This is a genomic window from Mesorhizobium sp. SP-1A (assembly GCF_032460275.1).
Lineage (GTDB): Bacteria > Pseudomonadota > Alphaproteobacteria > Rhizobiales > Rhizobiaceae > Mesorhizobium.
Map to the genome: position 1 here is coordinate 1 of NZ_JAVXZD010000012.1, position 54,735 is coordinate 54,735.

Here is a 54,735-nt window from a genome sequence, read left to right on the forward strand (position 1 = left end):
AATAACGCCATGTCGATCACTCCATAGCCCCCGCTGAAAACATGCGAGGGAGGGTTCAAACATGGGTCAATTCTCAATGGAAATATTGGGCTGCGCCGGGTCAGTTCTCAGTGGCAATCAACATTCGTCGGTTCTAATAGAAACGAACTCTAAAAACGACGGTTGGAGATAGCAGCCCGTCTCCTCCAGCAACTCTCGCGCGCCTGCTTCCTGCCAGGTCTCGCCACGCATCTGATAGCCCCCTGGCAGTCCAAGCAATCCGTAGCCGGGTTGCTTGGCGCGGCGGATTACAAGCAATTCCTTTGTGGCATTGTGGGCGAGCACAAAGACGGTTGACGGCGTATTGTCGTAACGCTCTGCAACGACTCCTACTGATAGATGCGCCACGCTTTTTTTCAATACGGCCACGTCGTTTCATTCTTCTTCGTACTAGATAGCGAATATGCCGTTCTTCGTGAGCCCGCTTTTCATCCAAAGCTAGCATGCCCTGTGGTTGAGCTCGAAGTACCGCTCCAGCTATGCCTAATGCTTCAGTATCTTTCCAAAATACCGGACACGAACTGCGGAACCGGAAGAAACGTCGGTACACCAACTCCAAAGCGGCCAATACGCCAAGCAGCTCGGCGAGACGCGCCACCCAGCGCCCCTTCGGTAGACGAGACCAAACATCGATTAGCGTAGCCGCTCCTGAGAGGATACGTCCATCGCTTGCGCTGGCATGGAACCGTTCCATTGCTTGCTGCGAGCAATTAGTTGCAGATCAAGTGACCGTTTCGCTGACGTCAATAAAAGGGCCCGCAACGGCTTGGGATTCGGCAATATAATGAACCTCTGCCCGACATAGAGGACATTATTCGTCAAAATACACCATCGATTCGGAGAACTTTGTTTCCACAACGATTACCTGAGCGATCTAACAGTCAGTTTACCAGGACCGGAGACTTGTGTATGTAATTCTCTTCCTCGACCTGTCGAACGAGGAATTCCGCCCCGTCAGACCGGGAGATAGTCCCATTCCGCCACTGTGAGGTCTCTGCAAGAACTTTATAATGACCGGTCTGTGGCCCACTGATGAGCACCCCGGGCCGTGCGATTGTCCAATCAAGCCCACTTGCCTTGACCAAGCACTCCTGCAAACTCTTATCCTTATATGCATGACCGAAGATGATCTTGAACGGCAAGCGTTGCAAATAGCTGATGCTGGCGCGGCTATCGCCGGCTCCAAAACCTGTTACGCAGATCAGACGTTTGACACGTTGTGCCTGCATCGCCGTTATCAGCACTCGCGTCGCGTCCGAGAAAATGTATATGGGACGAAGTAAGTCAGGCAGTCTCACTCCGAGGGTCTGTATTACAGCGCCCACCCCGGTAAGGGCCGCCTTTACGTCTTCAGGTTTCCGCGCGTCACCGCAAACCTTCTCTAGCTTCGGGTGTGAGAGGTCCAACTCCATCGCGGACCGTGCGAATGCGCGTACATTGTACCCAGCCTCCAGGGCTTGGCGCGTAGCCTCCAGCCCTATGCCCTTGCTCGCGCCGATAATCAGTAAACGCATTGACTTACCCATTTCGCACAACGACGAGCAATTTTGCACAATACCCGCCTTTTACGTGCCAATATGCTGTTTGGATCAATTAGGGTAGCGCAACCCTGCGCGGACGGGGAAAGTCTGCTCGTCACAGCCCATGAATGGTATGTGAAGTCCCAGTCGTCGCGGAAATAAATACAGGGCTCCACCGAAGATGGCATACGAGCCGAGCCAGACTGTTAACCGCTTTAGGCAAAATACCAGACTCCAGTGACGCCGCAATGAAGGTGCGGACTTATGGCGGAGGGCCGCGTTCAGCGCGACCCGAGAGCGCGTCAAAGCGTCCCGGTGATCTAATTGGCGTCAATCTTCGTATCAATTCAATATCGGCAGAAAAAAAGCATGTTCGCGTCTTATGCTGAGTCCTGTTGCTTCTGCCAACTCTTGAAGGGGTGAGACTAATGGCGGCTCCCAACACCTATCGCGGAGGGCCTGACGAGCGCGGAGGCTTTGGCGCGTATGGCGGGCGCTTTATCGCCGAAACGTTGATGCCGACAATTTTGGAGCTCGAACGCGCCTGTATCGCGGCAAAGGCCGATCCTGCATTCGCCGCCGAGCTTGATTATTACCTGAAGCAGTATGTCGGCCGCCCGAGCCCACTCTTTCTCGCCGAGCGGCTCACGCGTGAATGGGGCGGGGCTAGTGTCTACTTGAAGCGTGAGGACCTCAATCACACCGGCGCGCATAAGATAAATAACGCCATGGGCCAAGTCCTGCTAGCCCGCCGAATGGGCAAGCGCCGCATCATCGCCGAGACCGGCGCTGGACAGCACGGCGTAGCCACAGCCACCGTATGCGCGCTATTCGATATGCCCTGCATCGTCTACATGGGAGCGACCGATATCGAACGGCAAAAGCCCAACGTGCTGCGCATGAAGCTGCTCGGCGCCGAGGTTCGGCCCGTGTATTCCGGAACAGCCACCCTAAAGGATGCGCTTAACGAGGCGCTGCGTGACTGGGTCGCCAATGTCGAGGACACCTTCTACATCATCGGCACGGTGGCGGGTCCGCACCCCTACCCCGCCATGGTGCGCGACTTCCAATGCATCATCGGCGAGGAAGTGCGCGCGCAGATGCAGGAAGCAGAGGGTCGGCTCCCCGACACGCTTGTCGCCTGCATCGGCGGCGGCTCTAACGCTATCGGCCTCTTCCACCCCTTTCTCGACGACTCCTCGGTCCAAATCATCGGCGTTGAGGCCGCGGGGCATGGCATCGAGACCGGCAAACATGCCGCTTCCCTCACCGGCGGCTCGCCCGGCGTGCTCCACGGCAACAAGACCTATTTGCTGCAGAGCGCCGACGGGCAGATTGTCGATGCGCATTCGATCTCGGCCGGCCTCGACTATCCCGGCATCGGACCAGAGCATGCTTGGCTTTTCGAGCAGAAGCGCGTCGCGTATGTCGCGGTAACCGATCGCGAGGCGCTTGATGCCTTTCAGATCTGCACACGGCTTGAAGGCATTATCCCTGCGCTGGAATCGGCGCACGCGCTGGCGCAGGCGGCGAAGCTAGCGCCGACCCTCCCGCGCGGTCACCTGATGGTAGTCAATCTAAGCGGCCGCGGCGACAAGGATGTCGACACTGTCGCCAATGCGCTGGAGATAGCGCTATGAGCGGCCGGATCGCCCGGCGCTTCGCGGAACTCAAGGCAGCGGGGCGCGCCGGGCTCGTGACTTATCTCACATGCGGCGACCCCGACGCCGAGACCTTTGCTCGGCTGCTTGGGGAACTGCCGACGAGCGGTGCCGACCTAATCGAGATCGGCATGCCATTCTCCGACCCGATGGCGGACGGCCCGTCGATCCAAGCGGCCGGACAGCGAGCTCTTAAGGCCGGCATGACGCTCAAGGACGTACTGGTCACGGTGGGCCGCTTCCGCGCTCATGACGCCGAAACGCCGATCGTACTCATGGGCTACTATAACCCGATCTTCATCTATGGGATTGAGCACTTCCTCGCCGATGCCAAGGCGGCAGGAGTAGACGGGATTATCGTGGTCGACCTGCCACCAGAGCACGATGCGGAGCTATGTCTGCCGGCGCTGGCCGCCGGCATCAACTTCATCCGGCTCGCCACGCCGACCAGCGATAATAAGCGTCTGCCGTCGCTGCTAAATCAATCTACGGGCTTCATTTATTACGTCTCGGTTGCGGGCGTTACTGGCACCAAAACGGTCGATATCGGCAGCATCGCCGGAGCGGTCATGAGCCTGAGGCAGCAGTCGCACCTGCCGATTGCGGTGGGCTTTGGCATTCGTACGCCGGAACAAGCAGCGGCGGTGTCCCGCGTCGCTGACGCCGTGGTCGTAGGCTCGGTGCTAGTCGACGAGGTGGCCGCGCATCTCGACACCAATGGCGCGGCGCGGCCCGATCTGGTGAGCTCAGTGCTCGCGCGTGTGCGGGCTATATCGGAGGGTGTGCGAAAAAATTTAAATGATGTTTCTACGAGGAACGCGGCTGTCAATAAGATACTCAACAGTAAAGGCTAAAGGCAAGGACGTAGATCGTTGCGCGCGTTGCGATTGTTGCCCGGGCTGCAAGCAGGCATATGATGCAAACGACCATCGTTCAGGCCGACAACTTTTCCGGACGCGTTGCCATTTAGGCGCTCGCTGCGCTCGGTCACTTTTTTGCTGAAACGTAGGAAAGCTCCGCATGATACTCGCCTTAGGAATGTCCACTACGGCAGTGATCCGCATAACCCTCCCCCCCGTATAGGTAGTATGCAGGAGGTCAAATTGGAGGACATCCAGAAGGAAATCGAAAAAATCCGCAAGTCGATTCTGAATCATCCTAAGCGTGAGCTTCTCTTCGAGCTTGACACGCTGCTTTCGGTAGCGATCGAGGAATTGAAACGCCTGAAGGCGCACAGAATTATTTAGAGCAGAAAGTAAAATTTTCGTGGGTCTGGGCTTATGCCCATCCCGGCGCTAACTCTTTTACGCAATGGATCATCGAACCTTGACTGAGAACTTACCCTCCAACCATCCGACGGTGAAATTCGGAAAAATCGGTGTGCTACTGATAAATTTAGGCACGCCAGATGCTACCGATCCCGCTTCGATACGCCGATATCTCGCAGAATTCCTTACGGATCGTCGTGTCATCGAATGGTCTCGTTGGCTCTGGTATCCCATACTCTACGGCATTGTGCTGAATACGAGACCGAGAAAAGTCGGGAAAGCCTACGAGACGATTTGGAACAAGGAAAAGGACGAAAGCTACCTGAGGACGTTTACGCATAGCCAAGCTTTGCAACTTACCGACAGACTCTCGGATCTTCCGTCGGTGCAGGTTGAATGGGCGATGCGCTACGGTCAACCGTCTATCCGGAGCAAGATCGAAGCGCTTCAGAAATCCGGCTGCGAAAGGATACTTCTCTACCCACTTTATCCTCAATATGCGGCCGCGACGACGGCGACGGTGAATGACGAAAGTTTCAGAGCGCTGATGGACCTTAGATGGCAACCAGCAATCCGCACGGTGCCGCGATATCATGACGATCTTGTCTATATCGATGCTCTCGCCCATTCGATCGAAAGCCATTTCGCTACTCTGGATTGGGAGCCCGAGATCTTGCTGACGTCCTACCACGGCATCCCGATGTCTTATTTTACGAAGGGTGATCCCTATCACTGCCAGTGTCAAAAAACGACGAGACTGCTCAGGGAACGTCTCGGCTGGAGCAAAGAGCGTATAATGGTGACGTTTCAATCGAGGTTCGGTCCGGAAGAATGGCTGCAGCCATACACCGACAAAACCGTCGAGAAACTGGCACGAGAAGGAACAAAAAAGATTGCGGTGATCAATCCGGGCTTTGTTTCCGACTGCCTGGAAACGCTCGAAGAGATTGCAGTGGAGGCGAAGGAAACGTTTCTTCACAGCGGTGGTGAGAAGTTCACCCACGTGCCGTGCCTCAATGACGGAACGGACGGCATGAAAGTCATAGAGCACATGGTCCGAAAGGAATTGGCAGGTTGGGTGTAAAGCGTTTTAAGCTAGGACGACAATCGTCGCGCACCACGCTGCCAGATCAACCAAAGGGCCTTTTCGTCATAAGCCTTCGATGAACGCATGCGCATGCTGCGTGATGACCTTCACGCGATCCTTTGGCATCCGATCAAGCGTTCGATACGGCATGCCCAATCGGGGATTTCGCTCGAGATAAGAGCGGTTCTCAATCCGAAAATTCCAGTACAGAAAATTGAATGGGCATGCACCAGGACCGCGCTTAATATTTGGATTATATGCGCAGGTCCCACAATAATCGGACATCCGGTCGATATAAGCGCCGGACGCAGCGTAGGGTTTTGATGCCAGTAACCCGCCATCGGCAAAAAGAACCATCCCATGTGTGTTGGGCAATTCGACCCAGTCGAAAGCGTCCGCGTAGACAGCCAGATACCATTCCTCAAGCTCGGCCGGACGAACCCCTATAAGCAGGGCAAAGTTGCCGGTGATCATCAGACGCTGGATGCGATGAGCGTAGGCGTTTCGCCGGGTATCGGCGATCGTTGTGGCGAGACAGTTCATATCTGTTTCGCCTGACCAGTAGAACCAGGGCAGTGATCGGACTGCGCCAAGAGCGTTGGTTTCGGCATAATGTGGCATCTTTAGCCAATAGATTCCGCGAACATATTCGCGCCAGCCGAGAATTTGCCGGATGAACCCTTCGACTGAATTGATCGGCGCATCACCGCGGCGAAAGGCGTTCTCGGCCGCTTCACAGACTTCGCGCGGGTTCAACAAGCCGATGTTCAAGTAGGGCGAAAGCAATGCATGAAAGAGAAATGGCTCGTGAACCGCCATTGCGTCCTGATAGTCGCCGAAGAAGGGAAGTGCCTCAGAGACAAAAATATCGAGCGTCGCGAGTGCATGTTTGCGGGTGACCGCCCATGTGAAGTCTTCGAGATCGCCAAAATGATCCGCGAAACGCGCCGCAACCATAGACAGAATTTCGTGAGTGATGGCGTCCGGCTCTGAGCCGAAGCGTTCCGGAACTTTGAACGTGTCGGGCAACTTTTTGCGGTTGTCGGCATCAAAATTCCATTGACCGCCACAAGGGTTGTCACCCTCCATCAATATGCCGGTTCGACGACGCATTTCCCGATAGAAATACTCCATGCGATACGTCTTGCGGCCATTCGCCCAAGCTTGAAACTGACCCACAGAGCAAAAAAAGCGATCATCTTCTCGAACAGGCAATTCGAGCTGTTCGGGCCAACAGTCCACCATTTTTCTCACGCGCCATTCGCCGGGCTCGGTAACTACCACGCGATCTGGTTTGTGGCGGGCAACCGCCCGCATCAATTCACCCGTGAAAGAGCCAGTGTTCGCCTTGTCGTCTAGGCGGACATATTCGACCCTGAAGCCGAGTTCACACAATTCGTCTGCAAAATGCCGCATGGCGGACAAGATGAAGGCGATCTTCTGTTTGTGATGTCGAACGTATGTCGTTTCGTCGGCGACCTCGACCATGAGCACCAGGTCTTCCCGAGGGTCGAAACCCTTCAACGAAGAGATTTGATGGCTGAGTTGATCGCCGAGGATGAGGACGATCGTTTTGGCCTTTGCCACTTTCATCGCGGGCGATCACTCACTATGCCCGTCGCCTCGCCAGCGGCGATATGCGCGCCGCGCTTGAGCAGATTGAGAGACTTTAACGACGGCATTTCCAGGTCGGTCAAGCGGCTACATGAAGACATTGATCTTGCCTTTCGGTTTCGCAGCCGTTATTACTTACAGGTAGCATTGGTGGCGCGCTTGTTACTATGCTGTTATTCGTCGGCCGGTCGCATGATAAAATCAGATGGCTTGCGATCTCAAAACGACTTTAGGTCTATTGATATTTTCTCGGTGATTGCAGCCATGGGCATCGTCGCGAATGTATCTCAGACCACCGATCGCCAGATCACAACGAAATGCCCGGCCTATTGCGACTAACCCGACACGCTTCAACCGATGTGTATCAAGTGGAATATCGGTGCGATAGGGAGCAAAAGCGCTAAACCGCAGAACCACTGTCCGCCAATCTGGGTATGCCGTAAAATCCTGGCGATACGACTGCCAGGATCTTTGTAGATAATCTGTTCTAAGGTGAACATTGTAGACCTCGCCGTTGCCACACACGTCTATCGCAATCCCGTCCCAGCCACTTGCATCCACAACATGGTCTGTCGGCGAGAGATCGAGGGAGGCCTGAACAAATCCTCCGTTGTTTTCCAGGTTGACGTCGCCGAGCACACGGATGGCGCACCGGCCTGCAACTTCCTCGCGGGCCATCACTCCTTGGGAAACCCCACCCATGACCGCGTCTGTAACAAGTTTCCAGGCGCTACCAATTGTAGCGACTGGTGGCTTCCTGCTGAGGTCATCTATTATAGCGGTCGCGGGCAACGTATTTCCGTCCCATCGCATGTTGGCCAACCTAACCTTTGGTCCGCAGACGAGAACGTCCACCGTCCACTCCAATCACTTGCCCGGTTATCCAGCCGGCTTCCGATGTCAGAAGGAAATCGGAAATTGCGGCAATATCGTCGGGCTCACCCAAACGGCGCATCGCGTGCAATTGGGCGATGGCCTCGACCATTTGAGAAGAATTGGTCAGCGATTTCGAAAGCGGCGTTTTGGTCAAAGAGGGCGCTACACAATTGACTCGAATTGTCGGCGCGAGTTCGGCCGCCATCGCGAACGTCAGCCCTTCCACGGCCGCCTTTGCCATAGAGATCGACGCATGAGCAGCAAAGCCCTGCGAGGCTGCGACCGAGGAGATCAGGACCACCGAAGCCGCTGGGCTCCGTTTAAGGCTGGGAAGATGCGCCTTAATCGCGAGCGCCGCGCCGACGGCGTTGAGCCGGAAGTCATGAACGAAGTCATCTTCGTTCAGTCCGCCAATCGGTTTCAGTTTGATCGATCCTATCGCGTAGACGAGACCATCGATGGGACCTTGAACTTCCGAAGCGACACGCTCGAAACTGCCCGGAGCGAGCACGTCAACAGCCGTAAAGGTTGCTCCGGTTTCCACCGCAAGTTCTTTAAGCCGGCCGGTATCGCGCCCGACGAGATGGGCACTGCCACCCCGGGCGGTGACTCGGCCGAGAATAGCCGTACCGATGCCGCCTGAACCGCCGTAGATAACCGTCGTCGCCATTTAATATCTCTTTCTAGCGGCGGACGTGATTTCACCACATGTGAACTCTCGCGCTTCGTCAGTCCTGTGTTAGGCGTTCCTGCATTGGCAGATATCTCGGGAACTGCACGATTTTGGAATGCGAACGATCGCGTCGGTCCATGACGAGTCGATCCGGTCGATACAGGATTCACTGAATTCAGTGATCTTTTTCCAGTACCTGCCGTCTTCGACGAAGTAGCCCAAATTGGCCTCGAGCAACTTTGCCGCGGCTTCGGCCTCCCGAACGACCATCCCTGAAAATATCTGGTTCAACGCACTGACGCGGCGCGTAGTCAGACGCGAAAGAGTTGCCAATGTCGTACGCGGAAAAGTCAGCCTGCTCCGTGGGCGGTTGGAAAGGTTGAGGCATAGTGTTCCTTCTCGCAGGGCTTTCACGAAAAGGCGGCTTGATTTCGCTTCAAGAGAACGCAGCGTGATGTCTTGCCGAAGTGGATCAGGCGTTCCATTGCCGTAGAAATGCGTGCGTCCAACCCCGGAGTAAATCATGTCACAGCCAAGAAAGGCGAGAACGTCTGGCTTCAAAGCATGAAGCGCCCAATACGCAGAAGTAAATGCCATGGTTCCGCCTGCATAAACAAAACCGCCAAACTCGTTCTGCGCAGGAACAAATTTGTCTGACGTGATCTTCAAGGCAGATGTTGACTGTGTGGCGGGTAACCGCTCACTTGGGAAATCGTCCGGATATATCAAATAATCCCAATCGTCGCGGATCGCCCACGCATTGTTTATGGCTACTATCGATGCGATTGTAGAACGATCCCACTCACGAACTTCCAGAGCATCAGGCGCGCTGCCGAGTACAAGAACGATATTAGGTTTGTGATCTATAGGTTTCATTGCACCGAGATCTGATCGAGCGTTGTTTTTCTTATTTCTGTATTACAAATCAAAACTAACGTTCTAATTTCATACGCCGCAAGATGCGAGTTTACACACCGACACGCCGATATTTAGCCGAAAATGGGCGGTGCCCAATCATAGGGGCACCGCCCACGGCTCACGTCGCTTATTTCGGCAGGAGAACGGCGTTGACGACGTGGATCACGCCATTTGATTGCATCACATCCGGGATGGTCACTTCAGCGGCGCCACCAGATTCATCGATGATGTAGACATGTTTGCCTTTCAGTTCGGCTGTCAGCGAATCTCCGCTCACTGTCGTCATGTTGTACTTGCCGCCATTTTTCTTGATGTCGCGGATAAGATCCTCGGCAGTAACCTTTCCGGCGACGACATGCGCAGTAAGGATCTTTGCCAGCTTGTCCTTGTTTTCCGGCTTGAGAAGCGTGTCGACAGTCCCCTTGGGAAGTTTTGCGAAGGCTTCGTTGGTCGGTGCGAACACGGTGAATGGCCCTGGTCCTTCGAGCGTCTTCACTAGGTCTGCTGCTTTGATAGCCGCCACCAGCGTCGTGTGATCCTTCGAGTTGACCGCGTTCTCGACGATGTTCTTGCTGGCGTACATCGGCGCGCCGCCCACCGTCGGATTGGCCGCATAGGCGGTTCCTGACACCGCAAGCGCCATAGAAAACATAGCGGCTTTCAACAATTTCATGGTCATGAAGTCCTCCGTGTTTCGTTGTCATCTGACAGAACTTTGTACGAGGGAGCCTGCGCTATGGATTTCCCATTCACGCAGATTTGAGTTACGGTGTGCCGACCATGGGCATCGAGCCTCGCTATCGTTGCTCTTCTCGACGTCAGCAACGCGTCGCGCAAAAGCGACAGGCGCACAAATGCCTGACGGAAAGTCTGTTGTTGCACGCTTGGTCTGGCGATCCGTTGAAGTCCTTTTGCGCCGGCGTGGGAGCAGACCGTGAGCTCCCTCAGGAAGTTATGATTTTTCCATCCGAACCGTCAGCTTTTGGCGAAAACAAAAAAGCCAACATCGATGGTTGCGGCTCTGAATCCAGCCTCGCAGTAGCAGAGGTAATAGTTCCAGAGCCTGCGAAAGCGATCCGGGAACCCCATTGCGGCGATGTCGGGCCAGGACGCCAGGAAGCGTTTGCGCCACTCGGAAAGTGTGGCCGCATAGCTCTCGCCGAACATTTGCGTCGAAACCAGCTTGAGCCCGGCCTGCGCGCCTTGTTCTGCAAGGATTGCTTTGGTCGGAAGCATCCCGCCTGGGAAGATGTGACGCTGAATAAAATCGGGAGAGCCACGGTAAGCCTCGAAGCGCGCCTCGTCGATCGTGATCACCTGCAGAACGACTATGCCGCCGACGTTCAGGCGATCATGCAGAGTTTCAAAGTAAGCCGGCCAGTAGGCTTCGCCGACCGCCTCCAGCATTTCGATCGATACGATCCTGTCGTAGGAACCCTCGACGTCGCGATAGTCCGTCAATTCCAAAGCGGCGCTGTCGACCAGCTTTTGCTGCTCCAGGCGCTTTCGAGCGAAAGCCAGTTGCTGGGTCGATAGGGTAATGCCGGTAACGTGAGCACCTGCGCGAGCCAACCTCATGGCCAGGGCCCCCCAGCCGCAGCCGATTTCCAGGACATTCTCGCCACCCTGAAGATCCAGGAGTTCTTCGATTTGTGACAGCTTGGCTTCCTGGGCCTCTTCAAGCGTCAGGTTTGGATGTGCATAAAGCGCCGATGAATAGGTCATCGTCGGGTCGAGCCAGCGCTCGTAAAATGCGTTGCCGAGATCATAGTGGAAGGAAATGTTTCTACGGCTTCCAGTTTTGCTGTTAGCGCGCAGCAAATGACGTATGCGATTATACATGCGGGCGGGCCAGAACCCGGAAATGCTGCGATCGAGCACAGCGATGTTTCGTGCCGCCAGCTCCAATAGTGCGGCGAGATCGGGGCTTGACCAATCATCGTCGATGTAGGCTTCTGCAAAGCCCAGATCTCCGTGGCTGAGGAGCCGCCGGATTGCTCGCCAGCGATGGACGACGAGCGTGGCGGACGGTCCGGACTGCGCACCTGAATGCTCGACACGATCACCGGATGGCAGTACGACGATGATGTGGCCGCAATCGATGGGCGCGATCATTCGGCCAAGCAAATGCGCGATGAGGCTTTCCCTGGGCCTTTTAAAGCCGCTCAAGGTTCTCGTCTTGATGTCAAACGTCATGAACGCTGCTCTTATCTCGACCGCTTTCAGGGTTTGCTCCGCGCCCGATGGTGACGGGCCGATCCGGTGGGGAAGGCCGCGGATAGAGACGGATTCCCTTCAGCCAGATCAGCAGTGCTTCCCAATAGATGCCCGCGATGACTTTGAACGTCATCAGCGGATATACGAAGAACGCGCGGGCTAGAGAGGCGTCTGACAAATCCTGCCTGACAGCGGTCAGCTTGGCGATAATCAGCGGTCCTTCGTCATCACGGCCGGTAACCGAAACCGACAGATCCTGTCCCGGAGGCATGATGGAGAAGGAATAGATCATGTCGGTGGTCATGAAGGGCGAGACGTAAAAGGATTTTTGGCTTTCTTGCCGCACCGGCCCAGTTGTGCCGGGAGCCACGGGAATGAGGTAGTTATGGCGCTGACCGAACGTGTTGTTTACCTCGTAGAAGATCGCGGACAATGAGCCGTCGCGCCTGTGACAGAAATAGAGGCTGAGCGGATTGAAGGCGTATCCGAGGATGCGCGGCATGGTGAGCAGCCGGATCGGCCCACCCGTTTCGATGCCGGCTTCATCCAGATGACGGATGATCCTATCGCGTGGCGATTGTGTCCCCTCGCCGTGGTCGCGATCATGGAAGCTGAAAAGGTTGAACCGGTTGTGCGAGAAAAGGCGAAGTCTGTTCTCCAGCACGTCTATTTCGTCGAGATCGAGCAGCAGGTAGAAAATACTGTAGCGCAGGCGATGCTGCCTTGGCCGCAGCCTGTGATGCATCACGGAACCAGCATACAGCCCCGATCGAAGTTCCGGCATCAGGCTGCCTCCGTCTCCGGCAGATCGGACACGCTGTTATAAATATGGATGCGGCCGGATTCGTCAGGAACCGTCCACGGCCGCCGCACGCCGCCGATCGCCTCGGCGACAGCGAGGCCGGCTTGCAGCCCATCCTCGTGGAACCCTGCGCCGAAATAGGCGCCGCAGAACCAGGTGTTGCGGCGCCCTTGCAGCGACCAAAGCTCCTTTTGCGCCTGCAACGCCCGGGTATCGAAACGAGGATGGCTATAACTCATTCGCTTGAGGACCGCCTCGAGTTCGATCTCGCGGTGAGGGTTGAGCGTTACGAACAGCGGCCGCTTGCTCTCGATCCCCTGCAGACGGTTCATCCAGTAGGTCACAGCGAGCTTGCGGCCATCATTGTCATCTCTCGTCATGTAGTTCCAGCTCGACCATACACGGCGCCGCTTCGGCATCAGGCGCGTATCGGTGTGAAGGACCGCGTCGTTGACGATATAGTCGAACGCGCCAAGCAGACGTCGCTCTTCGCTACTCGCATCGGCCAGCATTTTCAGAGTCTGGTCCGCGTGTGCTGCGATGACGACGTGATCGAAACGGCGACGGTGGCCATCGCGTCCAACGATCTCGACGCCATCTTTTGCGCGAACAATCGCGATTACGGGATAGTTTGAGACGACTTCGGGTATGGTTTTGGAGAGTACCTGCACATAGGACCGACTGCCCCCGGCGACGGTTCGCCAGACCGGTCGGCCAACAAGCTTCAGAAGACCGTGCGTCTGGCAAAATCGGATGAACGAGGCCGCGGGATAGGCCCCGATTTTTGCTGCCGGAGTCGACCAGATCGCGGCCGCCATTGGATAGAGATGGTCATTGCGGAAGCTGTCGCCGTATCCGGCCGCATCGAGATATTCGTCGAGGGTTATCATTCCTAACGCCGCAACAGACCGCGGCGCTTCGCGGTAGAAACGAACCAGATCGCGCAGCATCATCCAGAATCGCGGGCTGATGGCGTTCTGGCCCTGCGCGAAAAGGCCCAGCAAACCGGTGCCGGAGTATTCGAGCCGGCCGTCGTCCAGTGAAACGGCAAACGACATATCGGAACGCTTGGTGGCGACGCCGATGTGATCGAACAGAGCAGTCAGGTTCGGATAGGTTTTTTCATTGAAAACGATAAAACCGGTATCGACTGCGAAGCCTGCGGCGTCGACCGTATGGCTGTGCCCTCCGAGCCGGTAATCAGCTTCGAAAAGAGAGACGCGATGCCTTTTCGAGAGCAACCATGCGGCAGACAGCCCGGAAATGCCACTGCCGACGACAGCGACGGCGAGGCCTTGATGAGCCGCCAAGCCAGGTTCCCACCCGTTGCGTCCATCGGTTGCTGCAATCTTTCCGGTCAAAGGACTTCCCTCCGCGCGCCAAACTGCCAGTATTTACGGAAGCCGGGGCGCGGTAGATCACTTGAAGCGTGATCCAATCGCAGGGCGCAGGCGTATGAAGGGCAAATGGATGCAGCGAGCTTATATATTGGAACCGGGAATGCGCGGCAGCTCCGTCCGGCAGCGAGGCTGGTTGTTTTGAACGAGGCGAGGCAAAAAGCAGTGCTGCCGTCTCCCGAGGAACTGATCGGTCTGATTGACGCGGTTGCGCGGACGCAGGACCGGAATGCCTTCGCGCGACTTTTCGGGTATTTCGCGCCTCGCGTCAAAAGCTTCCTCATGCGATCGGGCCTTGAAGACGCCGCTGCGGAGGAAGTGGCCCAGGAGGTCATGATAGCGGTATGGCGTAAAGCGTCCTATTTCGATCCCGCTAAAGCCGGCGCGTCGACTTGGGTTTTTACGATTGCCCGCAATCAAAGGATCGACCGTCTGCGTCGCACGCGATCTCGGACTGCCGATCATCTTCTGGATCCGACTGATGAACTCGATATGCCCCCTTCGGGTGAAGATATCGCCATCGTTGCCGAACGGGAGGAAGGGGTGCGCAAGGCGTTGGAAAGCCTGCCGATCGATCAGTCAACCATTGTGCGGCTGTCGTTCTTTGCCGAGAAACCGCATGCGGAGATTGCAAGAGAGCTGGGCATTCCTCTCGGCACCGTAAAATCCCGTGTTCGGCTCGCATTGAATCGGCTTCGGACCCTTTTGGACAGCGATATATGACGATCAACCATCACCCCAGCGATGAAACGCTGATGCGTATGGCGGCCGGCGCATTGGGCTCAGGTCCTGCGCTTGTCGTTTCCGTCCATCTCGAAGGATGTGCGGTCTGCCGCAACCGTATGGCGCACTTTGAGGCCGTTGGCGGCGCGATCCTGGATGAGATGCCACCCGTTCCGCTGGCAGCGGATTTGTTCGGACGCACCATGGAGCGTCTTCAGGTTGTCCAACAATTGCAGACCAAAGAGCGGTCCGTGAACAAGCACCCGGAATTGGGAATCGAGCTCCCACGGACGATGCAGCACTGCGAGGTAGGACCGTGGAAATGGCTGGGGCCAGGCTTCAAATGGAGCAAGGTCAAGATTCCCGGTAGCCCTGACGAAAAAGTCATGCTGCTGAAAGGCAGGGCAGGGCTTCATCTGCCGGCTCATGGACATACCGGCCTCGAATTCATGCAAATTCTGTCTGGATCGCTGGCCGACGAGCGTGGCCGATATTTTCCAGGGGACCTCGACGAGGCCGGCGACGATGTGGATCATCGACCTGTGGTCGGGCAGGAATCGGACTGCGTGTGTCTTGCCGCGCTTGAAGGAGATACGCGACTTCACGGATTGCTCGGCCGCCTTCTGCGTCCGATCGTAGGTTTCTGATAGATGGCTGCGGGCAACGCGTTCAGCACAGTGCCGCCAGAAGTGGCCGGTACATGAAAGCATTTCCGTCTCCGGTCGATTTGCTGAACGTGATTGCCAGGATTGGAGCGGCGCGACCCCTTAGCGTTGTCCGCTACGGACGCCACCGGCGCCATGTCCTTGACATCTATCCGGCCGCGAAGGACGGGCCGTCGCCAGTCATCGTCTTCTTCTATGGCGGCGGCTGGAAGGATGGAGAGCGAAGCGACTACCTCTTCGTTGGACATGCCCTGGCCGAGCGCGGCTTCACCACCGTGATCCCCGATTACCGTGTCTTTCCCGAGGTTCGCTTCCCCGGCTTCCTCCAGGATGCGGCTGAGGCAATGCGCTGGACGGTCGATCATATTGCGGAATTCGCTGGTGATCCGCGTCGCGTCATCGCCATGGGCCATTCCGCCGGCGCCCATATCGCCGCCATGCTGGCCTTCGATCGCCAATGGCTTCTTGAGCTTGATCTCGATGCAAGCGTCGACCTTCGCGCCATTATCGGCCTTGCCGGTCCCTATGACTTTCTCCCCCTTCGTAGCCGGACGCTTAAACAGATCTTCGGGCCGGAAAACGGCCTATCCGGCACACAGCCGATCAACTTCGTGGATGCGTTTGCTTCGCCGGCGTTCTTGGCGTCAGGAAACTATGATCGGACCGTCGATCCCGGGAACACAATTCGACTCGCCGAACGCATTAGAAGCGTCGGCGGCGAAGCGGAAACGAAGCTCTACGACGGTGTAAACCACCGCACGCTGATCGGCGCGTTTGCGCGTCCGTTGCGCTTTCTGGCGCCGGTTCTCGACGATGTCGTGGGTTTTGCGCTCAAACATACCGATGAACAAGCGCTTTCCGGAAGGCCGGCGGCGCAGAAAAGGAGCGCATGACCACAGGGATCTTCGTTCTCGCGTTGGCGGCTTGCCTCTCGGCGACGATGATCGGCGCCTGGCTTATTGCAATTCTTACTGGCCGGTCGGGTTGGATCGATGCGATCTGGTCTTTCGCCACCGGCGCGTTCGGCGCGGCAGCAGCCATGATACCACTCGCCAACTCGCAGATCTCGATGCGGCAGATGCTTGTGGCGATCCTGGCGTTGTTCTGGTCCCTGCGGCTGGGCCTCCACATCTCGATACGCACCGCCCGTGGCGGCGACGATCCACGCTATAAACAACTGCGCGAGGAGTGGGGTGGTTCGTTCAAGCGTCGCCTGTTCTGGTTTCTTCAGATCCAGGCGTTAGCGGCCTTCGCGCTTGCCCTGTCGATCATGCTCGCAGCTCATAATCCCGCGCCGGGCCTCGGCGTCGCCGACTGGACCGGTTTCGCCGTGCTGATCGTTGCGATCGTCGGCGAGACGATTGCCGACCGTCAGCTTTCCGCATTTCGTTCCAATCCAGCCAACAAGGGCAAGGTTTGCGACGTCGGGCTCTGGGGGATTTCACGCCACCCGAATTATTTCTTCGAATGGTTGGGCTGGCTTGCCTACGCCATTGTCGCAATCGACCTTACGGGTGCCTATCCTTGGGGATGGCTGGCCATCGCCGGACCATTGCTGATGTACTGGCTGCTCGTCCACGCCTCCGGCATTCCGCCCCTCGAAGCGCACATGCTGCGCTCACGTGGAAAGGCATTTCGTGACTATCAGCGCCGCGTCAACCCATTCTGGCCCGGTCCTCAGCACGCCGTTGACACGAGCAATCATGGAGACTCGCGATGAGTCTGATTTCCTCAGCGATGCGCGCCGCCGAACGCGCTCCGCTTCCCGACCCATTGACGCGGATGGGCATCGAGTTCCTGGTCGGGCGCACGAGACGGAAACTTGCCGCAGCCTCCAGCCAGGAGGAAGAAGAATTCGCGCGGGCCATGACCGAACATCCGATCGCCGAACATGCCGACGCCGCCAACGAACAACACTATGAACTGCCGCCCGAATTCTTCGCCCTAACGCTTGGGCCGCACCGCAAGTATTCCTGCTGTCTTTATCCAACGGGTGAAGAGACCCTGGCCGATGCCGAGCGACTGGCGCTGGAGGAAACGGTCGCGCACGCCGATCTTGTCGACGGCCAATCGATCCTGGAACTCGGCTGCGGTTGGGGATCGCTAACGATTTTCATGGCGGAGCGTTTTCCGCGTTCGACCATTACGGCCGTGTCAAACTCGAAGCCTCAACGGCTCCATATCGAAGCGGAGGCCGCCGCACGTGGTCTTGCCAATGTCCACGTCATCACGGCGGATATGAATGCCTTCAAACCGCATAGCAGATATGACAGGATCGTCTCGGTCGAGATGTTCGAGCATATGTCGAACTGGAAGGGGTTGCTCGAACGCATAAGGACATGGCTCGAGCCCGAGAAAGGCCGACTGTTCATTCACGTCTTCAGCCACAAGCACAGTCCTTATCGTTTCGACCACAGAAACGAGGCGGACTGGATCGCCCAGCATTTCTTCACAGGCGGCATCATGCCGAGCCACCGCTTGCTCAGACACTTTCCGGACTACTTTACGGTTGAACAGGACTGGCGTTGGAATGGGCTCCATTACCAGAGGACGGCGGTGGACTGGCTGGCGCGCTTCGATGAAAACAGCGAGCGGATCGATCGCATCTTGGATGAGGTTTACGGCACCGACGCCGCGCTTTGGCGACGGCGCTGGCGTCTGTTTTATCTGGCGACGGCGGGGCTGTTCGGGCACTCCAGCGGCGAGGAATGGGGCGTGAGCCATTACCTCCTTCGACCAGTCTGAAAACAAAACAGTTCACCATGAATTTTCTTCGACACGTTTGGGATCGAATTGTGGCTTACGCCGCACATGACGATCCCATGGTCGCGGCCTGCAATCTGATCGCGCTAATCGTCGCGTCCAACCAGCCTTTTTATCCGCTCTACGTCTATTGGGCGGTTAGCGACCAGGTCTGGCCGACGTTCTTCACGTTTCTGTCGACCCCGTTCTTCCTGGCCGTTCCTGCAGTTGCCAAACGATGTTCCAAGGCTGGCCGAGCGCTTCTACCTGTGGCCGGCATGGCCAATACGATCTTGAGCGCGAAAGTATTTGGTCCCGCGTCAGGCGTCGAGATTTTCCTGATCCCATGCGCTCTGATTGCCGCGACGTTTTTCCGACCTTCGGAGCGGATGATCGCCTTCCTTTTGATTGGCACAGCTTTGCTTATTTATCTGGGGCTGAGCGGGAAGTATGGTGCTCCGGCGCACAGTTTTACTGTTTCCGAGTATCAGGCATTTTTCCGGCTGAACGCCATGAGCGCTGGGACGCTCACCGTCTTCGTCGGGCTTATCGCCTCAGGTCTGATGAGCCGGTTCAAGACGCGGACGTGAAGGCGCGCGTGATAAAGAATCCGGCCGTCGCCGCAACCGCGGTCAGGAACGTTCCCCAGCAGAGATCAGCGACAGTCACCATGATCGGCCAATTCTTGAGTGTCGCCTGGTTGGTCAGGTCGTAAGTGGCATAAGCGAACAGGCCAAGGAACGCGCCGAACGATGTGGCTGTCGTCCAGCGGTCGCTGGCCAAGGCTGGTAAGATGGCGAAAACGACGATGCCGGCAATATAGACGAGATAAAAGAGCACCGCTGGCGCCAGCCTGAAACCGTCGACCAACATGTCACCCATCAAGGGACGGTAGAGCCGTTGTGCAGCGACGGTCAGCCAAATCGCGTCGATTGCGAGAAAAACCAGACCGGTTGCGACATAGGCAATGCCATAAGTTTTCAAGTCCTGACCTTTCTCTGCTCTACAGTGCCAATTTCTACGCAGTCACGGCATAATTGGACCACTTGACTCCGTTCGTTACGGCAATCTCTGCCCGCGACCAGGAGCCCGCATGACGGCATGTGATCCGAACAGCGAACGCCTGCGTAGTCATTTGAACAGAGGTGCGAATCTTAGGGAGCTTATGCGCCTTGCACGCGCACGGGCAGGGGGCTTGGCGCCTCCTTCGCCGAAAAGCCGCAGATCATGACGGGCGACCCGACGATCTTGCAGCCGGGTATGGTGCTCGCCGTCGATGGCAATCTGACAGTGAAGGGATTTGGCGTGCAGTTCGGGGATTCGGTGCTCGTCACAGAAAACGGATTCGAATTCCTGACTAACCACACGCGTGATCTGCAGGTGCTCTAAAGGGCACAGGGACAATTTTGGAGAAAGGCAAGCCATCATGACGGTTAGGATACATTGCATTCTCACGGGCGCATTGGAGAGCAGCTACACCACCAGCGTCTATGGCGCGCCCGAGCGTCACCCGCTGGTGAAAAAGGAAGACCTCCTGCCCTATGGCCACAAGGAACGTGTCTACAACTCGGACGGAACCATTACGCCCGGCCTGATGGTGCCGGTGCCGATCTGGCTGATCGAGGGCGAGGACAAGACGATCCTCATCGATACGGGCCTTGGCGACTGCGACGAGGTCATGGCCATGCAGGGCCAGTATGGCATCGACTATATCGCAACCAAGAGCAAGGACGAGGAAATCGTCACCGCGCTGGCGCAAAAGGGTTTGAAGCCGGAAGACATCGATGTGGTCGCGCTGACGCATCTGCATTTCGACCACATCGGCAACAATGAGCTGTTTACCAAGGCCCGCTTCGTCGTTCAGAAGGACGAGGTGCCGTTCCTGGTGAGCCCACCTCCCTTCGCGACCTTCTACTACCGCGAATGGCAGCACAAGCTGACTTCGATTAGCGACAGGCTGGACACAATCGAAGGAAATTACAGGCTCAGCAAAAATGTCGAGCTGGTGAAGGTTGGCGGCCATGCGGCCGGTCAAATGGTCGTGATGGTGAATACGTCCCTGGGAAAAGTGTGTATCGGGTCGGATTTTTATTACAATTACACCAATATCGACAGATCCTGGCCCATGGGGCCGCTGTGGAACGTTCAGCAGTGGATCGACAACGACCGTTGGGTGAAGTCGAACTGCGATATAATACTTCCTAACCACGACTTCGCACTGTTCAACAGGTTCCCTTCACGCGCGATCGGGTAACAAGCAGCACGTGCCCGGCTTTCGGGCGAGAGCACATGACGAGCAGGGCGGCGGCGTGATGCGCAGGTCGCCGTAACAAGGATTGGCATGAAATGGCCGGAATAAAGGACGTAGCGCGGCAAGCCGGTGTTTCGCCAACGACCATATCGCGATACTTGAACAATCATCTTGAGCTGCCCGAGGCTACGCGCTCGCGCATCGACGCGGCGATCGAGCAACTAGGCTATCGCCCCAATCTGTTGGCCAAGCGACTGAGCACCGGAAAGGCGGAGATCATCGGCGTTGTCGCGCCGGAAATTGCCAACCCGTTCTTCACCAATCTGGTTGCCGCGATAGAGGACGAGGCCGAGCGGCATGGTTATTCCGTCCTGCTGTCGAGCACCCGCGGGATGCGGACGCGCGAAATCGAGCAGATCAGCCGGCTCGGGGACCGACATGTCGACGGCCTGATCCTGATGACCAACAAGCCCGATGACGGCACGCTTGCGGCCTTCATCGAAAAACATGCGAATATCGTGCTGCTGGACGAGGACGTGCCGGGTTTTTCCGGCCCCAGAATATTCGTGGAGAACGCCGAGGGCGCATATCAGGCGACGCGATTTCTGATCGAGGCCGGCCACAGGCGCATTGCGCATATTGGCGGGCCGGCCGACCTGATGAGCACCATAGAGCGCCAAAGCGGCTTCATGCGCGCCATGGGCGAGGCCGGGCTGGAGCCGACGCATATCCTGCTGGGGTCCTATACGAGCGAATTCGGTGTCGCGGCCATGAAGGACATTCTGGATAGCCCCGAACGTCCGACCGGGCTCTTTGCCGGCAGCGATTTCGTCGCGATCGGCGCCATGCAGCATATCGGCGAGCGCGGCCTGCGCGTGCCCGACGACATCTCCCTCGTCGGCTTTGACGACATGCCTTTTGCCGGGCTTCTGGCGCCGCCGCTGACGACCATACGTCAGCCGGTGCAGGAACTGGGGCGAAAAGCCTTCCAGGCGCTTTTTGCGGTGATGAATGAGCAGCCGCTTCCCGACCTCGGGCGGTTGCCGACCACACTTGTGGAACGTCAATCGGTGGCCAGACGGCCATGGACAATCACCACACCGGTGCTGGGCCGCAAGCCCAGCGTCAAACCATGTTGAAAGAGAGAAAAATGGAAAAGACCCGTCGCGTTCTCATTGCAGGTGAATCCTGGACCGTTCACAGCATCCACCAGAAGGGCTTCGACAGCTTCACCACCACAGAATATTCCGAAGGCATCCATTGGTTGCGCGGCGCGCTCGAGGCCGGCGGCTGGCGTGTCGACTACCAGCCGGCTCATGTGGCGGCACGGGAATTTCCCGTCACCGTCGAGGAGCTTGCCAAATATGACAGCGTCATCCTAAGCGATGTCGGCGCCAACACGCTGCTTCTCCACCCCGATACGTTCGTCCGGGGCAAGGTTCTGCCGAACCGCCTTGAGGTAATCCGCGACTACGTCAAGGCCGGTGGCGGCTTCGTCATGGTCGGCGGCTACCTGACCTTCCAGGGCATCAACGCCAAGGGCCAGTATCGCGGCAGCGCGATCGAAGAGATTCTGCCGGTTGGTCTCCAGGCGACGGACGACCGCGCGGAATTTCCACAGGGTGTCATACCGCGCGTGGAGGCCAAGGATCACCCGGTTGTGGCCGGGATTGGCGAAGCTTGGCCGCATCTGCTCGGCTATAACCGGGTGAGCATGAAGGCCGGTGGCGAGTTGGTAGCCTCCGTCGGGGCAGACCCGCTGATCGCCTGCGGTTCGTTCGGAAAGGGTCGCTCGGTCGCCTTCACCTCCGATTGCGCCCCGCATTGGGCACCGGAAGCTTTTATCACCTGGGAAGGCTACAACAAGCTCTGGCAACAGATCGTCTCCTGGTCGGCGGGCCAGTAAAATTGCCTATCGCCGAGGCTGAGAGATCAGCCTCGGCCAATTACCTGCATTGGAGATGGTGATGAAGTCGGGTGTGTCGATTGTCGGGGTTTTCGTGGCTGATATGGTCCATGTGGCCCATCGCATGCCTGTGATCGGGGAAACGATCATCGGCACCGGATTTTCGGTCGGTCCTGGGGGTAAGGGCTCCAACCAGGCTGTTGCTGCGGCGCGCGCTGGTGCCTCCGTATCATTCATCTCCAAGATCGGCCGTGACGCCTTCGGCGAAATGGCGCTGAAAATTTATACTGAGGAGCGGATTTCGGCGCATGTCGTGCAGATGGAGGACCTGCCGACCGGCACCGCCTTCATCTATCTCAATGCCTCGAAAGGCGACAATGCAATCATCATTTACCCGGGCGCTGCCGGCACGCTTGGCATCTCCGATGTGGAATCCGCTCGCGAGACGATCGAGCGCTCCAGTGTCTTCGTGACGCAACTCGAGCAGCCGGCCGAAACGGCTTTGCATGCACTAAAGATCGCAAGCGCCGCCGGTGTCATCACCGTTTTCAATCCGGCGCCGGCTGAAGCTTTTCCGGAAGCTATTTACCCGCTATGCGATTATATAGTGCCCAATGAAACCGAAGCCGCCGCGATTGTCGGTTTCCCGCTTCAGACACAGCGGGACGCGAGGCGTGCCGGAGACGTTCTTCTTTCGAAAGGAGTGAAAGCCGCTCTGATTACGCTCGGCAGTCGGGGCGTTCTCTATCACACCCCTTTGGAAACGGTGCATGTGTCTGCCCAATCGTCCGGAGCGGTCATCGATACTACAGGGGCTGGGGATGCATTTGTGGGTGGTTTTTCGGCCGCCCTTTCCAAGGGCATGCAGCCGGTCGATGCCGTTCGTTTCGGCTGTGCGACGGCGGGCATTACGGTGACGCGGAAGGGAACCGCGTCGGCTATGCCGCAACTCGTGGAAATAGAGGCGCTTTTAGCGTAGAAAAATCGCCCCGCATGACGCCCGTTCTCGCAGCTGGGGATCCGCATTAACCCCTGCAGATTGAGCCGGCGGCTGGATTTGAAGCTGGATTGGGGGTTGGCGGTCGGTTGAGGATGGCGCTTCTGAGCGTGGGAGGACGTCGCAGCGGCCGATATCGGGGCGATTTCCCGACGCCAGACGGATTCAGCCCATGGCTTTGCCCGTTCATGGAAGATCAGCCTGTCGAAGTTGTAGGCGATGTTGGCGAGGATGAGTTTCGCCTCGGCCCGCGCCAGGCCGATGGTGCGGATGAACAGGCCGAAGCGTTTCTTCTGATTCTGATGCGCGAATGCGTTTGCTAGAGCGGCGCCGAGATGGCGAGGCTGTACGACGTCAGCGAGCCAACGGTCTCGCGGATCGTCGCCGAATATCGCCAGAACCTGGAGACCGACAATGCCAGCCAGCTATGATCTCAAGGGGTTGATGAAGTTCCTGGCCCGCGATGAGTGGGGTGGGTGTTTTGAGGAGGTGTTCGACGATCACTTCGGCCCCGTGCTCAAGGCCGGAGACATGGAGTTCGATGACCTTGCCGAGATTCTCAGCGACGACTGGGCCATGACGCTGTGGGGGTGCGCGTTCGAGGATTTCCTGACGCAGGAGTTCGATGTCCAGGGCGGCAATATCGTCGACGAATATCTCAAGCGTCGCGGCTGGAAGGAACGGTGCACATGCCGGCCGAACGGAGGACCGGGTCATGAGCGGCCGGCCTCTTCTCCGGCTCTACACCACGCTTGCCGAGTTCGAGCTCCTGCATGAGCGGCATGATCGTACACGCAGCACGAGCAAGACGGTAACGGTGGATCGGCAGGCGCTCATCCACATCCTGATGGACCACGCCCGGATGCTGGAGACGCTGCGCAAGGCCGGCCGTGTCGACGTTGCGGAACCGGAGGGGTAACGCTCTATTCGGGAAGGTCGAACCGGTCGATCGTCACGACCCGGCCGGCGCTCACCGTAATCTCCAGCACCTCGTTCCACGCCTCCTCGCCGCCAAGTTCCGAGAGGGCGAGAAGGAAGAGGCGCAGCTGAAAGTCGAGGCTCATCAATCCCGGAGCCGTGTTGAGCGCGACCAGGCCGACATGGACCTCCTCACGGCCATAAAGCCCGCGAAAATCCGCCGTATTGTGGGTGACCAGGACGTAGCCGTCATCGACGGCACGCCTAGTCACCACATGATCCTTCGCCCCTGCCAGCCCGAGCCAGCGCACATGGCTGGACTCCGGATACCCGCGCTCGCGCGCGAGCTTCGCCAGATCCGGGCTCAGGCATTCGTCGATCAGGAATTTCACGAAGCCGCCGGCAGACCGTCGAGATGAACCGTGCGCGAAGATCTTGCGGGCTTGCCTCGCCAAGCCGGTTTCGCCGGTGGACGGCCGCGTCTGGGATAGGCGAGCGCGTAGTCGGCGGCCAAGCCGATCTGGTCGAGCGTCAACTGCGGATAGGCGACATGGATCGCCTCGGGCGCATCGCCGTTGGCGAGCATGTCGGCGACGTCATGGATCGGCACCCGCGTTCCGGCAAAGATGGGTTGGCCGCCAAGGATATCGGAATCCCGAGCCACCATCGCCTTCGCCTTCCGCAGCCGCACAAGGCCGGTCTTGACGTCGGCAGCAATCGGCTTGAGATCGACCTTCAGCGGGTCGGCCGCAACCACCGATGCAGCATCGGTCGCGATTGCGCGTTCGACGATCGCCCGTCTTGCCATTGGCGTCAGCGTCTCAGCCGTCAGCCATGCCAGACGCAGTCCAAGCAGGCCCGATCCTACGATGACGCGGCTGCCGCGACGCCTCTCCACACAGCCTCGCAACAGCCCGGCGTCGATGATGCGATGCACCTGCTTGAGCGGCACTTGCGTTACCGATGCCGCCTCATTGGCGGTGAGCGCCTCGCTGGCGAACCCGGCCATGACAATAATCCTTCCACGTTTGTGGAAGATATATAGCTTCCTCTCCCCCAATAATCCAGTGCCGCGTCGCGGCTTTCGGTCAGCGTTGGCGCGCGGCCGCGAGAGTTAGAGGGCGGGGGGAGGGTTCCCGACGGGTTTGGAGGTTCGGGGAGAGGCCCCGGGCCGCCCGTCATGGAGACCTGACCATGGCAAAGAACGCCATTCAGAAGATCACCCTCAACCAGGCCGAAAACATCCCCTTCGACAAGCTGTTCCTATCTCAGAAGAACGTCCGCCGGATCAAGAACGGCGTTTCGATCGAGGACCTTGCCACCGACATCGCACGCCGCGGCCTTATCCAGAGCCTCAACGTCCGCCCTGAGGTGAAAGAGGGCGAGGAGACTGGACGTTATGAAGTGCCCGCCGGCGGTCGGCGATTCTCGGCACTCCAGCTTCTGGCCAAGCGCAAGGAAATGGCGAAGACCGCGCCGACGCCCTGCATCGTCAATCGTTCCGATCAGACGAGCATGGAGGATGACTCGCTCGCCGAAAACGTCCATCGCGAGAACCTGCATCCGCTCGACCAGTTCCGCGCCTTCAAGACGTTGAGCGAGCAGGGGCTCGATGTCGAGGAGATCGCCGCCCGCTATTTTGTTTCGCCGAACACGGTGAAGCAGCGGCTGAAGCTCGCCAACGTCTCACCAAAGCTGCTCGATCTCTATGAGCAGGATGAAATCCGTCTTGAGCAGATCATAGCCTTCTCGATCTCGGACGACCATGCCCGTCAGGAGCAGGTCTGGGAGCGCATCTCCGACAATTCGAATATGCAGGAACCCTACTATATCCGGCGCCTGCTGACGGAAACCACGGTCCGCGCCGACGATCGCCGTGCCGTCTATGTCGGCGCTCAAGCTTATGAGGCGGCCGGTGGGATCATCCTGCGCGACCTGTTCGAGCAGGACTCCGGCGGCTGGTTCCAGGACGCGGCCCTTCTCGAGCAGTTGGTCTTCGAAAAGCTGAAGGTCGACGCCGAGGCCATCCGCGCCGACGGATGGAAATGGGCCGAGGCGGCGATCAGCTTCCCCTATGGCCACACCTCCGGCATGCGGCGCGTCTATGCCGAACCGGAAGAGATGAGCGCCGAGGAAGTCGCCCGGCACGATGCTGTCAAGGCCGAATACGATGAGCTCGACGCCAAATATGCCGAGATGGAGGAGGCAGACGAAGAGATCGAGAACAGGCTCGACCAACTCGGCGCCGAACTCGACGCGTTCGCCGATCGGCCTCATGTCTACGACCCGGCGCAGAAGGCCATCGCCGGCGCCTTCGTCACGCTCGGTGCCAACGGTCAGCTTCAAGTCGAAGCGGGCTTCGTGCGTCCAGAAGACGAACCGCGAGCGGAGACGGACGAGGATGATGAGGCGATCGGCGACGAGGATCGCGACACGGCGGACGCCGAGGACGACGGCGCCGGTGGCGTCACCGTCAACGGCCGGTCTTTGAACGGCGCATCCGAAGCGGCCGAGGAGCCCGAGGACGAAGGCATCAAGCCGCTGCCGGACCGCCTCGTCTTCGACCTCACTGCGCAAAAGACGCTGGCACTTCGCAATGCGCTGGCGCGCGACGTCGACATCGCCTTCGTTGCCGTTCTCCATGCGCTCGTGCTGCAGGTGTTCTACCGTTTCGCCAAGGACAGCTGTCTCGAGATCGGCCTGGTGAGCAACGGCGATCTCGCGTCGGTCGCACAAGAATCCGACTTGATAAAAGCTAGCTGCGGAACAGGTAACCTGAATTTCGCAGGGCGCCGACAAAGAGGCTGACGTGGCCTGTGATGTCGATTGTGGCCTGCGTCGACAATGGCAAGCCGGCCCAAGTCTCCAGCGGAGCGATGAGGCTTGAGAAAGCATCATTGATCATGCATTGGCGGGTTGAGGAGTCCTGCTTGTCCAATGCCAGGATACCCATCTGATCGCTGGTATATCGAATAGCCGCGATGCGCTGGACTTCTGCGTCACCATCGATCCTAACGTCGAACAGCAATACGCCGCGGCTCCTGGCGGCTATTTCGGCCGCTTTCTCAGCGAAGCTCAATGGAAGGGCGCGAACGCTTTCGAGCGCCATCTTGAAAACCAGCGCATCCAGCTCATCCGTCACCATAAGCGAAATTGCCTGCAACGCAGCGGTATTGCAATCGACGCCCCAGCTTGTTCACAGCTGTCTGCTCTCAGCCCCCTTGACTGTCGCGGTTGTGAGTTCGCTACACAGCCTCAGGTCCCTTTCTGGGCTAATGGGGCAGGGCGAGGCTCGGCTCCAGGGAGGATGTCGTCACCGAGCCTCAAGCCCGCTGACTCCTCGTCAGCATGTTGACTTTGTCAGGGGTCCCTGAGTCGAGCGATGACCGCCTGTGGATAGCGATCAAGTTAACAACCTTGTTGGCGCTCTCGCACGAACCAACAGCTCAAGAAATATCTGATTGGAACGCCGCTTGCCTGTCGTCGGTCACATCCGCTAAAGCTCCGCTGGAAACGTGAGGCGATGGAAGATTGAATCTTCACCGCACGGCATCAAGCAACGGCTTTCATTTGTATCGACCCCTGCAAGGAAGTAACCATGCGGCGCCAGGCCCGGCCCTTCATCATAGAAGTCAAACAGAAGCGCAGGGGCCCGAGGCAGAACCGCTCGATCTGGGGCGATCTCGACCTGTCCGCTATTGCCGCCGATGCGGCAACACAGAGCAAGCCCGTGGAGCGGCCGGATCACCAGCTTATTGACTCCGATGGAACACCCATTGATGCTGGGGACGGGAATAAATCGCATGCGGAGCACCTTATGGCCGATCCTCAGGAAGCTGAATCAACACAGACCATGACTGACGTGCCTGCGAAGGCGGAAGCAGCTGAGACCAAGAAAAAGGCTCCGCGAACCAGGAGGGCCGCGAAGGCGCAACCGAAGCGGTCAGCCGCAAAGAATGTTACCAAAGCGGTTGTCTCGGAACCCGGTGTTGCGGCGCCCGCCAAGGCGCCCCGCAAGATCTACTCCACCAAGGAGCGCACGCAAAAACTTGCCCAGATCGAGAAGTCGATCACCGGCGGCGCGAGCACCAAGAACGCCACGAAACAGGCCGGCATTTCGGAGCAGACCTATTATCAGTGGAAGAAGGCTGCAGCCGCGGTGCCGGAGAGCGGCGAGTTGAAGGATCTCCTCGCACTTGAGGAGGAAAACGCTCGCCTGAAGAAACTGCTGGCCGAGCGGCTGCGCAAGGAGAATGCGGAGCTGAAAAAGAAGCTTGGACTCTGACCGCGGCTCAGCGCTGCATGGCCGTTATCTTGATCAAGCTGGCAGCGGCGGCATCCAGCCGCTCCAACGCATCTTCATGTCTCCGTTTCCAGACGTGATCGGCCGATTGACGGGCGGTTTGTAGTGCCGCCCCTTCGTGCTCGGCTGCCGAACCGACCTGTCCTTTTCGTAGGCGGTTTCATACGCAATCCGGTTCTCCGCTACAGTCATCAGGACCATCATCCTCGGTGATCGCCGGACCGGCTGCCTCCGTCGTGCATTTCGCGACGGCAATCAGATAGACGTTTCCCTCAAGCTTGGCTTCGTGCACCGCCAGGGCGGCGGTGCCTTCGTTCATAAGCAGACCTCAGTGCTGCGTGCAGGCGACTTGGCGCATTCCGCTCGTAGGACTCAGCTTCGACCCTGAATCGCCGCGTCAAATCCATTATTTCGGTTGCCCCCTTCCGCAGGTCATTGAGTCATGCCTTTCCCAAGGCCGACCCGTCTGGTCGCAGGGAGGGAGAGAGGGGCCGGGAGGAGTTCGGCCTTGCCGGGCGCAGAGAGTGCGCCGGCAGGGCGGACACTCTTGCTCGAAGGACATCTCCATGAACATCGTCACGACCCCGACGCCCGCCGCCCGGACGGCCGCTCCACTTGTCGCCCCGGCATCGCGCTCTATCGACGCCGCTCACGCTATTCATCAGGTGGCGACCCAGCTTCTTCCCTCCCTGGAACAGGGCAAGCCCATCACGACCGCGGCATTGCGAACGACCATGACCGACAGCTTCGGCGGCACGGACGCGCAGGGCTTCTGGGTCTGGAAGGACGCCTATGAGGCGCTCGAAGTCGCCCAGATCCTTTTTCTCCGGCGCTTCGGTGCGGCGATCCTGTCGCGATCGGTCTCGCGGCAAGCCGCACTGGCGATGATGAGACGCATCGCCGACCTCGTTCCCACCCATACGCGGCGCTCCCGCGAGAGCCAGGCGATGCAGCAGCTATCGACGCCGCTGCCGCTCGCCTTCGCTACCGCACACGCCGCCGCGATCTCATCATCGGATATTGTTCTCGAACCTTCGGCCGGCACCGGCCTGCTCGCCGTCCATGCCGAAATCGCCAGGGCGTCGCTCGTGCTCAACGAACTTGCCGCGACCCGAGCCGATCTGCTCGACCTGCTATTCCCGCGCGTTGTTGTTTCCCGGCATGACGCAGCCCATATCGACGATCATCTCGATGCCGCCATCAAGCCGTCCGTCGTAGTGATGAACCCGCCCTTTTCGGTCGGCGCCCATGTCGAGGGTCGTGTAACCGACGCTGCATGGCGCCATTTCTCTTCTGCCTTTGCCCGTCTGCGCGCCGGCGGCCGTCTTGTCGCCATCACCGGAACGGGCCTTTCTCCTGAAAACCCCAAATGGCGGGCAGCCTTCGAGCGGCTGCAGCAGCAGGGCAGGGTGGTCTTCACCGCGGCGATCGACGGCCGCGTCTATGCCCGTCACGGCACCACCGCCGAAACCCGCCTCACCATTATCGACAAGATCCCGGCGACCGATCCATCCGCGTTCGTAGCGTCGCCGGGCAAAGCCCCCGATGTCGAGACGCTGCTCTCCTGGATCTCCGATCTGCTGCCCCGCACGCCGGGCGGCTTTCCGGATTCGATCGGCGCCCTGTCGACCAGCATCATGCGCAATGCCGCAATGCGGGTGGCCACTTCTCGATCGGCAGCGAAACCCGCACCTGCCGCCAGGTCTGCGGCAGACCCGAAAATCGTGCGCTCGGCGCGGCGGGTTGCCCGGGTGAAGCCTGCCCGTCCTGCCATCGCGACTAGCACACCAGTCGCCCCGCTCGTCTACGAGCTGCGTGACTGGATGCCGGAGGGTGGTGGCCGGCTCACGGACACGATCTACGAGCCCTATGCGCTCCAGTCGATCCACATTCCGCGCGCCAAACCCCATCCCACGCCGCTGGTGCAGTCGGCCGCCATGGCGGCGGTCGCGCCGCCGAAACCATCCTACCGTCCGCTGCTGCCTGACGCGATCATCGACGAAGGTTTGCTGTCTGACGCCCAGATCGAGAGCGTGATCTATGCCGGCGAGGCGCATTCCGGCCATCTCGCCGGCGCCTGGACGATCGACGAGACCTGCGATGTCGTCTCGGCCGCTCCCGAAGGTGCTGAAAACGCCATCCGCTTCCGTCGCGGATGGTTTCTGGGCGATGGCACCGGCTGCGGCAAGGGACGACAGGTCGCCGGCATCATCCTGGACAACTGGCTGCAGGGCCGTCGCCGCGCCATCTGGATTTCCAAGTCGGATAAGCTGCTGGAGGACGCCCAGCGCGACTGGTCGGCGCTTGGTCAGGAACGTTTGCTCGTCCAACCGCTCTCGCGCTTTCGGCAGGGCACGCCGATCCGCCTCGCCGAAGGTATTTTGTTCACGACCTATGCCACGCTCCGCTCGCAGGAACGCGACGGCAAGAAATCCCGCATCGCACAGATTATCGACTGGGTCAGCAAGGATTTTGACGGCGTCATTGTCTTTGACGAAGCGCACGCCATGGCCAACGCCGCCGGTGGCAAAAGCGAGCGCGGCGATGTTGCACCCTCGCAGCAGGGTAGGGCTGGCCTCAGGCTCCAGCATGCGCTGCCCGACGCTCGCATCGTCTATGTCTCGGCGACCTCCTCGCCGACCGACCGCGTCATCCTCGAACTGCAGATGTACGGCCATCGTCCGCATCAGGACGAGCCGGATCCCCGCCCGCTGCCCGACGACGCGGTGATCCGGAGTGGCCTTGCCGGCATCGTCGAGACATTTGCCGGAATGCTCGGCGACACCAGGCTCGAACCCGACCTCGACGACCTGCTCTGGTCCTTCACCAATGTCTTCCACCGCGCGGCCGAGCGCGTCGCCCGCAACCTCGACCGCAACGAGGAGGCACAGCGCTCGAGCCAGAACGAACAGGACGGATCGGAGGTGAAGTCAGTGGAGCTGGAACGGCTGACGGCCGAAGGCATCACTTATATCGAGCGCCGCAACGTGCTGGAAATCATGCGCGACGAGGCCGCCGACCTCTACGAGGCGCAGACCGGCTCGGCCTGGCGGCCGCGTACCGGCTCCAAAGTCAGCCATCAGGCGATGACGGCGACGGTAATCGACAGCCGCGACTTCCTCGCTGCCCGTCGCCGCGCCGATACCGAGGTGCTGGTGCCGGCAGGCACAAAGATCGCATTTGCCGGCGGTCTCGACTGCGACGAGCACGACAGGATCTGGGAGGCATTGGATAAAGCCCGCGAGAAACATCCCGACATGGTCCTGCTCCACGGCGGCAGCCCGCGCGGCGCCGAGCGCATCGCCGCCTGCTGGGCCGAGAACCGCAAGGTCACGCAGATCGCCTTCAAGCCGGACTGGAACCGGCACGCCAAGGCCGCCCCGTTTCGGCGCAACGACCAGCTGCTCTCGGTCATGCCTTACGGGCTGATCGTCTTCCCCGGATCTGGCATCACCGAGAACCTCGCCGACAAGGCCCGCCGCCTCGGCATCCCGGTCTGGCGGTTCACGGAGGGTGGCGCGTGAGCGCCACTTTCCTCACCCTTGTTCCGAAACGCGCTTTCGTCGCCACATCATCGACGAACCCGACCTTGGAGTCGGGTTCGTCCTGCACTCGCATTTCGTATCCGCCTCCCGCGATCTTTGTAGCGAGGAGTCATTTTCTTGCAAATCAGGAAAATATGGATATTATGGAGAAGCATATGGAGACTTGGCCATGCGACAGTTCACGACAGGCGACCTCAACAAACAGGTTGGCGACGTCACCGATGCCGCCAGCCGCGAACCGGTCATGCTCACCAAACACCGCAAGCCCCGCTTCGTGCTGATGAGCTACGAGCATTACGAGCGGATGCGTACCGGCAGGGATCCGCGCCGCGCCTATCGTGTCTCCGATATGCCGGAGGAGCACAAGGACCTCTTCGCCGCGGAAATCGACCGGCTGGCGCGCGGCGAAGGCTATGACGATGAGCCGTGAGTTCCTGCCTGGCCAGGTCATCGGTTATCCTATCTCTGGGTATGGCAGCAGGAACGCGGCGAGACCGAAGGCCGCAAGGTCCGGCCGACCTGCGTCGTAGTAGCCGTCAAAGGCGCGAGTGATGGTCTGACCCATCTCGCGCTTCTCGCCATCACAACCCAGCCGCCGCAACGCGGTCGCGTTGCGCTCGACATCCCGGATATCGAGCGCCGGCGCGCCGGTCTGAGCGACCTGAAGCGATGCTGGATCATCGTCGACGAATACAATTACGATGTCGCCGAGCACTCCTGGTACATAGAACCGGGAAACGACATCCTTGGCCGCTTCAGCAAGGCCTTCGTAATGAAGATCGCGACCGCCTTTGCCACAGCGCGGCAATCGAGTCGGCGTGTCGACCGTATGGATTGACGCTTTCCCTTTCTGCTTCTCTTTGACCATCCAGTGGGCGCCCCGGCTCGCGGCCGGCCGGGCCTTGGTCGCGGCGTGCCGCCGCTTCCGGGCCGGCCTCGCCGCCTCGGCCTGCGGTGACGAACACGCGCGCAGGAGAGCGAGGGGAGAGCCGGGCCGGGGCGGGGGCTTTGAGAGAAAGGAAGAGCGACCATGGCGATGATATTTTTAGGCGGCTCGCGCGACATCTTCGAACTGCCCGGTACTGTGATCGAGAGGATCGGCGCAATCGTAGCCGCCGAGCACGGCGTCCTGATCGGCGACGCGCCTGGAGCCGATGCCGAAATGCAAAGCCTGCTCGCCGGCTACAATTACGAGCATGTCGGCGTCTTCCACGCCGGACCAGAACCGCGCAACAATCTCGGTGACTGGGCCACCTATCACATCCAGCCGCTGGAGGGCGCACGGGGCTTTGCCGTCCACGCCGAGAAGGACCGGGAGATGGCCCGGCGCGCCGATTTCGGGCTGATGGTCTGGGACGGCGCCTCGCCGGGTACCTGCCTCAACGTGCTGCGCCTTGCCGGTTGCGGCAGCCCCTGCGTCGTCTACGACACGATGCGCGGCACGGTCGGAACCGTCCACAGCATCGCGGACTGGCACGCCATGCTCCATCATGCCAGTGCCGACGTTCGGCGCGAAGTCGAAGCCCGCATGACGGCGGACGAGCGCCTCGCGCTGGAAGCCTGATCGCGGCGAGCCGCAATGGTCGGTTCGCGTCAAGGTGATGGGAGCTGCTGCCCTGACCCGGCCGAAGGCCGACCCCTTGTGACGCCGCCTCTCGCGGCTCGCCGGCGTTCCTCGGAATACGCTGCCCGTCCGTCGCGCCACGGGCAGGGCGGTGGTATCAGACGACGCAATTCCGGTTGCCGGCAGCTTGATGTCGGATGATCACCTCGCCGGTGTCGGAAGCGTGCGTCTCCGCCGGTAGCGGCCCCGAAGCTCGGATGCATGATGGCGAACGGTGGCATGGGCCGCCTCGCGGAACGTTCGGGTGCGGTGCAGGCGGCGGAGAGGCAGCTCCGAAGGCGGGGTAAACACCTGACCGCGAGCGCCGCGCGGCGCTGGGGATTTGCGATGGCGGCCGGGGATCGCCTTCGCTCACATCCGGACCAATCCCGTTCTATGTCGCCTTTGTAGTGGACCGCCTGCTTTTGCGGTCAACCCCCGTTGGGGGTACGCTCGGCAAGAAATTCCGGAAAATTCGATTTCGGTCTTTTGTTGCGGGCCAGACACTTTCCTTCCCGCAAGCGGGCCCCTTGAAAGTGCGGCCCGCTGTCTGCGGCAAATAGAATTTTCCGGAATTTCCTGGCGAGTGACCGCAGCAGGACGGCCCCCTCCTTTGGCGCCATCGGGAATGGTCCCGATGCAAGCGAAGGAGAAGTACCATGGCCACCACGGTCGCAAACCTCACCGCCAAGGCCGACGGCTCGATGGAAGGCGTGTTCGCCACGCTCCGGGTCAACGCCCCGATCACTGTCATCCCAAACAGCAACAAGTCCCGCGAGGATGAGCGGTCTCACGGGCTCGCGAGACAGAAGCATCGCTGAGGCCTGTTTGTAGCCGCCCTAACCGGTCCCGATGATTCGATCCTCTCCTGTGCCGGCCAAAACCGTGGCGATAAAAGCGTTGATTGAGGACGAAGGCGCGATAGGATACGAAAACGAGCGAAGCGAAACGAAGGCATCGACTGTAAGCAGCTGATAAAGAACGGAAAATATTTTCTTCCGCCGCCGCGCGATGGGAGCGATTTCAAAGAATTGTTCAGGCGGATGGCGGCAGCAGGTCTGGGACGCCCGCTGGGCGACGATGGTTTTCCTGTGGGTCCGTGGACGCCCGAGCGTCTCGCGGAGACGATTTCACAGATCGATTCCAACCGGATTGGAGTCGACCTGCGAACGGTGCAGCTTTGGTTCCAAGAAAACGACAAGGGGATCAGCACAACCAACATCCGTTGGCTGGCAAGGGTTTTTGGCTGCGATGATCCGGTGGCGACCGGGGAATGGCAGGTGGAGCTTAGCGCGGCCCAATCGCGGTTAACGGCGAAAAGGCGAGAACGGAAGAAAGCCGGAAGCGACGTTGCGCTGGGGCTTCCAGATATAGCTCAGCCCGTGGCCATTACTGGCGGCCCAGAATGCCCTATCACTTCCAGCGCAGCCGTCCCGGATCCTCGCACGCCGACTACATGCTTAGCGCCAACCTCGGTCGTACGATCCAATCCGTAAGACAGGCAGTGTTGGACGGCCGAAAGCTCATTCGTTGGTTGAAGGGCAACGGGTATCGTGACATTTCGGTTCTCGGCATGAGCCTGGGTTCCTGGGTTGCCGGTTTGGTTGCCGCGCATGACCGGGCGGTGTTGAAAGCCTCGTTGTTTCTGACGGCCGGGAGCTTGGCCGACATGGTTTGGACCGGTCGCGCGACCCGAGCGATACGCGACAGCCTTGAGCCTGAAATCGGTCTTGCCGATCTCAGGCGGGCCTGGGGTCCGCTCAACCTGGAAAATTGCGTAGATCGCCTGGCGCGACCGGATCTCGCTCTGCAGGTCGTGTTGGCTGAGAGGGACAAGGTGGTTTTGCCGGAGCTGTCGACGCGCTTCATCCAGAAGCTGAACGACGCCGGCGCTCGGCCCAACATCCTTGAAATGAATTGTGGTCACTATTCACTCGCCCTGCCGCCCTACATCTTATTGGCCGGTTTGAGCTTGAAGCGGTTTCTTTCGAGGGCTGATCGCTCGGCCCAGCCAGGATGAGCTTTCGTGAGCGGCTCAGATCGTGCCGCACACATGCGCCTGCAGGCAAAGACCGTGTCCTATTCGGTGCCGGCCGCGCCCGGCTTGAGCTTTTTTCTTCGACGTCGCCGCAGCTTCGCCTCGCCCCATTTATCTTCCAGCAGTTCAGACGCTTCGATTCCGAACTCCTTTGAAATGCGGTTCAGCATCGACAGACGAACGTCGCGGCGGCAATTCAGCACCTGAGACATATAGCTTTCGGTCACATCGATACGTTCTGCCAATTCCCTGCTCGTCAGACCGTACACATCACGAATCCGCATAAGCGCGTTGCTCAGGCGCTTGTGCAGCCGTTGGTCATCATCCCAATCTGGCGCGAGATCTGTCTTGCGCTTTTCATCATTGAGATGCGGCGGCATGTTTTATCCCTTTCCGGCCTGTCGCGTTATGACGCGGACCATCATCCGATGTAAGTCCTTCGGAAGCAAATTCCCAAGGCGGGGCGACCTCACACTCCCGCCGGCTGGTCGCCGGATACGGACGCGCCCTGCGGGCGCGGGATCGCTCTGCTCAGGCCTTCCTATCGTATCATGGGGGGAAGGGGTCGCCTCGAGACCGCGCGGCCCCTCCAATTTTTCCGCCGAGCCGCGAAGGGCGGCCCGCCGGAAAAATCGGCTCCTCCGCGCGCGAGCCGCCTGCGGCGGGTCTCGACCCAACCCCTTCCCCCATGATCCGCGGCGTCGTCCTTCACACGAACTCAAGGAGAACGACGATGATGCTCGAACAACACATCGAGGAACTGCGCGCCGAGTTGCGGAATGCGGTCATCCGCAAGGATCGTCGCTGGATCGAGGCCGAACTCAAGAGGGCGCTCGCGGAACTCGACGCTCGGCTCGACGAGGTCGAACGGAAGCTGCGCGAAATCAACCAAGAGGACGAGGCGCCTCCTTCATAGGAGGCGCCGCCAGCGCAGTGCTCGGGAGGCCGCCGGATCGACCGGCCGGCCTCCCGTTGCGCCTGCTCAGTTGCCGACGTCATCCAGGACCATAACCCCGCCTCAACTTGCTTCGCAGCAGCCTGTCGGCCGCCGCGACCGCCTGATCTTCATCGTCATAGAGGTCGAGACGTCGCCGCGCGGAGCAGCCGATGCGTCCCCAGTCGCGCACGACGGCGGACCATCCGAACAGCGTGGGCTCGACCGCCACCCCGTAATATCGTGCCATGTTGCGCGCCGGGTCGACACGACGGAGCAAAGCAGGGACAACGTCTTGTTCGAGCATCCCATCTTATCCCCCGTTCCCATCCGGTACGTCCAACGACACTTATGAATCGGTCGGGCCATCATGATTCATTTCGGTGATGGCTCGTACGGGCGACGGAAGATGGGCGAGCCGCCTGCGGCGACCGGGTGCTATTCGCTCCGCTCACGGAGCCCGCAAGCGGTCTCCGCCTCCGGTGGCGCCCCCTCTCGCGGTGCATGCCGGGCCGGATCGACCGGCTCGGCATGCAGGTGAGGGGCGGCCCTGACGCCCCCCGCCGGCTGGCCGCCGAATCTTCACCTCCAAACATCCCCGGTGCTGCGCGCAAGGGCTGACACCCTCCTTCGCTGCGCTTCGGCCCTGCGGGTGCGCGCCTCTGGTGGGGTGGCGGCGCGCATCGAGCACGCCGCCACCCCTTGGGGGGAGCGGCTAGCCGCCTCTCCCTCCAGACCCCCCACTCCTTTCGGACTGCTTCGCAGCCGGCCTTTCGGGCCGGTAGAAGGACGCTGCCGCGACTTCGCCAATGCAGCCGGGCAGTTCGCTCGGCGTCAGCCTGCATGTGCAGCTGGCGCCTTCGCTCCTGCCCTGCCGGCGCGCTCACGCCTCGATGGCGCTGCAGCTTCGCAGCCCGTCGCTGCGCTCCCTGCTGCTCGCCGCGACGCTATCTCGGCGTTCGCTTCGGCCTCACAGTGGAAGACGCGAGGGCCGCTCGCCGTGAGTCGGCGTCCTTCGGACGCCCGCCGCTGACCGTTCGGCGCTGGCGCGCCGCCCGGGGTTCATCGACGACGGCGAGCGGCCCTCGCGTCTTCCACTGTGAATGGCAGGATAGGCTAGCTGGTGACAGCTAGCCATTGCGCCCGAGGGGCGCCGCTTCGGTTTCGCCTCAGACGGGCGAAAACAAGCTCGCGTGTGTCCGCTTCGGCCAGGTCAGCCGACCACGGAAACGCCAGCGGACGGTAGGAATCGACTTCGGTGTCATTGTCACAATGTCACTCGGTGACAATGCCACTTAGTGGCAATGTGACATTGTGAACTTGCGTCATTGACACCGGGTGGCACTATCAAAATGACCCCCGGTGACATTGCACTCTTCGCTCAGAGAATTATACTATAGGGAAAGTTTATTTGTCGTTGCGAAGAGCTGCCGCCTCATGTCGATCCAGGCAATGTCCAATGCTCCATCCGTTTCGCTGGCCCTGTGCACGTTCAAAGGAGGGGGAGGAAAGACTGTCCTCAGCCTCAACCTGGCCGGGGAGTTCGGCAGCCAGGGAACTCGAACGCTGCTCATCGACTGTGACCAGCAGCAATCGCTTTACCGCTGGTACAAGACGTCGATCGCCCGCGGCTCGATCAGCGAGATCGACAATATCGATGCGATCTCCGTGCTGCCGAACGAGGATCTGAACGAACGGCTGAAATCGGCGCCGGCGGCCGACATCCACATCTACGACGTCGGCGGGCACGCCCATGGCCGGGCCCTGGATGTTTTCAGGAGAGTCCAGGCGGTCATCATCCCGGTCATTCTCGAATCGACGAGCGCCACGCAAGCGATCAACGTCTCGAATCTCCTGAAGCAGATCGCAGCGCAGGAGGGCAGGGCGGTCACGCCACATGCGGCCATCTGGAACAATGTCGATCATATCGCCATGACGAAGAACCGGGCCATTCCGGAAGTCATCAAGCTCCTCAATGTCGGCAACGTGCCCACCTTCGAAACGATCATCCGCAAGAGCAACCACTTCAGCGACGTCGCCGCCGGGTATGGGACGCTCTATACGAAGCTGCGCGAGATCGACGAGAATCCAAAGATGGCGCCCTCTGCGAGGAAACGGGCCCGCGAAAGCGTGTTGGACGCCATCGACCAGATCAAGTCGTTGAACAATGATTTCATCAACCTCATCAGTGCGGCGTCGTGACTATGGCTACTTCTCCCAAGGATCGCGTCGTAGTGGCGGGCAATCTCGCCGCGATCGCCCGGACCCACAACATCGAGCCTGTCGATCCAGATGATCCGGCAATGGCCTTTATGCCCCCGCTCGCATCGGTCGAGGAACTGTCCTCATCCGGCGCCGCGCCCATGCCGGAAGCCGACGCCGGCACCCCGAAGATCGACAACCCGCCGCTCGGCAAAGTCGAGTTTCCGACAACATCGTCGTCGCTGTCGGAACCTCTCTCCAGACGCGGAGAGCCGGCACAAAAGCGTCGTGCCTCCCCGGCCCGGCTGCAGGAGACGGCATCGCAATCTGTGCGACTCAACAAGGCCGAATCCGCCGACTACACGCGCGTCACGCTCAGATTGCACAACGACGTCATAACGCGCCTGGTTGCGCATGGCCTCTCACGGAGCAAACGGTACACGACTGTGATCGAGGACTTCATCATGGCCGGGCTGGACCGGCACAACGACTGACAATGCCCAGTCCGCGCTACTACCTCCGCCTCCCCCGGCACCAGGCAGATGAACTGGAGGCACTGGCGAGGCATCTCGATACCTCGCCGGCCCTTATCATCAAGCTTCTCGTTGACCGGACGCTTTCGGGGGTCGCGCCGCTTCTTGCCGATCACGACGAGCAGCTTGAGCATATCCATCTCACAATCCGGGACATCGCTCGTGTCCACCGTGATCTTATGAGTGACGGGGTCGTCGCGACCGGCCAAGACACGTTCCGGATCTTGGAAAAACTCGACGAGATAGCAAGCGCAATCGACTCTATCCGTGACGACGCTTTTGTGCGATCTTATACGATAGTGAAAGATTTGATCGCCGGCCATGATGAGAAACCCACGCAGGAAACCCTCCCGGTCTAAGCGTCGCCTGCCGTTCTACCACGAACTGATCGAGGATGATCCCAGTGGCGGCGGAGGAGGGGGAGGCAGTGGTGGCGGTGGACGGTCCTCTCATTCTCGTCGCCCCAATAGCTCGACCAGATCACGACCTGGCCTCCATGCTGCCAGCACCGCGCTGAGCCGAGCGACCGGCCACAATGCCGTCGTCGTCAAAGTGCTGTCCTATGGCGCCGGCGCAGGTTCCGCGCGCAATGTTCTCGAATACCAGGCCAAGGAAGAGCGGGCGATCGACCAGGACGGCCGCGAAGTCGTCAGCATCAAGGATGCGCTCGCGCAATGGGAACGCGATTTCACGACGCGCGAGGGTTCGAAGGACATTCTCCTCCTCACCTATGAGCTGCCGACCACTGACCGCGAAACCATTGTCAGGGCGCTCGACGATCTGGCAAACGACGGCATCTTCCAGGACGGCGACACTCAACGCACTTACGCCTACAGCATTGGCCCGGGCGTGAAGGACCAGACGCGGCTGAAGCTTGCCGTTGTCCTCGCCCATGAGAAATCGGACCGGGCTGATCGTACGACCGACAACCACATTCCGCCATCGATCGAAACGGTTCGGGAAATCGATCGTCGTGTCAACGCCCGCCTCGCGGAGCAGGGGATTGCGGCAGTCTCCCGCTATCCTGCCGAATTTGCATCCGGCCCAAAAGGGCTCAACGCCACCCTGCACGCCATACAGCGCCAGGATAACGCCGTCACGCTGTCGACCCATGCTCATCTGGTCGAACGCGGCAATAAGACACCGATCTACAAGCGCACCGGCGAGCGCCGCTCGATCACGACAACCGATCATAAGGAACTCACGGGAGAGGGCCGCACGGTTGGGGCTCTTCTGCAAAGCCGGCAACCTCGCGACTTCATGCACCTGCTTCTTTCCGGTCCCGCTAACGTCGATCGCGACAAGTTCATCCAGGCGGCAGGCGATTTTCTCGGGACGCAATTTCACGGACATCGCTATGCCTATGCGGTCCACAATCGTCACGAGGCGTCCAAACACCCGCATGTCCATGCCATCGTCAGCCTGAAAGGCCCCGGCAGGACCCGCCTCAATCCCAACATCCGCGATTTTACGGAATGGCGCGAACGATTTGCGGACAAGGCACGTGATCGCGGCCTGACCATCGATCACCAAAAGCGCCTGGATCGTGCCGGCCCTCCTCCCGTCAAACGCTGGGAATGGGAGATGTTCCGCCGCATGGGCGCCTACACACCACTCAACGTCATGACCAAGGTCATGAACAAGATTCGCGATACGCCGACCGCACCGATGACGCAGGCCGGCGTCGATCGCGTCAACGCATCGAAGAACGCCCTCAGCCGCGTCATCGACATGCTCGACACGATCGGCAAGGACCGGTCGCAGCCGAGCGCGGCGCGCGAACTCTCTAGGGACCTGACGATCGGACTGCGGCGCGAATATCGCCGCCTCGAAGACGCCGTCTCGCACGGTGAACTGCCTTCGCACGAGAAAGGAGAAATCCACATGCTGCGCAACACACCTATCACGTCCAGCCAGGCGAAGACCGCGATGGATGCGATCGCCGCCTCGGCGGCAACCGTCGCCAAAGCGATCACCAATCCCACCGAACGCGCGATCTTCGAATCCGCAGCCAGGGTGATTGACAAGGTCGTCAAGCTTCAGCTCGACTCTCGTGTCGCCAAAGGTAAAGAGCGGAAAGACGACAGGGCCTCGAACGCGACGGCGACCAAATCGACCGCCGGGCGCGAAGCCGTGCTCGAGAAGGGCGAGATCGATCGCACGGCGAGCAATCGCAGCGTCGACGTTTCGCGTATCGCCCAGGCCAATCAGGGCAGGGCGGTGCTCAACGATCGCCAGGAGCGGGGCCGCGACCGGGCGCAGGAACGGGAAGAGGAAAAACAGCCGGAACGGCAGATTCCGTCCCGCGTGGTCCTGACCCCTCCGAAGGATCGCGATCGCGGCGATCGCAGCCGGTAGAGTAGGGGATTGGGCCTTCGATGATTGGCCGGCCAGCCCGGCTCGACCGTCAATCCATGGTGGATCCGATCGCGGTAGTATGAGTACCGCGAGGACAGTGATTTTAAGCGCGTTGCCGGGTCTGATCCTCGGCGGGTTTGCTCTATCGGTTCTGGCCGGCGCCGGCGAAATTCAACCTGCCGCCAATCCGACAGAACGTTGTACGCTCACCTTTTCCGACAACATCGTCCTCGCCGATGTGCCTGTCGCCAGAACGCCCGGACAGATGGCCCAGGGGCTTATGTTCCGCAAAGATGCCGGATCGGGAATGCTCTTCTCGTGGCCGGAGGCCAAACAGCGCGTGTTTTGGATGCGCAACACGCTCATACCATTGTCCGTCGGCTTCATCTCGGCCGACGGGACCCTATTCGGGATAGAGGATATGTCGCCGGATACCGATGACTATCACTACTCAGCCGAGCCGGCGACAGACGCCCTTGAACTCGCTCAAGGCGTATTTGCTCGAAAAGGACTGCGACCCGGCGCGCGCTTGCTACGCAGGGAATGTCGCCCGGACTGAGCAAAGGCTTGCCATGCTTGCGGCCACGAAGCCGTTAAAATCAGACGGCACGCCACTTTAAATTGGACGGGCCTTGCGTTAAGCATAGACGCATGGTCAATTCGACATCGTCACATCATCTCATCGACCGCAAAGCTCGTCCGTTGGTCGAGACTGCGCTGTCCGATACACGGGTCGTGCTTGTCGTCGGCCCCCGTCAGGCCGGCAAGACGACGCTCGCAAGGCAAGTCGCCGGCCCCGACCGTCCCTATGTCACGCTCGATGACGCGGGCGCGCTGAGCGCAGCCCGTGCCGATCCGGTCGGGTTCATAAGAGGTCTCGACCGCGCCGTGATCGACGAAATCCAAAGGGTGCCCGAGCTGATGCTGGCGATCAAGGAGAGTGTCGATCGTAATGTCGAGCCGGGTAGGTTCCTGCTGACGGGTTCCGCCAATCTCTCCACCATGCCGATGGTGGCCGATTCTCTTGCCGGACGAATGGCGACGATCTCTCTTCTGCCGTTCGCCCAATCGGAAATCCGTTCCACGCCAGGGCGGTTGCTGGATCGAATCTTCGCGGGCGAGGAGCCGGTGGCGGTAGAGAATTCGCCCCTCGGCGGCGAACTGGTCGCGCTCGTCCTGCGGGGCGGCTATCCGGAAGCATTGCGCAGGACGGCAGTAACTCGCCGGACCGCGTGGCTCGAAGATTATGTGGCCCAGATCCTGGACCGTGACGTGCGTGACGTTGCCAATATCGACCAGCTCGACCGGCTGCCGCGCCTGCTGCAGGTCCTAGCCGAGCATGCCGGTCAACTGGTCAACAATGCAAGCTTCGGCGCGGCCCTCGGGCTGTCGAGCGTGACGGCGCAGAAATACGTCGCGATCCTCGAGCGGCTTTTTCTGATTAGAACTTTGGCGCCGTGGTCGAGCAACCGGCTGAGCCGTCTGATCAAGACGCCGAAGCTGCATTTCCTCGACAGCGGTCTCCTTGCCGCCTTGCGCGAAGATGAGGAACAGGCTTTGCGGCAGGACCGATCCCGGTTCGGCGCGGTGCTGGAGAGCTTCGTCGTCTCGGAGCTGCTGAAACTGGCCTCGTGGTCGGAGCGGCGCGTGTCGCTTTCCCACTATCGCACCAAGGATCAGGACGAGGTCGACGTCGTGATCGAGGATCGGCGCGGCCGAATCGTCGGCATCGAGGTGAAAGCCTCAGCAACTGTGCGCCCACAGGATTTCCGTGGGTTGCGCCAGTTGCAGGATGCAGTCGGCGACCGGTTTGTGCGCGGCCTTGTCCTGCATGACCATGATCGTGTGACGCCGTTCGGTGAGAAACTGCAGGCGGCACCGTTGTCCGTCTTATGGACGATGTAAAGTCGCATAATCGGAATTATGGAACTAAGTCGTTGATACAATTGACTATTCAACCTACCCTTGGCTGGTCACAAACCGCAGCACGTCGACCACGATATTTGAACGCATGACGTTCCGATGGCTGCAAGCGGTCCGCTCTCAAATGCCGGTGCGGAGAGCCCGCTCCCGCGGGCCGAATCCCGATAGGGCAACTACGAGGTCTCAAGTTCGATCCAGGCCGGCGCGTGGTCGCTCGCCTTTTCCCAGCCACGGACATCCCGGTCCACGCCGGCGGCGATCAGGCGCTTCGCCAGCGCGGGGCTGAGCAGCAGATGGTCGAGGCGCAGGCCGGCGTTGCGGCCCCAGGCGTTCCGGAAATAATCCCAGAACGTGTAGATGCGTTCGTCCGGATGCAATGCCCGGATGGCATCGGTCCATCCCTGCGCGACCAGTTCGCGAAAGGCCTCCCGCACCTCGGGACGGAACAGCGCGTCGTCCACCCAGCGCTCCGGCTTGTAGACGTCGAGTTCGGTCGGCATGACGTTGTAGTCGCCGGCGAGGACGACGGGGACGCCGTGGCCGAGCAGTTCCGACGCATATCGCTTCAGCCGCTCGAACCATCTGAGCTTGTAGTCGAATTTCGGCCCGGGCGCGGGATTGCCGTTCGGCAGGTAGAGGCAGCCGACCAGCACGCCGCTGACGGCGGCCTCTATGTAGCGGCTGTGCGGGTCGTCGGGTTCGCCCGGCAGACCGCGCCGGGTCTCGATCGGGTCGCCGCCGCGGGCCAGGATGGCGACGCCGTTCCACGCCTTCTGGCCATGCCATACCGCGCCGTAGCCGGCCTCGCGGATCGCCGCGACCGGAAAGCGCTCGTCGGGCGACTTCAGTTCCTGCAGGCAGACCACGTCCGGCTCCGCCTCGGCGAGCCAGCGCAGCAGCACGGAAAGCCGGCCGTTGATGCCGTTGACGTTGAAGGTGGCGATCTTCATCGCTCAGCGCACAAGGCCATCGGCCCAGGTCGAGACCTTGGCGGCCATGCTCTTCAGATAGTCGGCGGCCGAAAAGCCCGAAACGCTCTTGCGCGGCCTGAGGTCGTGGTCGCCGTCCTCCAGCCAGAAGACCTCGATCGCCTCAGAAAGCGTGTAGGCCGCCACCTCGTCGCGCGTGCCGAATTCGTCGCGCGTGCCCTGCACGATCAGGGCCGGCGTCTTGAGCCCCGCAAGGTGCTTCGTCCGCAACTGCTCGAGCTTGGCGGGCGGATGGAACGGATAGCCGAGGCAGAGCAGCCCGGCGATCTTTCCCGACGCATGGAGGTCGTCCGCGACCATGCTGGCGACCCGGCCGCCCATCGACTTGCCGCCGATGACCAACGGAGCCTTGGCATCGAGCGCGGCGACGGCGGCGAGATATTCCGGCTTGAGCGTTTCGGCGCGTGGCGGCGGCTTGCGTCCCGCATCGGTACGGCGGCCAGCCATATAGCCGAACTCGAAGCGGGCGACACGGAATCCGGCTTCAGCCAGTGCGCCGGCGGCGGCCGTCATCGAGGCCGAGTCCATCGGCGCGCCGGCGCCATGGGCGAGCAGGATGATGACGCGCGCGTCCCGCGGGCCGTCGAAGAGAAAATTCATGCCGCTCCCGCCGATTTCCGCGCCAGTTGCAGATCGACGAGCTGGAGGCCGCGCCTCGCCTTCTGGCCCCATTCCGAGGCGTCGTCGAGATCGAGGTAGCGCGACCACCAACGCCTCGCTTCATCGAGGCGGCCTGCGTCGTATTCGAGGCTGGCGAGATTGAAGATCGCGTCGGCAAAGTCGCCGTCGCGTGCGATGGCAGCCTCCAGGCACCGACGCGCGGCGCCGGTTTCGCGCTGCCTCGAATAAAGGGCGGCGAGGTTGAACCAGGCCTCGACGAATTGCGGATCGCGCTTGAGCGCTTCGAGATAGCACGTCCTGGCTTCTTCCGGCCTGCCGGCGGCGGCGAGGCAGTTGCCCCGGTTGAAAAAGGCCGTGGCGTCGGTCGGATCGAGCGCGATACAGCGCCGGTAGAGATCGGCGGCGTCGGCATGCCGATCCTGTTCCTCGGCCTCTTCGGCTTCGGCGAACAGGTCGTCCAGATCCTCGTCGGCGCCGCGCGCGAGCGGCAGCAGAACCTGACCGTCCAGTTCCGCCAAGCCCTCGGCCGAGCGTGCGTAGATCGCGTCGGCGCGTTCGGCGTGGAGCGATAGCGCCGTCAGCGATGCGACCGAGCCGGACCGGCGCACGGACTTGGCAATCGTGCTCCAGGTTGCGCCGGAGGCGATCAGGCCGGCATATTTCCTGGCGAGGATCAGATCGCGAAACGAGAACGGCTCGGCGTCGTGCTCGAACGCGTCGAACAGCGCGAGCAGGTCGAAGGCTTCGCCGGCGAGTTGCGATTGATCCAGGATCGAGCGCCGGCTGAGCGTGGACGTTGCCGGCTCGTCAAGAAGGCCGAGGGCGCGCAGGAAGCCGTTCTCGCTCAGCAGCGTCCGCCCTTTGCCCGTCTCCTGCCGGAACAGGCTTTCGATCTTCCGCGCGTCGGAGCGGTCGAGGAGCTTGCGCCCGAAGACGAGATGCGTGGTCCGCCGCGATACGCCGCGCTGCAGGTCGCCGCCTTGCGCCTGCACCTCGCGCGTCGCGAGCCGTCGCGGGAAGGCGGCAAGCCCGCCGACGAGGCCGAATGTCCTGCCTCGCGGCGAGATCACTTCTTGCTCTTGGGCGTGCGAGCGCCGCCGCTCGCCGCCACCTTGGCGGGCTTCTCGTCGGGCACGGCCTTGGTCTTGCTCTTCGCCGGCGGCTTGGTCTGACCGAGGCTCGCCTTCAACGCATCCATCAGGTTGATGACGTTGCCGCGCTCGGGCGCGGCCGCGATGATCGGCTTATGGCCTTTCAGCTTCTCCTTGATCATGTTCATCAAGGCGATCTCGTAGCGGTCCTCGTAGTTCTTCGGATCGAACGTGGTCAGCTTCTGCTGGATGAGAGCTTCGGCAAGCTGCAGCATTTCCGCATCGGGCTTGCCCGTCGGAATGTTGCCGAAATACTCGGCAGTGCCGCGAACCTCGCTCGGATTGCGCAATGTGCAGACGAACATGCCGGTTTCGCGCGCGCCGATGGTAACGACGCGCTCGCGGCTCGACAGGACCAAACGTGCGATGGCGAGCTTGCCGGACTTGCGCATCGCTTCGCGCAGCACGATGAAGGTTTCCTCCGCCATGGCGCCGTCCGGCGCGAGATAGTACGGCGCATCCTGGTAAATGACGTCGACGTCCTTTTCATCGACGAAGGCTTCGATGTTCATCGTGTGGTTGGATTCGATGCGGACGCTGTCGAGGTCGCCGTCTTCGATGATGACATACTGCTTGTCTTCGTACTCGTAGCCCTTCACGAGATCGGAGCGTTCGACCAGACCGAGTTCCGGGTCGACCGGCTTCATGTTGATGCGGTTGTGGGTCTTCTTGTGGAGCTGATTGAACGTGATGCGTTCCTTCGAACTCGTCGCCGGATACAGACGTACCGGGCAGCTCACGAGGCTAAGCTTCAGATATCCCTTCCAACTCGCCCTGGGTGCCATTTCCACCTCCTACGCGACGATCACGACCTGGTTACGGCCTTCGATGGCATTGGCAACTCTGCGGCGAAGTCATCGATATCCGCCCAGGGATCGCCAGTTGCGGCCACCAGGCCCGGCAGCGAAGAATAGTTCAAATCCTCCGCAGCGTCGATTGCTTCCAGGTCTGCCCATGTCAGCGGCGTCGAGGCCGGCAGATGCGGCCTCGCCCTCAGCGAGTACGCCGCCGCCGCCGTGTGGCTTCGCGCGTTGCGATGGAAGTCGATGAAAATCCGCTTCCGGCGGTTTTCCGCTCCCATGACGGTCGTGAACGTATCCGGCGCTGTGGCCGCGATGCGCGAGGATATTTCGCTGCAAGCCTGGTGGAACCGCCGCCAGCCGAACCTCTTCTTCACCGGCACGACCACGTGAACACCCTTGCCGCCGGACGTCTTCACGAATGGCTCCAGACCCATGCGCTGCAATTCCGAGCGGACGTGGACGGCCGCCTCGACCACTTCACGCCAGCCGACGCCTTCGCCCGGGTCGAGATCGAAGACCGCGCGGTCCGGCTTATCGAGGGATTTGCGCTCGCAGCCCCAGGTGTGGAATTCGACCACGCCGAACTGCGCCAGCGCCAGATAGCCCTTGGCGTCCTCGACCGAGATGTATGTCCTGGTCTCCCCCTCGGAATTCGTCGTGTCGAACGCGGCGATCGTCGCCGGCATGCCCGTGAAGGCATGGCGCTGGAAGAAGCAGTCCTGCGGCTTTCCAGTCGGACAGCGCACCAGCGAGACCGGCCGGCCTATGATGTGCGGCAGCATGAAGTCGCCGACCGCGGCGTAGTAGACCGCGACGTCCAGCTTCGTCGGCCCGGTCTTGCCGAAGATGCGGCGGGTTGGGTTGGTGACGAAGATGCCGGCAAGGTCGGAGTCGGAGATCAGCCGGTTGCGCGCCCTGGCCGGGCCGGCCGACAGCTCGACCTCCCGTAACCCCTTGAACACGGCGTGCCGCAAGGCGTTGTCTGCCGTGCGGTTCGAATAGTGGATGTGGGCGGTGAGCACCGGACGGACCGGTATCGCCTCCCGTGGCATGCCGTCGAGCCGCGCCGCGCCGTCTTCGAGCGCCTGCAGGCGCGCAAGGAGCGCGGGCAGCGTTTCGGCGTCGAAGCCCGAACCGCATTTGCCGCGATATTGCAATTCTCCATCCGCCCATTCGGCGAGCGCCAGCGCCGCCAGCCCCTCCGCAGCCTCCGAAGTCGTGTAGCCGGCGATGACGAAATCACCGACCTGCCTGGCCTTGGCCTTGGTCCAAGTGTCAGAGCGGCGCGACACGTAAGGTGAAGACGCCCGCTTCGACACGATGCCTTCGAGGCCCATCTCCGATGCCCGCTCGTAAAGGGCCGCGCCGTCGGATGCGACATGGTCGCTGAACTGCAATGCGCCGTTCGGCGTCACGGCACCGGCGAGGAGTTGGCCGAGCAAGTCCTTGCGCCTGTCGAGCCGCACGCCGGTCAGGTTCCAGCCGTCGAGATAGAGAAGATCGAAGGCGTAGAAGGTGAGCCTGTGCGTCTCGCCTGCCGCAAGCGCGTCCTGGAGGGCGGCGAACCGGCTGATCCCCTTGTCGTCGGTCACCACGATCTCGCCGTCGATGATGGCCGTGGCGCAGGGAAGCTTCGCGAAGGCGGCCTTGAGCACGCCGTAGCGCTTCGTCCAGTCGAGGCCGCTGCGGGTGATGAAGGCCACCCTGCCTTCCGCAGCGTGGGCCATCGTACGGTAGCCGTCGAACTTGATCTCGTGCAGCCAGTCGTCGCCCGAGGGCGGGCTTTCGATCGTCGTCGCCAGTTGCGGCTCGATGCGGGACGGCAGGGCGGCCTTGACCGCGCCCGGCGCCTTGCCGGGCTTCGGCGCGACCGGCTTCGCCGCCGCCCTGGGCTTGGCGACAAGCTCCTCGATGCGCCGTCCGGACTTCGTGCTTTCCGGCCGGTCGGACAGGATGTCGCCCGTCGTGCTGGCCGCCTGGTCGCGCTCCTTGAACAGCAGCCAGCCGGTCTTGTCCTCACCCTGCCTCGGCTTCAGCCGGGCGAGCATCCAGCCGCCCTTCAGCTTCTCGCCGGAGAGGCGGAATTTGAACGCGCCCTTCTCGATCGCCTTTTCGGCGTTGTCCATCGGCGCCCAGACGCCGGTGTCCCAAACGATCATCGGCCCGCCGCCATATTCGCCTTCCGGAATGACCCCTTCGAAATCGATGTAGTCGAGCGGGTGGTCCTCCGTCTGAACGGCGAAGCGCTTGTCGGCGGGGTTGAGGGAAGGACCCTTCGGCACGGCCCAGCTCTTCAATACGCCATCCACCTCGAGGCGCAGGTCGTAGTGGTCCGCCGTGGCGTGATGCTTGTGGACGACGAAGCGGTTGCCCCCTTGCGGTTGGACAGCGCCGGCAGGCTCCGGCGTCCTGTCGAAATCGCGCTTCGACCGATAGGTTTCGAGCTTCCGCGGCATCGAATGCTGGTCAGTCGTTCGGCTCGTCGTAGATCGGTTCGAGACCCAGTTCTTGCGGCGTTCGGCCCTTCAGCAGAAGGTCGAGAGAGCGCCGCCCGACAATATAGGCCTCGTTCGACACGATGACCCGAAAGCTCGGCTCCTCGCCGCCCTTGAAGCGCTTGGAACTGATGAAGACCTTCTGGCTATCGAGTGCGTCGGCAACGGCCTTGCGTTGCCTGAGTTGCTTCGCAACTGAATGTTTCGCTCGTTGATGCTCGCCCATCCGCGGATCTCCTCGCCAACAGGGGACGTATCGTCCCCACGATTGCACAGAAGGACGTTCGGATCGAGCGTCATCCTACAACGCCGGTCAACAAGATCGATGGGAACGCAGCGAGCGCACCTAATTGCCGCCGGCGAAGGCGAGGCCGATACCCCTCTGGATCTCCGACAGTCCAAGCACTCCAGGTAATCGCGGCAACCGCCAGACAGCGCGCGATGCGTGCCGGCAAGGGCGTCTCCGTTGCTTGCTTGGCGATCGGCGTTCCGACGCAACGTGCCATGAATTTCCAATGAACGGCGCCTTCAGCATTGGTTCCGGACGGCCTCTTTACAAGGGGAGCTGTTCAACCGCGGTTTCATCCGCACCGAAGGAGAGGTCAAAATGATCCGCACTTCCATCATCGGCACCCTGCTCGCCGCCGTCGTCGGCGCCACCGTTGCCGCCCCTGCCATGGCCAATGACGTGCGCATCGAACAATTCGGCTGGCGGAACTCCGCTGGCGGCGCGCAGAACGGCATCAGGAACCGCATCCGCGTTTACCAGGATGGCCGCTTCAACACTGCGATCGGGCAGCAATACGGTCATCGCAACCAGGCGGCGATCGGGCAGCAAGGCATCGGCAACTATGGCGCCACCTATCAGTACGGCAACCGCAACGTTGCGGGCATCGGCCAGTTCGGCTCGAACCACACCGCCATCCTGACGCAGGACGGCAACGGCAACATCGCGGCCGGCGTTCAGGTCGGTCATGGCTGCAACGCCGATGTCAGCCAGGGCGGCAGCGGCAATGTCGCGGCATTCGTCCAGACCTGCCCCTGACACGCGGGATCGGGCCGGGATGCGAATTCCGGCCCATCGCCCCGGTATGGCAAGGAGATAGTCCATGATCAGCGCAGACAGACGCATTCCCATCATCGCTGCGCTCGCGCTCGCGGGATTGGTCGCGGCGAGTGCGAGCGCCGCCCTTGTCGATAAGGACAATGCGGGCTCGGGACCGGTTCGCTGCGAAATTCGCGACAGGGTGCGGGGCAACATTATCTTCCTCGAGCCCGTCGTGCACGCCGACAAGAACGTGAGCGGCACCTACAGCGTCAGCGTGACCGGCGCAGGCGCGGGCGGCTCGTCCAGCATCCGGCAAGGGGGCGAATTCACCGCGACGGCCGGCCGCCCGACTACGCTCGGCCAGATGAGTGTCGGCGCCGCCGGCGCCTTCTACGACGTGAAGCTCAAGGTGACGGCGGCTGGAACGAGTGTCAGTTGCACCAGGCAGGTGACAGGCGCGATCTAGGCGGGCGATCGCGGCGATCAAGCGGGGGCTTTTTTCCGGACCGCTGAACGGCGGCTGAACGATGCCTTCCGGCCCGGTTCAGCCTGGTTCTGCCAGAGTCGGACATCGGCTGGTGACGGCCGGAGACATGGGAGATCATCATGAATTGCAAGATCACCGCCACTCTGGGAACTGCCGCCTTTGCGGCCCTGCTTGGCGTCTCGACGCTCGCGAGCCCCGCCAAAGCTGGCGGCTCGATCGCATTCTACCTTTCGCCCCGGACCGCACAGGACGCCCAGGCGATGGATTTTGGCCTGCGTGCCTATTCGCTCTACAATGGGCTGCGCGATGGCGCCCACATCAGTCAGGTCGGCCGCAACAACAATGCCGGCATCGGCCAGAACGGCAATGGCAACCTCGGTTTCATCCGTCAGCAAGGCAACGGCCATTCCGCAACCTTGCGGCAGAACGGCAACGGTAATTCCTATGGCATCTTCCAGTTCGGCAGGAACACCGACGCACAGGTCATGCAGAAGGGCAACGGGCAGAGCGGCACAGCGCTGCTGTTCGGCTGGTAAATTAGGAATGGCGCATCAAATCGCGTGAGGCGGGCAGGCAATCGTGATTTTCTGGCCGCCGATATCGGCGAGGTCGAATGGCAGGAAGCGCTCGACTTTCCGACGCGCGCGCTCGCCGAAATATCCAGGGCGGCCGACCTCACCGTCATGACCGCCCCGCTCGGCGCTTCCAGCGGCGACGCCTACCGGGCTGCCGCCTTGCAGCCCGCTTATCTGAAGCTCAACCCTGAAGTGGGAGACCAGCGCATGGCGGTGGTGCTGGGGCGGGACGGCCATGCGCCGCCCGCCCCTATGACCGACCTATCGGCCGTTCGGCAGGATCTGGTGAAGGACGATCGCCCAGACAGCACCGAAGGCGATCGAAGAGCCGAGCACATACTGTACGAAATCGGGCAGGGTCTTCACGAAGTCCTGCGGTGCGAGCGTCGCGAAGAGCGCCATCAGGATCGGCAGGCCGATGACGAGCATGTTCCTCTCGTTCAGCACGGTCGTTCGCACGACGCGGAAGCCGTTCATGGCGATGACGACGCACAAGACGCCGAACACGCCGCCGATGACCGGGCCCGGTATGGAGGCGATGACCGCCGAGAGCTTGCCGATCAGCCCGAAGACCACGAGGAAGATGCCGGCCGCCGCGAAAGCCGCGCGGCTGGCGATGCCGGTGATCGCGATGATGCCGGCGTTGGAGGAATAGCCGGTGACGGGCGTGCTGCACAGCAGCGCGCTGATCAGGCAGCCGATGCCTTCGCCGGTCGCGCCGCGGTCGAGTTGTTCATCCGTCAGCGGTTTGTCGATCACCGCGCCGATGGCGAACCAGGTGCCGGTGGTTTCGGCAAGAACCACGACATAGACGATCAGCATCGTCAGCGCCGCAGGCAGCGAGAAGGTCACGCCGAGGTCGAGGAAGGCGATACGCGGTAGTGAAAACCACGTTGCGTCTCCCACCGCCGCAAAGCTGAGCTGGCCCATGAACGCCGCCGCCACGCAACCCGCCGCCAGGGCGATGATGACGGAAAGCAGCCGCAACCAGGTGCCCTTCGCGCCGAGAGCCATGCCCGTCAGCATGCAGCCGACGAGGAATGCCGCCGAAATGAACGCCAGCACGATGTTGCCGCCCACGGTGGCGTTGCCGTGCACCGCGAAAACGCTTTCCTTCAGCGCTACCGGCATGAGCGCCACGCCGACCACGATGATGATGGCCCCGCCGACGATCGGCGGCACGAAGCGATCCACCAGGCGGTGGAATATCCTGGTCGGCGACCCCAGGAGCATCACCAGTATGGCGCCGGGAATAAGCGCCCCGACGACGGCCGAAATGCCGGCCATGCCGCCGCCGGCCGCGAACGCGATGGCCAGGACGGCCCCGATCGGAACGAAGGACGGCCCCTGGACGACGGGCAGGCGCATGAAGATCTGGGATTGCACCAGCGTAGCGAGCCCAGCCGCCACGAATGCCGACTGGATGAAGGCGCTTGCGTCACCGACGCCGAGCGCCAGCACGGAAGCTATGATGAACGGCACGATATACACGTCCATCGCCAGCACATGCTGAAGGCCGAGCAGCGCCGCCTTGCCGGGCGGCAGCGGATCGTCGGGCTGGGCGATCAGCGATATCTCTGGAGCAACTCTTTCCATCTACGTCCCCCTCTAGGAATTGGCCGCCGATCATGTGATCAGTCATCGCTGAAATACAGATGCCCGCACGGTTGCCACCGGCTTTTTTGCAGTTGGCGGCCGCATGACCCCAGAGGAACACGCATGAAGAGAGAGCCATTCCTGCTCGCCGGTACCGCCTTCCATACTCCGGAGCGCGGCAGGCTGGAGGTATTGGACGGTCATCTGTTCGAGATCGGCGCGGATGGGCGGATCGCCGGCATCCTTGCGCCCGAAGACCCCCAGTTCGAGACGAAGAAACAGCTTGCATCCGGCAGCGGCAGGCTGGTGCAGCTCGACGAGGGGCAATTCCTGCTGCCGGGCCTGATCGACCTGCATATCCACGCCCCGCAATGGCCGCAAATGGGCAAGGCGCTCGACGTTCCGCTCGAAGTATGGTTGCAGAAATACACCTTCCCGTTGGAGGCGAAGTTCGCGGACCTGGACTTCGCCTGCGAGGTCTATTCCGAACTGGTCGACGGCCTGCTCGCCAACGGCACCACCACCGCGCTCTATTTCGCCACCGTGCACGCGCCGGCCTCGCTGGCCCTGGCCCGGATCTGCCTTCAGAAGGGCCAGAGGGCGCTCGTCGGCAAGGTCGTGATGGACGACCCGGAACAATGCCCGGATTTCTATCGCGATCGTGATGCCGCGAGCGCGGTGGAGGAAACCCGCAGCTTCATCGAAGCCGTGCGGGAACTGGATCGCAGCGAACGGCCGCTCGTCCAGCCGGTCATCACGCCACGCTTCATTCCCAGCTGCACCGACGAAGCCCTGAAAGGCCTGGGCGATCTGGCCCGCCGGTACGGGTGCCACGTCCAGACGCATTGCTCCGAAAGCGATTGGGCCAAGGAGTTCGTCGAGACGCGTTGCGGCCGGAGCGATGCGTCCAGCTTGGACGGTTTCGGGCTGCTTACCCGCCACACCATACTGGCGCATTCCAATTTCATCGACGGCCAGGACATGGACCTGATACAGGCGCGCGGTGCCGGTATCGCCCATTGCCCGCTCTCCAACTTCTACTTCGCCAACGCCGTTTTCCCGCTGCGGACCGCCCTGGAACGGCAGATGCATGTCGGCTTGGGAACCGACGTCTCGGGCGGCTACAGCCCGTCCCTGTTCGACGGCTGCCGCCACGCCATGTCCGCCTCCAGGACGCAGCAAAGCGGCGTCCACGCCCATCTCCCGCCGCAAGAGCGTGGCGCGCGGGGCGAACCGATCAACCATCAGGAGGCCTTC

59 protein-coding genes and 7 pseudogenes (1 of these 66 only partly in view) are annotated in these 54,735 nt (G+C 60.8%); 40 read left to right on the forward strand and 26 right to left on the reverse strand.

What is annotated here, in order from left to right; all coding sequences use genetic code 11:
• Positions 1-117 precede the first annotated feature (117 nt).
• The 3 genes and pseudogenes from QU595_RS28320 to QU595_RS28325 form a co-directional block, all read right to left on the reverse strand.
• The gene (locus QU595_RS28320) at positions 118-408 is read right to left on the reverse strand and encodes an NUDIX domain-containing protein (protein ID WP_315928347.1); all 291 of its coding nucleotides are present in this window, start codon (positions 406-408) and stop codon (positions 118-120) included.
• 211 nt (positions 409-619) lie between these two features.
• Positions 620-733: pseudogene (locus QU595_RS30250) on the reverse strand (DUF393 domain-containing protein); the annotation flags it as partial.
• Between the two features lie 187 nt (positions 734-920).
• Positions 921-1,553 (reverse strand): NAD(P)-dependent oxidoreductase, encoded by a 633-nt coding sequence (locus QU595_RS28325; protein WP_315928349.1) that lies wholly within the window; start codon positions 1,551-1,553, stop codon positions 921-923.
• A 434-nt stretch (positions 1,554-1,987) separates the two neighbouring features.
• On the opposite strand from QU595_RS28325, the gene trpB reads away from it, so the two are divergent.
• From trpB to hemH, 4 genes are all read left to right on the forward strand, one after another.
• Positions 1,988-3,199, forward strand: coding sequence for a tryptophan synthase subunit beta (trpB, locus tag QU595_RS28330; RefSeq protein WP_315928351.1), 1,212 nt, complete (start codon positions 1,988-1,990; stop codon positions 3,197-3,199).
• Positions 3,196-4,074, forward strand: a complete 879-nt coding sequence (gene trpA / locus QU595_RS28335) for a tryptophan synthase subunit alpha (protein ID WP_315928353.1) — start codon at positions 3,196-3,198, stop codon at positions 4,072-4,074. Before trpB ends, trpA begins: the two co-directional genes overlap by 4 nt.
• A gap of 249 nt (positions 4,075-4,323) precedes the next feature.
• The gene (locus tag QU595_RS28340; protein ID WP_315928356.1) at positions 4,324-4,467 is read left to right on the forward strand and encodes a hypothetical protein; all 144 of its coding nucleotides are present in this window, start codon (positions 4,324-4,326) and stop codon (positions 4,465-4,467) included.
• 64 nt (positions 4,468-4,531) lie between these two features.
• Positions 4,532-5,572 (forward strand): ferrochelatase, encoded by a 1,041-nt coding sequence (hemH, locus tag QU595_RS28345; RefSeq protein WP_315928358.1) that lies wholly within the window; start codon positions 4,532-4,534, stop codon positions 5,570-5,572.
• 66 nt (positions 5,573-5,638) lie between these two features.
• Here the strand turns inward: hemH and QU595_RS28350 are convergent, their stop codons facing one another.
• From QU595_RS28350 to QU595_RS28385, 8 genes are all read right to left on the reverse strand, one after another.
• Positions 5,639-7,168, reverse strand: a complete 1,530-nt coding sequence (locus QU595_RS28350; RefSeq protein ID WP_315928360.1) for a cryptochrome/photolyase family protein — start codon at positions 7,166-7,168, stop codon at positions 5,639-5,641.
• Between the two features lie 222 nt (positions 7,169-7,390).
• Positions 7,391-8,002 carry a CIA30 family protein gene (locus QU595_RS28355; RefSeq protein ID WP_410000592.1) on the reverse strand — a complete coding sequence of 204 codons (612 nt, stop codon included), beginning with the start codon at positions 8,000-8,002 and terminating at the stop codon, positions 7,391-7,393.
• Positions 8,003-8,012: 10 nt separating this feature from the next.
• On the reverse strand, positions 8,013-8,735 hold the full coding sequence (locus QU595_RS28360) for an SDR family NAD(P)-dependent oxidoreductase (protein ID WP_315928361.1): 723 nt from the start codon (positions 8,733-8,735) through the stop codon (positions 8,013-8,015).
• Between the two features lie 69 nt (positions 8,736-8,804).
• Entirely contained in the window at positions 8,805-9,614 is an 810-nt protein-coding gene (locus QU595_RS28365; protein ID WP_315928363.1) for a hypothetical protein, read from the reverse strand.
• A gap of 169 nt (positions 9,615-9,783) precedes the next feature.
• Positions 9,784-10,335, reverse strand: coding sequence for a fasciclin domain-containing protein (locus tag QU595_RS28370; protein WP_230978845.1), 552 nt, complete (start codon positions 10,333-10,335; stop codon positions 9,784-9,786).
• Between the two features lie 296 nt (positions 10,336-10,631).
• On the reverse strand, positions 10,632-11,852 hold the full coding sequence (locus QU595_RS28375) for an SAM-dependent methyltransferase (protein ID WP_136359591.1): 1,221 nt from the start codon (positions 11,850-11,852) through the stop codon (positions 10,632-10,634).
• Positions 11,842-12,657, reverse strand: coding sequence for a DUF1365 domain-containing protein (locus tag QU595_RS28380; protein WP_136359590.1), 816 nt, complete (start codon positions 12,655-12,657; stop codon positions 11,842-11,844). Before QU595_RS28380 ends, QU595_RS28375 begins: the two co-directional genes overlap by 11 nt.
• Entirely contained in the window at positions 12,657-13,985 is a 1,329-nt protein-coding gene (locus QU595_RS28385; protein WP_315928577.1) for an NAD(P)/FAD-dependent oxidoreductase, read from the reverse strand. Before QU595_RS28385 ends, QU595_RS28380 begins: the two co-directional genes overlap by 1 nt.
• A 228-nt stretch (positions 13,986-14,213) precedes the next feature.
• On the opposite strand from QU595_RS28385, the gene QU595_RS28390 reads away from it, so the two are divergent.
• From QU595_RS28390 to QU595_RS28415, 6 genes are read left to right on the forward strand one after another with little or no spacing between them, the layout of a single operon-like run.
• The gene (locus tag QU595_RS28390) at positions 14,214-14,795 is read left to right on the forward strand and encodes a sigma-70 family RNA polymerase sigma factor (RefSeq protein WP_315928579.1); all 582 of its coding nucleotides are present in this window, start codon (positions 14,214-14,216) and stop codon (positions 14,793-14,795) included.
• A complete protein-coding gene (locus QU595_RS28395; protein WP_315928370.1) occupies positions 14,792-15,442 on the forward strand; it encodes a ChrR family anti-sigma-E factor in 651 nt (216 codons plus the stop codon). The genes QU595_RS28390 and QU595_RS28395 overlap by 4 nt, the downstream gene beginning before the upstream one ends.
• 53 nt (positions 15,443-15,495) lie before the next feature.
• Positions 15,496-16,353: an alpha/beta hydrolase gene (locus QU595_RS28400; RefSeq protein WP_315928372.1), complete on the forward strand. Its 858-nt coding sequence runs from the start codon at positions 15,496-15,498 to the stop codon at positions 16,351-16,353.
• On the forward strand, positions 16,350-17,180 hold the full coding sequence (locus QU595_RS28405) for a DUF1295 domain-containing protein (protein WP_315928374.1): 831 nt from the start codon (positions 16,350-16,352) through the stop codon (positions 17,178-17,180). Before QU595_RS28400 ends, QU595_RS28405 begins: the two co-directional genes overlap by 4 nt.
• On the forward strand, positions 17,177-18,205 hold the full coding sequence (locus QU595_RS28410; protein ID WP_315928376.1) for a cyclopropane-fatty-acyl-phospholipid synthase family protein: 1,029 nt from the start codon (positions 17,177-17,179) through the stop codon (positions 18,203-18,205). Before QU595_RS28405 ends, QU595_RS28410 begins: the two co-directional genes overlap by 4 nt.
• 50 nt (positions 18,206-18,255) lie before the next feature.
• Positions 18,256-18,792 carry a hypothetical protein gene (locus QU595_RS28415; protein ID WP_315928378.1) on the forward strand — a complete coding sequence of 179 codons (537 nt, stop codon included), beginning with the start codon at positions 18,256-18,258 and terminating at the stop codon, positions 18,790-18,792.
• Here QU595_RS28415 and QU595_RS28420 read toward each other — a convergent pair.
• A complete protein-coding gene (locus tag QU595_RS28420) occupies positions 18,776-19,186 on the reverse strand; it encodes a DUF2177 family protein (RefSeq protein WP_315928380.1) in 411 nt (136 codons plus the stop codon). The genes QU595_RS28415 and QU595_RS28420 overlap by 17 nt on opposite strands.
• Before the next feature lie 207 nt (positions 19,187-19,393).
• Between QU595_RS28420 and QU595_RS28425 the strand changes: the two are divergent.
• The 8 genes and pseudogenes from QU595_RS28425 to QU595_RS28460 form a co-directional block, all read left to right on the forward strand.
• A pseudogene (locus QU595_RS28425) lies at positions 19,394-19,591 on the forward strand (M24 family metallopeptidase); the annotation flags it as partial.
• A 37-nt stretch (positions 19,592-19,628) separates the two neighbouring features.
• Positions 19,629-20,456, forward strand: a complete 828-nt coding sequence (locus QU595_RS28430) for an N-acyl homoserine lactonase family protein (RefSeq protein WP_315928382.1) — start codon at positions 19,629-19,631, stop codon at positions 20,454-20,456.
• A gap of 92 nt (positions 20,457-20,548) precedes the next feature.
• A complete protein-coding gene (locus QU595_RS28435) occupies positions 20,549-21,592 on the forward strand; it encodes a LacI family DNA-binding transcriptional regulator (protein WP_315928384.1) in 1,044 nt (347 codons plus the stop codon).
• Positions 21,538-22,359: a glutamine amidotransferase gene (locus QU595_RS28440; protein ID WP_315928386.1), complete on the forward strand. Its 822-nt coding sequence runs from the start codon at positions 21,538-21,540 to the stop codon at positions 22,357-22,359. Before QU595_RS28435 ends, QU595_RS28440 begins: the two co-directional genes overlap by 55 nt.
• A 61-nt stretch (positions 22,360-22,420) precedes the next feature.
• A complete protein-coding gene (gene rbsK / locus QU595_RS28445) occupies positions 22,421-23,338 on the forward strand; it encodes a ribokinase (RefSeq protein WP_315928388.1) in 918 nt (305 codons plus the stop codon).
• Positions 23,339-23,451: 113 nt separating this feature from the next.
• The gene (locus tag QU595_RS28450; protein ID WP_315928390.1) at positions 23,452-23,679 is read left to right on the forward strand and encodes a hypothetical protein; all 228 of its coding nucleotides are present in this window, start codon (positions 23,452-23,454) and stop codon (positions 23,677-23,679) included.
• 91 nt (positions 23,680-23,770) lie between these two features.
• Positions 23,771-24,133 carry a hypothetical protein gene (locus tag QU595_RS28455; RefSeq protein ID WP_315928392.1) on the forward strand — a complete coding sequence of 121 codons (363 nt, stop codon included), beginning with the start codon at positions 23,771-23,773 and terminating at the stop codon, positions 24,131-24,133.
• Complete coding sequence (locus QU595_RS28460) at positions 24,072-24,275, forward strand: hypothetical protein (RefSeq protein WP_035027988.1); 204 nt, start codon at positions 24,072-24,074, stop codon at positions 24,273-24,275. Before QU595_RS28455 ends, QU595_RS28460 begins: the two co-directional genes overlap by 62 nt.
• Before the next feature lie 4 nt (positions 24,276-24,279).
• On the opposite strand, the gene QU595_RS28465 is transcribed toward QU595_RS28460, so the two are convergent.
• Positions 24,280-24,666 carry a DUF5615 family PIN-like protein gene (locus QU595_RS28465; RefSeq protein ID WP_315928396.1) on the reverse strand — a complete coding sequence of 129 codons (387 nt, stop codon included), beginning with the start codon at positions 24,664-24,666 and terminating at the stop codon, positions 24,280-24,282.
• Complete coding sequence (locus tag QU595_RS28470) at positions 24,663-25,283, reverse strand: DUF433 domain-containing protein (protein ID WP_315928398.1); 621 nt, start codon at positions 25,281-25,283, stop codon at positions 24,663-24,665. Before QU595_RS28470 ends, QU595_RS28465 begins: the two co-directional genes overlap by 4 nt.
• 185 nt (positions 25,284-25,468) lie before the next feature.
• Between QU595_RS28470 and QU595_RS28475 the strand changes: the two are divergent.
• Positions 25,469-26,983, forward strand: a pseudogene (locus QU595_RS28475) (ParB/RepB/Spo0J family partition protein); the annotation flags it as partial.
• 46 nt (positions 26,984-27,029) lie between these two features.
• Here the strand turns inward: QU595_RS28475 and QU595_RS28480 are convergent.
• Positions 27,030-27,419, reverse strand: coding sequence for a hypothetical protein (locus QU595_RS28480; RefSeq protein WP_315928400.1), 390 nt, complete (start codon positions 27,417-27,419; stop codon positions 27,030-27,032).
• 453 nt (positions 27,420-27,872) lie between these two features.
• Between QU595_RS28480 and QU595_RS28485 the strand changes: the two genes are divergently transcribed.
• Positions 27,873-28,559, forward strand: a complete 687-nt coding sequence (locus tag QU595_RS28485) for a transposase (RefSeq protein WP_315928402.1) — start codon at positions 27,873-27,875, stop codon at positions 28,557-28,559.
• A 178-nt stretch (positions 28,560-28,737) separates the two neighbouring features.
• Here QU595_RS28485 and QU595_RS28490 read toward each other — a convergent pair whose 3' ends face one another.
• A complete protein-coding gene (locus tag QU595_RS28490) occupies positions 28,738-28,896 on the reverse strand; it encodes a hypothetical protein (protein WP_315928404.1) in 159 nt (52 codons plus the stop codon).
• 247 nt (positions 28,897-29,143) lie between these two features.
• Here QU595_RS28490 and QU595_RS28495 point away from each other — a divergent pair.
• The 8 genes and pseudogenes from QU595_RS28495 to QU595_RS28530 form a co-directional block, all read left to right on the forward strand.
• Positions 29,144-31,211, forward strand: a pseudogene (locus QU595_RS28495) (strawberry notch-like NTP hydrolase domain-containing protein); the annotation flags it as partial.
• Positions 31,212-31,663: 452 nt separating this feature from the next.
• Positions 31,664-32,101, forward strand: coding sequence for a DUF2493 domain-containing protein (locus QU595_RS28500; RefSeq protein WP_315928581.1), 438 nt, complete (start codon positions 31,664-31,666; stop codon positions 32,099-32,101).
• A gap of 190 nt (positions 32,102-32,291) precedes the next feature.
• Positions 32,292-32,552 (forward strand): type II toxin-antitoxin system prevent-host-death family antitoxin, encoded by a 261-nt coding sequence (locus tag QU595_RS28505; RefSeq protein ID WP_315928406.1) that lies wholly within the window; start codon positions 32,292-32,294, stop codon positions 32,550-32,552.
• Positions 32,542-32,960, forward strand: a pseudogene (locus QU595_RS28510) (hypothetical protein). Before QU595_RS28505 ends, QU595_RS28510 begins: the two are co-directional and overlap by 11 nt.
• Positions 32,961-33,152: 192 nt before the next feature.
• Positions 33,153-33,686, forward strand: coding sequence for a hypothetical protein (locus QU595_RS28515; RefSeq protein ID WP_315928408.1), 534 nt, complete (start codon positions 33,153-33,155; stop codon positions 33,684-33,686).
• A 698-nt stretch (positions 33,687-34,384) separates the two neighbouring features.
• Positions 34,385-34,546: a hypothetical protein gene (locus tag QU595_RS28520; RefSeq protein WP_410000589.1), complete on the forward strand. Its 162-nt coding sequence runs from the start codon at positions 34,385-34,387 to the stop codon at positions 34,544-34,546.
• Positions 34,547-34,696: 150 nt separating this feature from the next.
• A pseudogene (locus QU595_RS28525) lies at positions 34,697-35,107 on the forward strand (hypothetical protein); the annotation flags it as partial.
• A 23-nt stretch (positions 35,108-35,130) separates the two neighbouring features.
• A pseudogene (locus tag QU595_RS28530) lies at positions 35,131-35,745 on the forward strand (alpha/beta fold hydrolase); the annotation flags it as partial.
• 59 nt (positions 35,746-35,804) lie between these two features.
• On the opposite strand, the gene QU595_RS28535 reads toward QU595_RS28530, so the two are convergent.
• The gene (locus QU595_RS28535; RefSeq protein ID WP_315928412.1) at positions 35,805-36,143 is read right to left on the reverse strand and encodes a helix-turn-helix transcriptional regulator; all 339 of its coding nucleotides are present in this window, start codon (positions 36,141-36,143) and stop codon (positions 35,805-35,807) included.
• Positions 36,144-36,496: 353 nt separating this feature from the next.
• Between QU595_RS28535 and QU595_RS28540 the strand changes: the two genes are divergently transcribed.
• The gene (locus QU595_RS28540) at positions 36,497-36,679 is read left to right on the forward strand and encodes a hypothetical protein (RefSeq protein WP_315928414.1); all 183 of its coding nucleotides are present in this window, start codon (positions 36,497-36,499) and stop codon (positions 36,677-36,679) included.
• Between the two features lie 79 nt (positions 36,680-36,758).
• Here QU595_RS28540 and QU595_RS28545 read toward each other — a convergent pair whose 3' ends face one another.
• Complete coding sequence (locus QU595_RS28545; RefSeq protein WP_315928417.1) at positions 36,759-37,004, reverse strand: WGR domain-containing protein; 246 nt, start codon at positions 37,002-37,004, stop codon at positions 36,759-36,761.
• A 502-nt stretch (positions 37,005-37,506) separates the two neighbouring features.
• Between QU595_RS28545 and QU595_RS28550 the strand changes: the two genes are divergently transcribed.
• The 7 genes from QU595_RS28550 to QU595_RS28580 all read left to right on the forward strand — a co-directional run bounded on the left by QU595_RS28550 (position 37,507) and on the right by QU595_RS28580 (position 43,695).
• The gene (locus QU595_RS28550) at positions 37,507-37,701 is read left to right on the forward strand and encodes a hypothetical protein (protein WP_315928419.1); all 195 of its coding nucleotides are present in this window, start codon (positions 37,507-37,509) and stop codon (positions 37,699-37,701) included.
• 433 nt (positions 37,702-38,134) lie between these two features.
• Entirely contained in the window at positions 38,135-38,899 is a 765-nt protein-coding gene (locus QU595_RS28555; RefSeq protein ID WP_315928421.1) for a ParA family protein, read from the forward strand.
• A 32-nt stretch (positions 38,900-38,931) separates the two neighbouring features.
• Complete coding sequence (locus tag QU595_RS28560; protein WP_315928423.1) at positions 38,932-39,393, forward strand: hypothetical protein; 462 nt, start codon at positions 38,932-38,934, stop codon at positions 39,391-39,393.
• 2 nt (positions 39,394-39,395) lie between these two features.
• Positions 39,396-39,791: a hypothetical protein gene (locus QU595_RS28565; RefSeq protein ID WP_315928425.1), complete on the forward strand. Its 396-nt coding sequence runs from the start codon at positions 39,396-39,398 to the stop codon at positions 39,789-39,791.
• Positions 39,754-41,790 carry a hypothetical protein gene (locus QU595_RS28570; protein WP_315928427.1) on the forward strand — a complete coding sequence of 679 codons (2,037 nt, stop codon included), beginning with the start codon at positions 39,754-39,756 and terminating at the stop codon, positions 41,788-41,790. The genes QU595_RS28565 and QU595_RS28570 overlap by 38 nt, the downstream gene beginning before the upstream one ends.
• Positions 41,791-41,869: 79 nt before the next feature.
• Positions 41,870-42,349, forward strand: a complete 480-nt coding sequence (locus QU595_RS28575) for a DUF192 domain-containing protein (protein ID WP_315928429.1) — start codon at positions 41,870-41,872, stop codon at positions 42,347-42,349.
• Between the two features lie 92 nt (positions 42,350-42,441).
• Entirely contained in the window at positions 42,442-43,695 is a 1,254-nt protein-coding gene (locus QU595_RS28580) for an ATP-binding protein (protein ID WP_315928431.1), read from the forward strand.
• Between the two features lie 191 nt (positions 43,696-43,886).
• Here QU595_RS28580 and xth read toward each other — a convergent pair whose 3' ends face one another.
• The 6 genes from xth to QU595_RS28610 are packed head-to-tail and all read right to left on the reverse strand — an operon-like array spanning position 43,887 to position 49,998.
• Positions 43,887-44,663 (reverse strand): exodeoxyribonuclease III, encoded by a 777-nt coding sequence (xth, locus tag QU595_RS28585; RefSeq protein ID WP_315928432.1) that lies wholly within the window; start codon positions 44,661-44,663, stop codon positions 43,887-43,889.
• A gap of 3 nt (positions 44,664-44,666) precedes the next feature.
• Positions 44,667-45,302 (reverse strand): alpha/beta fold hydrolase, encoded by a 636-nt coding sequence (locus QU595_RS28590; protein WP_315928434.1) that lies wholly within the window; start codon positions 45,300-45,302, stop codon positions 44,667-44,669.
• Complete coding sequence (locus QU595_RS28595) at positions 45,299-46,390, reverse strand: tetratricopeptide repeat protein (RefSeq protein WP_315928583.1); 1,092 nt, start codon at positions 46,388-46,390, stop codon at positions 45,299-45,301. Before QU595_RS28595 ends, QU595_RS28590 begins: the two co-directional genes overlap by 4 nt.
• Complete coding sequence (locus QU595_RS28600) at positions 46,390-47,259, reverse strand: Ku protein (RefSeq protein WP_315928436.1); 870 nt, start codon at positions 47,257-47,259, stop codon at positions 46,390-46,392. The genes QU595_RS28595 and QU595_RS28600 overlap by 1 nt, the downstream gene beginning before the upstream one ends.
• Before the next feature lie 20 nt (positions 47,260-47,279).
• Entirely contained in the window at positions 47,280-49,733 is a 2,454-nt protein-coding gene (ligD, locus tag QU595_RS28605; protein ID WP_315928438.1) for a DNA ligase D, read from the reverse strand.
• A gap of 10 nt (positions 49,734-49,743) precedes the next feature.
• Entirely contained in the window at positions 49,744-49,998 is a 255-nt protein-coding gene (locus tag QU595_RS28610) for a hypothetical protein (protein WP_315928440.1), read from the reverse strand.
• Between the two features lie 381 nt (positions 49,999-50,379).
• On the opposite strand from QU595_RS28610, the gene QU595_RS28615 reads away from it, so the two are divergent.
• The 3 genes from QU595_RS28615 (at position 50,380) to QU595_RS28625 (ending at position 51,843) form a co-directional block, all read left to right on the forward strand.
• Positions 50,380-50,817, forward strand: a complete 438-nt coding sequence (locus QU595_RS28615) for a curlin (protein WP_315928442.1) — start codon at positions 50,380-50,382, stop codon at positions 50,815-50,817.
• A 64-nt stretch (positions 50,818-50,881) separates the two neighbouring features.
• Positions 50,882-51,286, forward strand: a complete 405-nt coding sequence (gene csgH, locus QU595_RS28620) for a curli-like amyloid fiber formation chaperone CsgH (protein WP_315928444.1) — start codon at positions 50,882-50,884, stop codon at positions 51,284-51,286.
• A gap of 140 nt (positions 51,287-51,426) precedes the next feature.
• Positions 51,427-51,843 carry a curlin gene (locus QU595_RS28625; protein ID WP_315928446.1) on the forward strand — a complete coding sequence of 139 codons (417 nt, stop codon included), beginning with the start codon at positions 51,427-51,429 and terminating at the stop codon, positions 51,841-51,843.
• Between the two features lie 15 nt (positions 51,844-51,858).
• Here QU595_RS28625 and QU595_RS28630 read toward each other — a convergent pair whose 3' ends face one another.
• Positions 51,859-52,119: a hypothetical protein gene (locus QU595_RS28630; protein WP_315928448.1), complete on the reverse strand. Its 261-nt coding sequence runs from the start codon at positions 52,117-52,119 to the stop codon at positions 51,859-51,861.
• Between the two features lie 24 nt (positions 52,120-52,143).
• Positions 52,144-53,478: a uracil-xanthine permease family protein gene (locus tag QU595_RS28635; RefSeq protein ID WP_315928450.1), complete on the reverse strand. Its 1,335-nt coding sequence runs from the start codon at positions 53,476-53,478 to the stop codon at positions 52,144-52,146.
• Positions 53,479-53,601: 123 nt separating this feature from the next.
• Between QU595_RS28635 and guaD the strand changes: the two genes are divergently transcribed.
• Positions 53,602-54,735: the 5' portion of a guanine deaminase gene (gene guaD / locus QU595_RS28640; RefSeq protein ID WP_315928452.1), read on the forward strand. It continues 288 nt past the right edge of the window; 1,134 of the gene's 1,422 nt are visible here — the first part of the coding sequence; the start codon lies at positions 53,602-53,604; its stop codon lies beyond the right edge, outside the window.

Excerpts from the sequence above, each read along its gene's own strand:
- QU595_RS28325 (WP_315928349.1), bottom strand. The coding sequence starts at position 1,553 with ATGCGTTTACTGATTATCGGCGCGAGCAAGGGCATAGGGCTGGAGGCT.
- trpB (WP_315928351.1), top strand. The coding sequence starts at position 1,988 with ATGGCGGCTCCCAACACCTATCGCGGAGGGCCTGACGAGCGCGGAGGC.
- trpA (WP_315928353.1), top strand. The coding sequence starts at position 3,196 with ATGAGCGGCCGGATCGCCCGGCGCTTCGCGGAACTCAAGGCAGCGGGG.
- hemH (WP_315928358.1), top strand. The coding sequence starts at position 4,532 with ATGGATCATCGAACCTTGACTGAGAACTTACCCTCCAACCATCCGACG.
- QU595_RS28350 (WP_315928360.1), bottom strand. The coding sequence starts at position 7,168 with ATGAAAGTGGCAAAGGCCAAAACGATCGTCCTCATCCTCGGCGATCAA.
- QU595_RS28355 (WP_410000592.1), bottom strand. The coding sequence starts at position 8,002 with ATGCGATGGGACGGAAATACGTTGCCCGCGACCGCTATAATAGATGAC.
- QU595_RS28360 (WP_315928361.1), bottom strand. The coding sequence starts at position 8,735 with ATGGCGACGACGGTTATCTACGGCGGTTCAGGCGGCATCGGTACGGCT.
- QU595_RS28365 (WP_315928363.1), bottom strand. The coding sequence starts at position 9,614 with ATGAAACCTATAGATCACAAACCTAATATCGTTCTTGTACTCGGCAGC.
- QU595_RS28370 (WP_230978845.1), bottom strand. The coding sequence starts at position 10,335 with ATGACCATGAAATTGTTGAAAGCCGCTATGTTTTCTATGGCGCTTGCG.
- QU595_RS28375 (WP_136359591.1), bottom strand. The coding sequence starts at position 11,852 with ATGACGTTTGACATCAAGACGAGAACCTTGAGCGGCTTTAAAAGGCCC.
- QU595_RS28380 (WP_136359590.1), bottom strand. The coding sequence starts at position 12,657 with ATGCCGGAACTTCGATCGGGGCTGTATGCTGGTTCCGTGATGCATCAC.
- QU595_RS28395 (WP_315928370.1), top strand. The coding sequence starts at position 14,792 with ATGACGATCAACCATCACCCCAGCGATGAAACGCTGATGCGTATGGCG.
- QU595_RS28400 (WP_315928372.1), top strand. The coding sequence starts at position 15,496 with ATGAAAGCATTTCCGTCTCCGGTCGATTTGCTGAACGTGATTGCCAGG.
- QU595_RS28405 (WP_315928374.1), top strand. The coding sequence starts at position 16,350 with ATGACCACAGGGATCTTCGTTCTCGCGTTGGCGGCTTGCCTCTCGGCG.
- QU595_RS28410 (WP_315928376.1), top strand. The coding sequence starts at position 17,177 with ATGAGTCTGATTTCCTCAGCGATGCGCGCCGCCGAACGCGCTCCGCTT.
- QU595_RS28430 (WP_315928382.1), top strand. The coding sequence starts at position 19,629 with ATGACGGTTAGGATACATTGCATTCTCACGGGCGCATTGGAGAGCAGC.
- QU595_RS28435 (WP_315928384.1), top strand. The coding sequence starts at position 20,549 with ATGGCCGGAATAAAGGACGTAGCGCGGCAAGCCGGTGTTTCGCCAACG.
- QU595_RS28440 (WP_315928386.1), top strand. The coding sequence starts at position 21,538 with ATGGACAATCACCACACCGGTGCTGGGCCGCAAGCCCAGCGTCAAACC.
- rbsK (WP_315928388.1), top strand. The coding sequence starts at position 22,421 with ATGAAGTCGGGTGTGTCGATTGTCGGGGTTTTCGTGGCTGATATGGTC.
- QU595_RS28450 (WP_315928390.1), top strand. The coding sequence starts at position 23,452 with ATGGCGCTTCTGAGCGTGGGAGGACGTCGCAGCGGCCGATATCGGGGC.
- QU595_RS28455 (WP_315928392.1), top strand. The coding sequence starts at position 23,771 with ATGCCAGCCAGCTATGATCTCAAGGGGTTGATGAAGTTCCTGGCCCGC.
- QU595_RS28460 (WP_035027988.1), top strand. The coding sequence starts at position 24,072 with ATGAGCGGCCGGCCTCTTCTCCGGCTCTACACCACGCTTGCCGAGTTC.
- QU595_RS28470 (WP_315928398.1), bottom strand. The coding sequence starts at position 25,283 with ATGGCCGGGTTCGCCAGCGAGGCGCTCACCGCCAATGAGGCGGCATCG.
- QU595_RS28480 (WP_315928400.1), bottom strand. The coding sequence starts at position 27,419 with ATGGTGACGGATGAGCTGGATGCGCTGGTTTTCAAGATGGCGCTCGAA.
- QU595_RS28485 (WP_315928402.1), top strand. The coding sequence starts at position 27,873 with ATGCGGCGCCAGGCCCGGCCCTTCATCATAGAAGTCAAACAGAAGCGC.
- QU595_RS28490 (WP_315928404.1), bottom strand. The coding sequence starts at position 28,896 with ATGAACGAAGGCACCGCCGCCCTGGCGGTGCACGAAGCCAAGCTTGAG.
- QU595_RS28500 (WP_315928581.1), top strand. The coding sequence starts at position 31,664 with ATGACGGCGACGGTAATCGACAGCCGCGACTTCCTCGCTGCCCGTCGC.
- QU595_RS28505 (WP_315928406.1), top strand. The coding sequence starts at position 32,292 with ATGCGACAGTTCACGACAGGCGACCTCAACAAACAGGTTGGCGACGTC.
- QU595_RS28515 (WP_315928408.1), top strand. The coding sequence starts at position 33,153 with ATGGCGATGATATTTTTAGGCGGCTCGCGCGACATCTTCGAACTGCCC.
- QU595_RS28520 (WP_410000589.1), top strand. The coding sequence starts at position 34,385 with ATGGCCACCACGGTCGCAAACCTCACCGCCAAGGCCGACGGCTCGATG.
- QU595_RS28535 (WP_315928412.1), bottom strand. The coding sequence starts at position 36,143 with ATGCCGCCGCATCTCAATGATGAAAAGCGCAAGACAGATCTCGCGCCA.
- QU595_RS28540 (WP_315928414.1), top strand. The coding sequence starts at position 36,497 with ATGATGCTCGAACAACACATCGAGGAACTGCGCGCCGAGTTGCGGAAT.
- QU595_RS28545 (WP_315928417.1), bottom strand. The coding sequence starts at position 37,004 with ATGCTCGAACAAGACGTTGTCCCTGCTTTGCTCCGTCGTGTCGACCCG.
- QU595_RS28550 (WP_315928419.1), top strand. The coding sequence starts at position 37,507 with ATGCAGCCGGGCAGTTCGCTCGGCGTCAGCCTGCATGTGCAGCTGGCG.
- QU595_RS28555 (WP_315928421.1), top strand. The coding sequence starts at position 38,135 with ATGTCGATCCAGGCAATGTCCAATGCTCCATCCGTTTCGCTGGCCCTG.
- QU595_RS28565 (WP_315928425.1), top strand. The coding sequence starts at position 39,396 with ATGCCCAGTCCGCGCTACTACCTCCGCCTCCCCCGGCACCAGGCAGAT.
- QU595_RS28570 (WP_315928427.1), top strand. The coding sequence starts at position 39,754 with ATGATGAGAAACCCACGCAGGAAACCCTCCCGGTCTAAGCGTCGCCTG.
- QU595_RS28575 (WP_315928429.1), top strand. The coding sequence starts at position 41,870 with ATGAGTACCGCGAGGACAGTGATTTTAAGCGCGTTGCCGGGTCTGATC.
- QU595_RS28580 (WP_315928431.1), top strand. The coding sequence starts at position 42,442 with ATGGTCAATTCGACATCGTCACATCATCTCATCGACCGCAAAGCTCGT.
- xth (WP_315928432.1), bottom strand. The coding sequence starts at position 44,663 with ATGAAGATCGCCACCTTCAACGTCAACGGCATCAACGGCCGGCTTTCC.
- QU595_RS28590 (WP_315928434.1), bottom strand. The coding sequence starts at position 45,302 with ATGAATTTTCTCTTCGACGGCCCGCGGGACGCGCGCGTCATCATCCTG.
- QU595_RS28600 (WP_315928436.1), bottom strand. The coding sequence starts at position 47,259 with ATGGCACCCAGGGCGAGTTGGAAGGGATATCTGAAGCTTAGCCTCGTG.
- ligD (WP_315928438.1), bottom strand. The coding sequence starts at position 49,733 with ATGCCGCGGAAGCTCGAAACCTATCGGTCGAAGCGCGATTTCGACAGG.
- QU595_RS28610 (WP_315928440.1), bottom strand. The coding sequence starts at position 49,998 with ATGGGCGAGCATCAACGAGCGAAACATTCAGTTGCGAAGCAACTCAGG.
- QU595_RS28615 (WP_315928442.1), top strand. The coding sequence starts at position 50,380 with ATGATCCGCACTTCCATCATCGGCACCCTGCTCGCCGCCGTCGTCGGC.
- csgH (WP_315928444.1), top strand. The coding sequence starts at position 50,882 with ATGATCAGCGCAGACAGACGCATTCCCATCATCGCTGCGCTCGCGCTC.
- QU595_RS28625 (WP_315928446.1), top strand. The coding sequence starts at position 51,427 with ATGAATTGCAAGATCACCGCCACTCTGGGAACTGCCGCCTTTGCGGCC.
- QU595_RS28630 (WP_315928448.1), bottom strand. The coding sequence starts at position 52,119 with ATGGCCGTCCCGCCCCAGCACCACCGCCATGCGCTGGTCTCCCACTTC.
- QU595_RS28635 (WP_315928450.1), bottom strand. The coding sequence starts at position 53,478 with ATGGAAAGAGTTGCTCCAGAGATATCGCTGATCGCCCAGCCCGACGAT.